Raw genomic sequence first — 56,650 nt, 5'->3', positions numbered from 1 at the left:
TCCAGAAAGACGAAAAAGATACTGCACACCTGTTTCCTGATCTACCAAGATTTCTAACATATTTAATTTTCCTTGTGTGTATATTTTCTTAAACCTTTCTTCCGCCATTAGTCATTCCTCCAATAATATGTTATTTAGCTTATTATATTATATGGGTAGTTGATTTACAAAAAGTGGTAATGTTTAAGATGGTTTTACATAATCAACATCCATCGTTCCAAAAGGTATAAACGCACTGCGATTATATAGAAAAATAAAAAAGGAGATAACAATGAAAAAAACAAAATTAGGAATTAACACCACTGCTGCAATTCTAGATATTATTAATGCCATCTTATTTACCACATCTTGGTTTATAATTACGTTTATGGCTTTTAGCGAGAGTTTTTCAGGTGGAGATGGCTCACAAACAAGTGCAGTCGGAATTTTCTTTTATGTTATGGCAGGAATCGGACTTATCATTCATATTATTGCTCTAGTTAAATCTAAAAAAGCCGGACTTTCTATTGTTGGGCATATTTTAGGAATAATTGGGTGCGCTTGTTTTGTTCTAACTGCTCTGTTAGCATTCCCAGCGATTGTATTATTAATAATCGCTTCCGTATTCTGTTTTAGACAAAAGCAAGTTCTGGCGTAGGGTAAGTAAAAAATTCTGTAGACTCTCTGATTTAAATTATCTTCACAAAACACAAAAAAAGTGCGTTCCCAGGATACGGGAGCGCACTTTTTAACATGTATAATTGGATTATCACTGTTTTTCTACTTCAAAAGCTATTTCTTGCGCAGTAAATAGTGTAAATAAAGCGTTTTCTAAAAGCGGGCTCTGTGCATTCCTACTTATATTAATTCTCAGTTCACCGTCGAAACTACACACACCAATGTTATAAGGAGTCTTAGATCGCGGGCTTAAAATAAAATCAAAACACTCAACATAGCGCGCCATTTCTTCCGGTACCTTCATCTCACCTAAATTGGAAAGCGTCAAACAAGTGGTTTTTTCACTAAAAGAAAAAAAGAATTTCATCAAATAGCGTTTTATAAATAAAGGGATACGTTTAATAATTGGATTTTGCTCCAGTCGAACATTATGAGTAATTCTTGCGCGAAGTCGTTTTTCTGATAGCTTCTCAGTTAGTTGTTGTTGAATCGCGTGCGCAATTTTTGTTAAATGAAGATTCGTTTCTTTTGGGTCAATTTCCGGTTTGGCATAAAGCACAAAATTGCGCAGTGTTTGGCTTGGATAAAAGTTGCGCAAGTCAATTGGCAAGAAAAGTTTGATAAGCCGGTCTTTCTGATTTTTATCTTCTTTTTGATTGGCAAGTATTGCTTCAGAAACAAAAGCTGCGATTAAAACCGTCAAACTTACACCTAGTTTTTTAGCTAATTTTTTTAGTTCTTTGACAGATAATTTAATCGTTGTAAGCTGTAATGCTCCTCCTGCTTCTTCGCGGAATTGGTAAATTTTTTTGTGTTTTTCTTTCGGCAGTTTTTGAGGGCTTGAATCTGCCACCTCTAAATATTTATCAGTGAATTCTGCTTCATTTGCTGCCTCAGTTCGTTCGAGAATCCCATCAACTGCCGGAATAGATATATGGTGTTTCATCGTAAGGTATTCCGCGAGAAGAGACTTCAAGAAAACTTCTCCACCTCTCCCGTCTGTCAACGCATGAAAAATTTCCACATGAATGGCTTTTGGAGCATACAACACGCGAAAAGCGCATTGTTCAAGTTCTTCATCAGACATATAGCATAGGAGCGCATTTTGATCAGGTATAACTTTTGGAGGATTATTTACTGCCAATTGGTAATACCAAAATGCCCCTTTATGAATTCGAGCAGCTACTGTTGGAAAACGTTTAACTGTCTTATTTAAAGCAAGTTGTAAAATCTTTGGATCAACTGGGTCTTTTAAGGAAACTGATAATCGAAACAAATTTATCCATTTTTTATTTTTGGAAGCTAAATGAATAATAGATGTGTTATCCAGTTTTATATAACTTTTTTCCTGCTCATGATTAAGTTGCAATAGTTGGGCCGCCCTTTCCTGCTTCTTCTTTTTAGAGTTGTTCATTAAATTTAATTTCATAACAGAATGCTAATTTTCGATAATAGTCTCTTTCAACAAAATCAGTTGGTTTAATTTTAGTAGCCGAATCCTGAAAATATTCTAATTGCGCGAATCGCAAAATGTTATAAACAAACTGCGAGCAAAACATAATATTCGGCCGAAGAGACACTTTCGTTACGAGACCAACGAGATTATAAGCACTTCCCTTTTCGTTAATTTCTTTAATTTTATCAATAATCAGCTGCTTTTTTTCTTTAGATATTTCGAGCTGATACACCATAACAGAAGCATCACTTTTTTTGTTAAATGAAATGATTTTTTCTGGGTTAAGTCCAGGCATTGTAATGTTTTCTCCGCCGTTATAGCTGATAGTCGTTTTCAAATCCCGATCAAAACTTAAGGAAACATGGTTATAAGTTTTATTCGTAAACAAGGAGATCACTTCACTTGCCGGGCTGCCTGTGCTAGATATTACAATGTATAGGTGTTTGTCATTTAAGGATTTTGTACATTCTTCAAAATAAGCTTCTGTTAATGTATTTTTATTAAGGTATTTTGTATAACTATGCCTAGGAATATCTTTTAATATTTCATTCAAATTATCTTTTGAAAATGAGTTTTTGCTTTTTTGCCACTTTGTTTTGTAAGCTGTCCCCACCAAATAAACTTCTCTTAACATTTCAAAACTAATGGACGTTGCTTCTTTGATTGAAAATTCACGTTGCAATGTGTATAAATAATAGAAATATCCAACCAAAAATGGCACAAAAATAATCAAGATTGCCGCCACTTTTTTTATGGTGAAAAACATCCAACTTTCCCCACCTGAGAATAGATAGAGCGCAGCCAACACTTGTTGTAAAGCTAAGATAACCAAGTAAATCAGCGACAAAATAAGTTTCGTCCGTATTTTGCTTTTCGACAACCAAAGATAAACGAGTAAAACGGCAGCTGTGATCGAATAAATGACAGCAAAAGGTGCTAGACTCTGTGTTGTAATCAAGAAAATCAAGGTTATTATAAGTAAATAAGGTATCCATCTAATATAAATATTTTTTATGTGCAAATTTGTTGTTCTCCTTCCATACGGGAAATCAGTTTATTTTACTGATACCATTCTTTAAAACTTCTAATTCATCAAGATTTATTTTATTTATGCTATATTATTATTCTAAGAAAATTTATAATAAGCGTCCGCAAAGTGTAGATGTCTATTAAATAGGCAGAATAGCTTCTTGTAGTATGTGTAATAAAACGCTTCATAGGTTGAGCTCTGACTATAACACTATACCACACCCAGCTCCTGTAAGATGACACAAAATTGCATAAAAATACGCTAATTTAACCGTAAAATTGAACTACTTTTGTCATTTTAACTAAACTTGTTAAAAAAGAGAGGGCCAACAGCTAAATGAGCTTGTTTAGAAATAGAAATAACAACATTGTGAGAATATTCATCTGCTATTTTAGCCAGGTCTCATTTCAGGAGTTTTAACGAATGTGTTGGTTGCCGATTTACTTCCTTCGTTTTAAATCCAGCTTGCACTTTCAAATTTCGCTATGCTGAGAATCTAGGAATACTAGGCAAATAAAAAAACAAACCGAAATTAGATGGTTTGTTTTTTTATCCTTCAAAATAGCATAGCTCTAAAACATTGGTAAAACGATAAACCACCCGATGATTGTTTTGGTAGCATTCAAAATAACATAGCTCTAAAACTAATATTTTGCGTGTCATCAACCAGATACGGTTTTGGTAGCATTCAAAATAACATAGCTCTAAAACTCAATTTCCGCCTTAAATATTTTACGCCGGGTTTTGGTAGCATTCAAAATAACATAGCTCTAAAACGCAGGTCAGAGAAAAAACGTATGGCAAAGAGTTTTGGTAGCATTCAAAATAACATAGCTCTAAAACAGTCAACTTCTCTCAAATGTCCTTTTGCTTGTTTTGGTAGCATTCAAAATAACATAGCTCTAAAACGATTTCAACGATGTAAAAGTACTTTTTTCAGTTTTGGTAGCATTCAAAATAACATAGCTCTAAAACGCAGCATTTTTTACGAGCCATGCAGATTCGGTTTTGGTAGCATTCAAAATAACATAGCTCTAAAACTATTGCATCATAAATAACGTTTCGATGGGCGTTTTGGTAGCATTCAAAATAACATAGCTCTAAAACCGTCTGGGGGTGATTTCATGCTATACAACAGTTTTGGTAGCATTCAAAATAACATAGCTCTAAAACCTACTATCGAACGTCCCTTTATAAGTCCCAGTTTTGGTAGCATTCAAAATAACATAGCTCTAAAACCTGAAAACATCATCGAATAGCCAACATCCGGTTTTGGTAGCATTCAAAATAACATAGCTCTAAAACTGTGTGGAGTAGCTAGGAGTGCAGAGGAAGGTTTTGGTAGCATTCAAAATAACATAGCTCTAAAACCTCGCAGAAATTTTTATTCTCTAAGATTTCGTAATCGCGCCATTAATCCATAGCAAGATTTCAATTTTGAATGCCTGTTGAACTAAATATATTTTATTTTCAAAGAGCATTTAATCTTTAGATGCCATTTTCTATATCCAAAAAATAATCTGCATCTAAAATAATCTGTGAAAATCCCTTTATTTTCCTAGGCTCTATAAATAAAACTTTTACCTGATATAAAGAAATATACCGCTTTAATTCCAACAACTCTTCCTTTGTAAGGTACGCACACACATTAATGAAAACTAATAGTTTCTTCTTTGATAAATATTTATAAACTTGCACAATTTCAATTAACTTCTCAAAAATAGTATCGCTTTTCGTTTCTATTTTTATTCCTAAGGCTTTAAATAATTCAATGACCGTGATTTCGTCTTCTTCCAAATCAAGCTCATGTTCTAATAGTTCGTAACCTATCAATTCACTAATTGTCGCAGTCAGTTTATCAATCATTGATTTTACTTCTGGTTTTTCATTAAGTTGCTGTTCCAAGTCACCATAAATTAATTTTAATGTTGCTGTAGAATTAATATCATGGCCTAATACATCTGTAATTAACATTAATTCACTACTTTTTAAAGGCTGCATTTTTGCATTAAATACTTTCAAGTCTTCTGTTTCATCATATTGATAGAATAACTTAGTGATATTTGCAAAAATACGGACATCTTCTACTACAAATATGGTTGAACCTTCTATCTCTATGGGATTATCAAGTAGTTTAAAATTAAAATTCATCCCTATCATCTCCTAGGAAAATGAGTCTGGCATCTGAATTACCTATGCTTTTATTCTGTTCACCACTTAAATATACCATACGTGCAAACTGTTTTTCCGTCACAGTCAATAAAGTAATCAATCCTTTTTTAGGATTTTGTTGTTTCAAGCGGGCAAGCATTGCTTTACTAGCAGTTCCGTTTAATAAAATCTTACTATAAACAGAGTACTGGTGCATTATAAAGCCCTCACTCAATATAAATCGACGAAATTGTCGGTACGCTTTTCTTTCTTTAGCTGTATCTGTCGGCATATCAAACATTAATAACATTCTCATATATCGATAACTCATATCCTAAATTCAGGAACCCCTTCCCTTTCTTCATTTAGTGCTTTTACTATTTTCTTTGTATAATCACTAGCAATATTAGTTAAAAACATATGCTGATTGTTATAATCAAACTGCTGAGTAAAAAGGGTAAACAAGGAGTGCTTGATTACTTGAAAATCCTCATTACGTTTTTCATAGACGATTTGGTCGACTAGTAGCCTAAATGGTTCCATTAAATCACTAGCGAAATTAAAATCATTAAACTGATTCGAATGTTTTAAACCAAATTGTGTCATGCATCCAGATTTTACTATTTCTCTCGCAAAAACACTTAATAGTAATGTATAACCATAGTTTAACCCGCTATTAATATTATTCTCCTGTTCACGTGTAAAATCATTTCCAAAAAGCTGATTAAAATAAATTCTAGCTGCATGTCCTTCGCGATTAGTTGGATCAAAAACCGCTAAAGTCGCATGCAAATTTATTAATGCATCCGCCTTTTCCTCATAATCTAGCATAGATAAAAATGTACTCTGATTTAATATTTTTTGCGAAATAATCTCCGTCCATATCTCGGCCTTTAATTCAGACCTCCATTGCAATTGCTTGGATAACTGTAAACTGCTATCATGGCGCCCGTAGAAAGGAAGAACTTTCCCAATAGGTAATCGCTTATCATCACAAAAAAGAATCAAAATATTCTCAGCCATTAAGCAGTTGATTAACATGGTCGTCAGCGTTATATCCGTTGTTTCTAATATAAGCACATCAATTTCTGATAGATGGATCATTTCATGTTGATTGGCAGACTTAAATACAAGATGCTGATTTTTGTATGATAACTTCGAATGTGAATTGACAACAACTGTTCGCCATCCCATTTAGTCATCCAACCTTTTACGCGCTTCATAAAGCCCTGTAATTGATTGGTAGATGATGGTGGCGTTTAATAGTTCTTTAAGGTTATTATATCTTTTTCGTTCAATGGTAGTTTCAAAAAATTTAAAGCTTGCTGGTGCCCCCATCGCATTAAAGTCCATTAAATTAACAAAAGATTGCGCGAGAGCCTTGATATCACCTTCTTTATTTTGCTCAAAAAGTATATTGATTTTTTCTAAATTTGCATCTGCTAATGTGTATCTTCTCGCAAATTCGGATACACGTGCCAATAACTCAGCAAACATTGCTTGATGCATTTCAATATAAGCTAAACTTTTCCCATCACTAGCTTCACAATTTTTCGCATGGTAAAGTAAAGTTATTAAATGGGTAGGCAACACCATTTGATTTCCTTTTTGAGCTTCATTAGCACTACTTAACATCCTACGGCGTCCATTCTCGCATTCATATAAAGTATATTTTGGCATTTTTGTAAGCACTTTAGGATTACAATAGCCTTTTTCCTCCAAGAATGCTATCTGATTCTTTTCAAATGCCATACGCTCCATGATATTAACCTGAATAATTTTCTTCTCAACAACTGGTTTCGTCTTCCCTTTTTCATATTCAATAATGATAGCATATGCCATATTAGGGCTGTCAAAGCCACCATACTTCATCGGATCCCACTTTGTTTTTCTAGAAATTAATTTACTAGATTCGCCTCTAGGTTTAATTGTGGCTTTCGAAAACTCACCCTTTTGAATTTCCGTTTTCTTCACAATATTCATTTGACGGTAGTTGAGGACCTTCTTGATAGTGTCTAAATACCGTTTATCCCACAAAATTTCACCATTTTCATCTATTATTTGATTTTCCTTTGCAAAGAATCGCATAATATTTGTATAAAATTGTTTTTTTGCTGTAGCTTTATTTGCTTTAAACCAGTCAAACTGATGGTAATCACCATAAACAAATTCTGGCTCTAACTGGGGATATACTTTTAATAATGTATTTGCCACAACACCATTTAAATAGGCATCATGCGCATGGTGATAGTCATTAACTTCACGAACTTTGTACAACTGGAATTGTTTGCGGAATTGACTGACCAAAGTGGATTTCAGTGTAACAATTTGAACCTGTTCCACCTCATTTCCATTTTCATCCTGTTTACAATTAAAACGCTGATATAGGATATTCGCCACATTCTTTGTGATTTGCCGAGTTTCCACTAATTGCCTTTGAATAAAATTTGCTTTATCCGCCTCTGTAAGTCCGCCACGTTCTGCTTTAGTTAAATAATCAAATTTCCGTTTACTCATCAGTTTAGCTTGATATAATTTTTCCCAAAATGCTTTTCTCTTCCGAACGACCTCCAGTAGTGGAACATTATCACCTTTTTCACGATTTGCAGTCGAACTTACTAGCACACGGTTATCAATCGAGTTATCTGTTATAAAACTCTGCGGAATAATATGATCAATATCGTAATTAGAAAGATTATGAATATCTAACTCTTTTCCGGTGTACATGTCTTTTCCATTTTGCAAATAATATAAATACAATCTATCGTTTTTCAAACCTTGATTATCAGTCGGATGTTCTTTTAAAATTTGACTTCCAAATTCTTTGATAGCTTTCTCTAATGATGTAAAACGTGGCTTAGAGTTATTTTTCCCTTTACCAGTAGTTTGATTTTCTCTAGCCATTTCCACAACAATTGTTTGCGGTGGATAGCCCATTATACCAACAAGTTCATCAACAATTTTCAAACTTTGGAGAATACCTTTTTTAATAGCCGGACTACCAGCAAGTTCTGCCACAATACTTTGAATTCCTTTATCTGCTGTAGAAACTTGTTCTTTTTCGATAATTGATTTAAATGATAAATTACTGTCATTTATCAATTGCATCAAATTACGATTAAGCCCATCATCATTCATTAAATAATCTAAAATAGTTAAATGCGAGTGTTTATCGCGAATCCCAGTAAGTAACTTAGCCGATAATCTTCCCCAGCCTGTATAGTGACGGCGCTCTAGTTTTTTCAAAATAGTTCCATCTAAAACATCAGAAAATGATTGTAACTGTTCTTTAATCATGCGCTTATCTTCAAACACCGTTAAGATTTTCACAATTTCTTCTAGCATGTCTGCATTTAATGGGTTATCCAAAATTTCTTGTGTCACTCCCACTTTTTGCAAATCATGGTAGGTAGCGAAACTAGAATTAAACGCATCTTCAACTCCTTCAATGGTCGAGCTTTCAATATGATTTATAGTATATAAAAATCGCTCTAAATCTTTCTTTTTCACTTTGCGTTGCTGTTTAAATAACCCATTAAAAATCTGTTGTTTTTCCTGACCTGAAAAATGGTGCGTTTTCCCTTGATCATCAATATATCTAATTTTGGTCAACTCATTATAAACCATGTATTTTTGATAGCACAGGCTATGTTTCGGTAATACGTTTTCTTTTGGTAAATAGGTATCTTTATTTGTCATTTTTTCAATGAAATCTATTGCCGACTTACCGAAATCCACTTTTTCTTCTATATTCCACGGCCTAATTTCACCATCTGCTTTTCTAGTCAACCAAGCAAAATCACTCTGTCCATTCGCTAATGGCCCTATAAAATAAGGAATTCGAAAAGTTACTAAACTTCTTATTTTTTCATAATCTTTTCTTAAAAAAGGATAGTATTTTGCCTGCTGATGCAAAATAGCTTCTAATTCTTCCAAATGTAACTGATGTGGAATGGTACCATTATCAAATGTACGTTGTTTCCGTAAAAAATTTTCTTCTTCTATTTGATCAATAAAGTAGTCAGCTCCATCGATATTCGCTAACATTTTTTTCATATATTTATAAAAATCAGCTTGAGTTGTTTTACCATCTATATAGCCTGCATAGCCATTTTTTTCTATATCGTTAAATACTTCACTAAACTTTTCTGGTAATTGCATTTTGAAAAATGCTTTTAATCTCTTTAAATCTTTTTCATGCTTATCAAAACGTTCAATCATACTAGCAGACAACTTTGCTTTTGTTTCTGTATCAGTAACTGTAATGATGCTAGATAACACTACCGCATTATATGTACTTTTTGCTGCAACAAAGATTTCTGCATATTCATCTCCAATTTTTGCCAATAAGGTCTCTAAATCTTCTTCGTAAGTATCTTTTGCGCATTCAAGATCTGTTTTTTCATTAAGATCAAAAACTTTTTTAAAATTCCCTTTACTCCCGATAATCAAGTTTATGAATTGAGCAAACATACCTGTAGATTTTTCGCCTGTGTATAATTTTAAGATTTTGTCCAATTTTTCTCTTCGTGTAAGCTTTTCTGAAAGGATTTCAGCTACTTCTTTATTTTCCTCTAGTCTTGTTAGAGAACCTTCTTCTATATCACTTGCAAATATTTGATTATATGTCTGTATAAATTGCTTGAATACTTCATCTACAGAAGTATTTTTGGTATCCAGCATACCTTCAATTAAAAAATTTCCTCGATATTTTATAATATGAGCTAGTGCTAAATAGACCAACCTCAAATCAGCCTTATCCGAAGAATTCACCAATTTTTCTCGTAAATGGTAAATTGTTTTGTATTCCTCATGATACGCTACTTCTTCCTCAATCGTTGCAAAAAACGGATGACGACTGTGCCTTTTTTCACTTTCAATATAAAAACTATCTTCTAACCGATAGAAAAAGTTTGCATCAACTTCCGCCATTTCCGCTGCGAATATTTCTTGTAAATAAGCAATCCTGTTACGTCTTCTCTCTATTCTTCTTCTAGTTGTTCTATTCATTCTTCTTCCAGCTGCTACTTCACCCTCATCAAATAACCTAACACCCCAGAAATTTTTCTTTATCTGCTTTTTCTCTGTGCTTCCCGCAACTTTCATTTTTCTCTTCACTAGATTGTATTGATCTGTCAACACTGCCCATCCCACTGAATTAGTGCCAATGTCCAAGCCGATTGTATAAGGTTTTCTCATTGCCTTCATCCTTTCAACCTTTTTTGAGTTGCATTTTTTTGAGATTTTGGTACAATGAACATATTGTTAGTATTCAAAATAACATAGCAAGTTAAAATAAGGCTTTGTCCGTTATCAACTTTTCATTAAGTAGCGCTGTTTCGGCGCTTTTTTTGTGTACTTTTTTCTATCTATAATAGTGAATCCCTTATTTATTATTTTATCTAATTATTATGAACCTTTAATTATTATAACACATTTATATGAAATTGTTACAAATATCACAATGAGTATTAGTCATTGTGATATCTTCCCTAGAATAACAAAAGCACTTGAAGAAACCTACTAATGAGATGAATAAATTATATATCAGTTTAAAACAAAAAAAGCACTCCCCTCCGAAAAGGGAAATGCTTTGAAACGTCGATATTAACGTTTTGAGAACTGAGGTGCACGACGCGCGCCTTTAAGTCCGTACTTTTTACGTTCTTTCATACGTGGGTCACGAGTAAGTAGACCAGCAGATTTAAGCGCTGGGCGGTACTCAGGTGCCACTTGTAATAGTGCACGAGCTACACCATGACGGATAGCACCGGCTTGACCAGTGTAACCACCACCGTGAACGTTTACTAGTACATCATAGTTACCTAAAGTTTCTGTAGCTACTAAAGGTTGTTTGATAACTTCACGAAGAGCTGCAAATGGGATATAATCTTCCCAGTCTCTATTGTTAATAACGATTTTGCCGTCGCCTGGTACTAAACGTACACGAGCTACAGAGCTTTTACGACGACCAGTTCCGTAATATTGTACTTGAGTCACTTAGTATTCCTCCTTTATTAATTAACCGCGTAATTCGTATACTTCTGGTTGTTGAGCTGCATGTTCGTGTTCTGCTCCACCATATACGTGTAATTTTTTGAATAATTGACGTCCAAGAGAATTTTTTGGAAGCATACCTTTGATAGATAGTTCTAATAATTTCTCTGGATTGTTTGTACGCATTTCACCTGCAGTACGAGATTTCAAACCGCCTGGATATTGTGAGTGACGGTAGTAAATTTTGTCAGTAGCTTTTTTACCAGTAAGACCAATCTTACCAGCGTTAATGATGATTACAAAGTCTCCAGTATCGATATGTGGAGTAAATTGTGGTTTGTTTTTTCCACGAAGAATTGAAGCAACTTCACTGGATAAACGTCCTAAAGAAACACCAGTAGCGTCGATAACGTACCATTTACGTTCTACTTCGCCGGGTTTCGCCATATAAGTTGTACGCATGAATTACCCTCCTAAATAAATTGAAACAAATTAGCTCCCGAAAACTGTTCCTAATTCCCGAAATGCTATTCTATATTTTTATTGTTTAAACACAACAACCTTCCGGGGCTTATTGTGGGGCAAACAATACCATAGTCCATAATACCGTTTTCCAGTCAAAAAGTCAATGCATTATTCAATATTTATTCGCTTATTTCACTCATAGTCAACTCGCCATAAATACAATCCTTGTGGTGGTGCTGTTTTGCTTATAAGTTTTTGTCTGTCAGAAGCTAGAAGTGCCTTTGTAATTTCATCTGGAGAAATACGACCTTGCCCAGCATCAAGTAAAGTTCCAGTCAAAATTCGCACCATATTATAAAGAAACCCGTTACCTTGAAAAGCAATCACTAAAGTCTCCTCATCTTCCTCGTAAAAATCAATGCTATAAAGCGTACGTATTTTCGAATCACGCTCTGTTCTTGCGGAACAAAAACTTGTGAAATCATGTTCGCCAATTAAGCGGCTGCTCGCAAGTTTCATTTTTTCCACATTAAGTTCATAGGGGTAATGAAGCGCAAAATGCCGACTAAATGGATCAAAAACTTTTGTCCGTTTTATAACATAACGATATTCTTTTCCAACTGTGCCAAATCTAGCATGAAAATCTCCTGACACTTCTTCTACTGTTAAAAAACTAATATCAAATGGCGTCATTACCTGAAGTGCTTTTTGGAATTTCTCTGCTGAGATATCTAATTCTGAATCAAAATGAATCACTTGACCTTTCGCATGTACACCCGTATCAGTTCTCCCCGAAGCTGTCACCCGCACATTTTTCCCTTTATGCATCTTTTTCAGCGCTTTTTCAATTTCCGCTTGAACTGTCCGTGTGTTCGGCTGCACTTGATAACCATAGAACTCACTTCCATCATACGAAATTACCGCTTTATATCTTGTCATCCCTTTCAACTCCGCAACCAAAATAATAATCCACTTAAAAAAACTAGTGAAATAAGTAAAAATGTATCTGCAAACCGCCAGTGTAACAAACGAAATCTCGTTCGTCCTTTACCCCCGCGGTACCCCCTTGCTTCCATCGCAATTGCTAAATCTTCTGCACGTTTAAATGCACTGATAAATAACGGGACGAGAAGTGGAATAACTGCCTTAATCCGTTCGCTCCATTTGCCACTTGTAAATTCTACCCCACGTGCCTTTTGAGCCTTCAATATTTTCTCCGTCTCATCCATCAACGTAGGTATAAATCGTAACGAAATACTTAGCATAAGCGCAAGTTCGTGAACAGGCAGATGAAATAAGCGAAATGGAGCTAGGATTTTCTCTAGACCATCTGTTAGTTCAATTGGGCTTGTTGTTAATGTTAGCAAAGTGGTCATAAAAATAATTAGGACAAATCGACAAAACATCATAGCCCCATTTGCCAGTCCGAGCGTGGTTATTTGTAAAAAGCCTAAATCCACTAAAACCGTGCCGCCTTTTGTGAAAAAAACTTGTAGCAACAGTGTAATTAAAATTAGCCAAAATATCGGTTGTAACCCTTTAATAAAAAATAAAAATGGCACTTTCGAGGTTAAAACTAGATATAAAATATATAAAAACATTAATGCATACGTTTGCCAATTGTTAGCTAAAAAAACAATTGCGATAAACGCCATAACAGCAGTGATTTTCGCACGAGGATCAAGTCTATGTAACAAAGAATTTCCCGGGATATATCGTCCGAGAATCATTTTATCCATCATGATTAAGCCCCGCCCTTCGCTAAGTGTGGCGCCATTTCTGTTGTTAATTCAGTAATTGTCAAACAAGTTTTGGAAAGTTTAACATTAAATTTATGCTCAAACAACCCTTGAAACCGCACAACATCAGGAACAGATAAACCAAGATCAATTAATTCAGCTGGATTAGCAAATATCTCTCGGGGTTTCCCAATTTGCAGTACCGTCCCCGCCTTCATTAAAACAATTTTTTCCGCATATCTCGCGGCATCTTCCATACTGTGTGTTACAAGTACAGTTGTTAATCCTTTTTCTTTATGAAGGTTATAAAACATCTCCATAATTTCTTCTCGCCCATGAGGATCTAGACCTGCAGTTGGTTCATCTAGCACGAGTACTTCAGGATCCATAGCCAAAACACCAGCAATCGCAACTCGACGCATTTGCCCACCCGAAAGTTCAAATGGAGAACGAGACAAAATATCTTCAGTTAGCCCTACTTCATAAATCACTTTTTTTGCTCGAAGTTTGGCATCTTCTTCTGAGACACCAAAATTTATTGGTCCAAAGCAAATATCTTTTTCAACCGTCTCTTCAAATAACTGCGCTTCTGGAAACTGAAAAACTATCCCTACTTTTTTACGAAGATCTCGAAGTTTCTTTTGTTTTACTCCGGCAATAATTTCTCTATCACCAACTGTTATTTTACCTTCTGTTGGCATTAAAAGCGCATTTAAATGTTGGAGCAAGGTCGATTTACCTGAACCAGTATGTCCAATGATTGCGGAATAGCTACCAGAATCAAAAGAAACATTTACATCAAGTAATGCTCGCTTTTCAAACGGGCTATTTTTTTGGTAACAATAACCTAATTGTTCGAGTTTAATTTCCATAATTGATCCAGTAAGGCTCCTTCCGATAGCACGGTACTTCCAGTTTCAAAGCCACCAGCAACTAATTTTTCTTGCAATTCAATAATAAATGGTACGCCTAATCCAATTTTTCGCATCGCATCTGCCTGTTGGAAAATTTCTTTCGGTGTCCCCTCACTATGAATTTCTCCTTCGTTCATCACAATTACTCGGTCAGCAAAAAGAACCTCATCCAAATCGTGCGTAATGGAAATAACTGTTATGTCTTCTTTTTCGCGCATAATCCGAATCGTTTCCATCACTTCCGCCCGGCCTCTTGGATCAAGCATGGAAGTTGCCTCATCTAAAATGATAACATCTGGTTGTAACGCAAGCACCCCAGCAATTGCAACCCGTTGTTTTTGACCACCTGAAAGTCTAGCTGGTTCATGTAATGCATAACTTTGCATTCCTACTTCATCTAGTGCTGATTCGACACGTTTTACCATTACATCATGCGGGATTCCATGGTTTTCAAGACCAAAAGCAACATCATCTTGGACTGTCGCACCCACAAATTGATTATCGGGATTTTGAAAAACCATTCCAACTTGCCTTCTAATTTCCCATATATTTTTTTCAGACAAAACAAAATGCCCGATTTTAATTAAACCATCTTCTGGAAAGAGCAGCCCATTTAGTAGTTTAGCAATGGTTGATTTTCCCGAGCCATTATGGCCAACTAGCGCCAACCATTCACCTTTTTCTGCAGAAATTGTCACATCTTTGACTGCAAAGTTCTCTGCATCTTCATATTTATAAAAAACGTGTTCCAATCTTACAAAACTTTCCGCCACGCTTAGCACCTCACTTTTTGACCATTCATTGTATATTATAGTATAAACATCCATCTGGCGCAAAATTTCCTTTTTGATTGCGTTCGTTTATTTGGGGTAAAAAGGAAGTACATAGAAACAAAGGAAGTGATACTATGTTACCCGATTTTATTTTACGTCTAGTTGTTGCTGGTGTTCTTGGGGCGATTATTGGCCTTGATCGGGAAATTCGAGCTAAAGAAGCAGGATTTAGAACACATTTTCTAGTCTCTCTTGGTAGTGCTTTAATTATGATTGTTTCGCAGTACGGCTTTTCAGAAATCGCCAAAATGCAAACTATATCATTTGATCCTAGTCGTGTCGCTGCACAGGTTGTTAGCGGTATTGGCTTTATTGGCGCAGGGACCATTATCATTCAAAAGAAATTTGTACGTGGTTTGACGACTGCAGCAGGACTTTGGGCTACTGCCGGAATTGGTCTTGCAGTTGGTGCGGGTATGTACGCTGTCGGAATAGCCGCTACTTTACTTACATTGATTGGTTTGGAGTTTCTTAGCATCGTTTTTAAATCCTTTGGTCTCCACACAACATCCCTAATGTATTCTACTACCGACAACTCCAACCTTGTGAAAATTACAGATAAAATCCAGCAAAATAACCAGCAAATAATTCCCTATAACACAGAAAGAGATATGGTTGGTGAAAACCTTATTTTTAAAGTGAATATCGTAATAAAAACAAAGAATAAGACCGATGAATCCGAACTATTTCACTTTATTCAAAACCTCCCTCATATGACAATTGAGAAAATGGAATAATCTAGCCCTCTTTCCAGCCAAAACCGCTTGAATTGTTCACAGAATATCCATTTACATCAGACTTCTTTGTTTGCTATAATTCACCCGTCAGTATAAAAGTGAATAGAGAGAAGGGATGAGATGAAAAAACTTGTAACCAGAGAGCAGTCAACTTATGAGATGGATAAATTGACGCAACCTGCGCTTACAGTGAAAGATGGCTCGGTCGTCAAATTAAAAATAAAAGACCATTTCAATAGCCAAATTCACGAAGAACGCCTTCATTACGGGGAAATCGATTGGAAACAGTTTTCACCTACAAGCGGACCAATTTTTGTTGATCAAGCAGTGCCTGGTGATTTACTCGCAGTAACGATTGAAAAAATCAAGCTCACAAGTAACGATACTGTATTGCTAAACGGGCCTAACATCGGGATACTAGATGATTTATTACCAAATAATAGTATTAGGCGTTACAAAATTCAAAATAATAAAATCATTTACTCTGAACAAATTAACATCAACGTAAAGAAAACGATTGGCTTATTAAAAACAGAATCTAGAAATGAGTCAAAGCCATTTCACCTACCAACAAATTATGGTGGTACACTTGATTCATCACATCTGACAGAGGGAGCGACTGTCTTTTTACCCGTTGAAAAAAATGGCGGTTTACTTCATGTTGGTGATGTACATGCCACTACCGGTCTTGGAGAAATCACCTCAAGCTATGCAGAAATCCCAGCAGAAGTAACATTACGATTACAGATTTTAAAAAATAAAAAAGCGCCAACACCTGTCATCATTCAAGACAATTACTTAATTTGTATCGCCTCAAAACCTACTATCGAAAGTGCAGCTAAAACCGCCTTGCAAAACATGGTCAATTTGCTAACAGATAATAATCAAATGACCATTGAAGATGCCGTATTTTTACTATCACTGGATGGCGACTTTCAAATATGCCAGTTATTCCAACCTAGCCAGACAGCGAGCATCAAATTAGCATTAGAATATTTTCCAGAAATGCCATTTTTATAAAAAAGACTCTATTGCGTAAAATTCACGCGATAGAGTTCTTTTTATATTTGTTCAAATTTACTTCCTTGGTAATTTTTATTTAGAAATAAAGCAAGTTGAATGGCTTCTTTCTCAGTCTGCTTTTGATTTTTCTTAGACATTTTTTTACTTAAATAAAAATGGAACACAATTTTTTCTCCTGTGATTTTATATCTCCAAGTACCATAAAACATATCATCTAAAATCAATACTGCTTCGATTTGACCTGCAGACCGCCAAATCAGACTTAGCTCTTTTTCAGCAGCTAACCAATCTTTTTTCTGATAACTAACAAAAAGCGGATCAAACTTACCGAGTAAAATTGGCTTTTCTGACTTTAGCTCTTTCTGAACTTCTGCTTTGCTATAATAGTTCCTCCCATCTTCACCTAGATAACAAAAATAAGTTGGGAGTAATTTATCAAGTGTTGCTTGAAATTCGAAGTTTGGTAGTCCCGTCCAATGCTTAAAATCTTGAATTGTTGCAGGACCATATGCACTAAAATACCGTTCAACCATCTCTTCCAGCCCAGTATGCTCACGAGAAGTAGTTAGCCACGATTTTTCTGTCTCAGAATCTATCCAATAACGATGACTATAAAATTTGGTTTTTGGTGTTTCAGGAACACAAAACAATTTACCATCAAGAGAACCTTGGATAAAAACACCACCCCAAGTCATCAACTTTTTCGCTTGCTCTCCAAATAATTGCGCAAATGCTTCTTTAGGTATTTTTTCTTCACTCAAAAGCAACTGTTCCATTCCTTCTAAGAGTGCATCTAAATCATAACCAAGAGCCTCTGTATGCTTTTTTATCCAATTATTCCTAATCGCATATACATTATGAATAAAAAACCAGTCAGCGGGCGTATACATATGCACAGTCATTCTTTGACCCCATATTTTAATCAACTTTTTCTGATCATAATCGCTCTGCAAATCTTTTTTAGTTAGATTAGTTACACGATTAAATAAACTAATTTCGCCGAATTGCTGATATTGTGACTGTATGCCAAATAGCGCACTTGAAGCTACAGGTGCGCTACGAAATTTATTATGTAGTAACCCAGAATTATACAAACGATTTTGAACTATTTCTGAGTTTGTTATCAGGTTCATCGACAGTCACTCCTTTGCTCTTCTTTGGAGTATACTATAGATGTTATTTTAATACAGTGCAAGAAAAATATCACTTTTTAAGTTTGACCTGCATATCAAATTCTAAAGCAGGTCAAACAAAAAAAGCCTGCTTCCTAGCCTACGATTAAGTAGACTAAGAAACACAGAGCTAGACAAGAAAACAGAAAGTCTCCATATCATGACACTCCACTTGCTTTAAACGTTTTGTTATTAAACTAATTCAATAATAACCATTGGTGCGCCGTCACCGCGACGTGGACCTTTTTTCAAGATGCGAGTGTAACCACCTTGACGTTCCGCGTAACGTGGAGCAACATCATCAAATAGTTTTTGTAGCGCATAAACAGGACGGTTTTTCTTCACAGTAGAACCATCTTTACCTTTTGCATCTACTTGAACTACATCTACAACTTCATGACGAACAAAAGCAGCCGCTTGACGACGAGCGTGCAAGTCTCCTTTTTTCCCAGAAGTGATTAGTTTTTCAACAACTTTACGAATCTCTTTAGCGCGAGCTTCTGTTGTTTCAATACGTTCATGTACGATTAAATCCGTTGCAAGATCACGTAGTAAAGCTTTACGTTGTGAGCTTGTACGACCTAATTTTCTGTAACCCATGGAATTGCCTCCTTTATCAGTTTTCGTTTCTTAGAGATAAGCCAAGGTCAGCCAGTTTTACTTTTACTTCCTCAAGCGATTTACGTCCCAAGTTACGGACTTTCATCATATCGTCTTCGGATTTATCAGCAAGTTCCTGTACTGTATTGATTCCAGCGCGTTTTAAACAATTATATGAACGAACAGACAAGTCTAATTCCTCAATAGTCATTTCAAGCACTTTCTCTTTATGGCTTTCTTCTTTTTCAATCATAATTTCAGCTTTTTGCGCTTCATCTGTTAAATTAACGAAGATACTTAAGTGCTCAGAAAGAATTTTAGCTCCAAGTGAAACTGCTTCTTCTGGGCTGATACTTCCGTCAGTTAACACGTCAAACGTAAGCTTATCATAATTAGTTAATTGTCCAACACGTGTATTTTCCACTTGATAGTTCACACGGATAACCGGTGAAAAGATTGAATCAACAGGAAGTACACCAATTGGCATATTTTCGCGTTTATTTTGATCAGCAGGTGTATAACCACGACCACGAGTAGCATTTAAACGCACATGAAATTTAGCATTATCACTTAATGTAGCAATGTGTAAGTCAGGATTTAAAATCTCAATATCACTGTCATAATTAATGTCAGCTGCAGTTACTACACCAGGACCTTGCATATCAATTTCCAATGTTTTTTCTTCATCAGAATAGATTTTTAATGCAAGCTTTTTAATATTTAAAATCATGGTTGTTACATCTTCTACTACACCTTCAATTACAGAAAACTCATGTAAAGCTCCATCAATTTGGATAGAGGTTACTGCTGCACCTGGAAGAGAAGATAATAGAATACGACGTAAGGAGTTACCCAAAGTTGTACCATATCCACGCTCAAGTGGCTCTACAACAAACTTTCCATACTTGGCATCATCGCTGATCTCAATCGTCTCGATTTTTGGCTTTTCAATTTCGATCATTCAAATTTACCCTCCTTCAAAACGTCTAGAATATCAGTCTTTATGTCAAACTCTCTGCCTTAATAGTTAAGACAGTAAAAATCTACTATTGGCAAAAGAAAACGACCACTTATACGCGACGACGTTTTGGAGGACGACATCCGTTATGTGGAACTGGAGTTACATCTTTAATAGCTGTTACTTCAAGACCAGCTGCTTGTAGTGCACGGATAGCCGCTTCACGACCTGAACCAGGACCTTTAACAGTTACTTCTAATGTTTTTAAACCATGTTCTTGTGCTGATTTTGCTGCACTTTCAGCTGCCATTTGCGCTGCGAAAGGAGTAGATTTACGAGAACCTTTAAATCCTAGGGAACCTGCACTTGACCAAGCTAAAGCATTACCATGTGTGTCAGTAATCATTACGATCGTATTATTAAATGTAGAACGAATGTGTGCAATACCAGATTCGATATTCTTTTTCACACGGCGTTTACGAGTATTTGTTTTACGAGCCATTCACTAACTACCTCCTTTACTATTATTTCTTTTTGCCTGCTACTGTTTTGGACGGGCCTTTACGAGTACGGGCATTATTTTTTGTATTTTGTCCGCGAACTGGAAGTCCACGACGGTGACGCATGCCACGGTAAGAACCGATTTCGATTAGACGTTTAATGTTTAAGTTTACTTCACGACGAAGGTCACCTTCAACTTTAATACGGTCTAAGATTTCACGGATTTTACCTAGCTCTTCTTCAGTTAAATCACGAGTACGAGTATCTTCAGAAACACCAGCTTCAGCAAGAACTTTGCTAGCTGTTTGTTTACCGATACCATAAATGTAAGTCAGGGAAATAACAATACGTTTTTCACGTGGAACGTCCACACCTGCAATACGTGCCATTTACTTAAGCACCTCCTCTTATCCTTGTTTTTGTTTATGTTTTGGATTTTCACAAATTACCATAACTTTACCTTTACGACGAATAACTTTACATTTTTCGCACATAGGTTTCACTGATGGTCTTACTTTCATATAGATATACCTCCTTGTTTATTAGAGAAAATGTCTCTATAAACCGATAATTTCTAAGCTGGCGAACCAGACCGGTATATAAATTCAATTTCGGAGTGCAAATTATTTAAAACGATAAGTAATTCTTCCGCGTGTCAGGTCGTATGGAGAAAGCTCTACTGTCACTTTATCTCCGGGTAAAATACGAATGTAATGCATACGGATTTTACCTGAAACAGTTGCCAGTACTTTATGACCATTTTCGAGTTCTACATTGAACATCGCGTTTGGTAGAGTTTCTTGTACAACGCCTTCTACTTCAATAACATCTTCTTTTGCCATATGTTTGCTACCTCCTTCTTGTATTCTTGGATTTGTTCCTGATGCAGGCCTAATCCTTTCAGTGTAACTATTTCTCTTACATGAAAAAAACGTAAAACATGCAAAAATGGATGCACTTCTTTAAAAGGCAACTCAATTTCGCCAGCTTTTCAGACAACCTGTAAAAGTGAAATCCGTAAAACCAGAAGAACTGTTGCGCACAAAAGTGTTGCGGCTGAACAGGTCAGGTAGAACATATACGTCATTCGGATGATCTTCAAACGGTTCTCTCGTTCATCATGATTTGCTTAGATGTCTTTATTCCACTGCCAATTACCCATTATACTACAAATTAAAACAATTTGCACGCATTGATTTTGACAGTGATTTCAGCACAGTTTACCCCTCAAAAAGAAGCAAGAATTTTTTCCACATCTACAAAAACGTCTTTAATATCTTGCTCGCCGTTTATGCTATGAAGCTTACTCTTTTCAGAATAAAAATCAAGAAGCGGCTTGGTCTGTTTCATATTAACATTTAGTCGATTTTCAACAGTTTCTTTCTTGTCATCTTCACGTTGGTAAAGTTCTCCACCATCTAAATCACATTTCCCAGCTTCTTTGGGCGGGTTGTAAATTTCATGATAAGTTTTACCGCAAGTCCGACAAATCCAGCGACCTGTAAGACGTTTCATTAAAACATCTTTTTCGACATCAATGTTAATCACAGCATCAAGTTCTGTACCTAAGTCACTTAGAATATTTTCAAGCTCTTTTGCTTGTTCCACTGTACGAGGAAAACCATCAAGCAGGAAACCATTCTTAGCGTCATCTTCGGCTAAACGTTCACGAACGATACCATTTGTAACTTCATCAGGAACTAGGTCACCATTATCCATAAAGGATTTAGCTTTTTTTCCTAATTCTGTATTATTTTTCATAGCTGCTCGGAACATATCTCCAGTGGAAATATGAGGAATGTTGTATTTCTCAACAATCTGTTCCGCTTGTGTGCCTTTTCCGGCGCCGGGCAGTCCCATTAATACTAATTTCAACTGTTTCGCCCCTTATTACGCGCTAGCTCCTGCTAGGGAACCCTAACAAGAACTGCGTGTTATTTGATAAATCCCCGATAGTTCCTTTTTACAAGTTGTCCTTCGAGTTGTTTCGTAGTATCTAATGCTACCCCGATAACAATTAGTAGGCTTGTACCACCAACGGCAAGTGACTGCGGTAAACTAAATACAGTAGTACCGATAGTTGGAAGTATAGCAACCGCTGAAAGGAAAATTGCACCAACAAATGTTAATCGATAAAGAACCGATGTCAGATATGCTTGTGTTTCCCGACCAGGACGTTTACTAGGAATATACCCACCTTGCTTTTTCAAGTTATCTGCAACTTTCTCAGGGTTTACTTGAATGAAAGCGTAGAAATAAGTGAAAGCAACAATTAGTGCAACATATAAAATCATACCAATTGGTTTTGTGTAATCAAATACGTCTTTCAATACTTTTACAACATCATTACTTTGATCAAAGAAAGTAAGAATAGTTTGAGGTGTAATAATAAATGCACTTGCAAAGATAACTGGGATAACTCCGGCAGAGTTAAGTTTTAACGGCAAGTGTGTTGCTTGCGCGCCCGATTGTTTCGCTCCTGCTACACGTTTAGAGTATTGAATTGGAATTTTACGCAGTGCTTGTTGGAAGAAAATTACAGCTACAACAATAGCTAAAATCGCAACCACAACACCGGCAAGAGTTAATATGTGTAGGAAAAGTTGATCACCAGCGTTTTCAATTTGCGAAACGTATAATTGACGTACTCCATCTGGGATACGTGCAACAATACCAGCAAAGATAATGATAGAAACACCATTACCAACGCCTTTAACAGTGATTTGCTCACCTAACCACATTAAGAACATTGTACCTGTGGTTAGAACAATTGCAATAATGGCATATCTACCAATGGATGGTTCAATAACCAGACCAGCAGCTGACAAACGGTTAAATCCGTATGCCATACCAAATGCTTCAACCAGACCAAGTCCAATCGTCATGTATCGAGTAAGTTGATTGAGTTTTTTACGACCCATTTCGCCTTGTTTCGACCACTCAGTTAGCTTTGGAACAACATCCATTTGAAGTAACTGAACAATAATGGAAGATGTAATATAAGGCATTACACCCATGGCAAAAATTGAGAAGTTTTTTAACGCCCCACCATTAAATGTGTTTAAAAACCCCAAAATACCGCCATCCACACTAGATTGCAATGCTGCAGCGTTAACTCCCGGTACTGGCACAAATGTACCAATACGGAAAATAACTAACATTGCTAACGTAAATAGTATTTTTTTTCGGATGTCCGCTACTTTGAAGAAGTTAACTAACGTTTGAAACATTAGATCACCTCAGTTTTTCCGCCAGCCGCTTCAATTGCATCTTTAGCAGCTGCAGAGAATTTGTTCGCTTTCACAGTAAGTTTTTTCTCGATTTTACCGTCTGATAAAACCTTGATTCCAGATTTTTCGTTACGAATAATTCCAGTCTCAATTAAAAGTTCTGGTGTTACTTCTGTACCATCTTCAAAGCGGTTTAAAACATCTAAGTTCACGATTGCAAATTCTTTACGGTTGATATTTGTGAATCCACGTTTTGGAATACGACGGAAAAGTGGAAGTTGTCCACCTTCAAAGCCTAAACGTACGCCACCACCAGAACGAGCTTTTTGTCCTTTATGACCGCGTCCGGAAGTTTTGCCGTTACCAGAGCCTGTTCCACGACCAACACGATTACGTTCTTTACGAGAACCTTCTGAAGGCTTAAGTTCATGTAGTTTCATGTCAAGCACCTCCTCCTATTAACAAATTCTATCAATTGCATATTATTATATTAAGCTTAAACTTCTTTGACGTCCACTAAATGACTTACTTTAGTGATCATCCCACGAATTGCAGGATTATCTTCTTTAACCACTACAGAATTTGTTTTACCAAGACCTAATGCTTGAACAGTTCTACGTTGTGGTTGAGGGCGTCCGATTAAGCTACGTTTTAAAGTGATTTCTAACTTCGCCATAACGATAATTCCCTCCTTATCCTAACAATTCTTCTACTGTTTTGCCACGAAGTTTCGCAACATCTTCAGCATTTTTAAGTTGTTTAATTCCGTCGATTGTAGCACGTACCATGTTAATTGGTGTATTAGATCCAAGCGATTTGGAAGATACATCAGCAACACCAGCAAGCTCTAGGACCGCACGAACGGGACCACCAGCAGTTACACCAGAACCGGCACTAGCAGGTTTAAGAAGAATTTCTCCGCCACCAAAATGTCCGACTACAGTGTGTGGAATTGTTGTATCTACAGTAGGTACTAACACCATGTTCTTTTTAGCATCCTCAACAGCTTTGCGGATTGCATCTGGAACTTCTTGTGCTTTACCAGTACCGAAACCAACATGACCATTTTTGTCTCCAACAACAACAAGTGCTGTGAAACGGAAACGACGTCCACCTTTAACTACTTTAGCAACACGGTTGATTGTAACAACGCGTTCTTCTAAATCTAATTTGTTTCCATCAATTTGCTCAGGCATGTAATATGTCCCTCCTTCTTATTAAAATTCTAGACCATTTTCACGAGCTGCTTCAGCAAGAGCTTTCACGCGGCCATGATATAAGTATCCTCCACGGTCAAAAGTGACAGAAGTAATACCTTTTTCGGAAGCACGTTTAGCAACTAGTTCGCCAACTTTGCTTGCTGCATCAACTTTGGATTCAGCAGAACCGAAATCTTTATCTAAATTAGACGCACTTGCAAGTGTCACACCATTTACATCATCAATTACTTGTGCATAAATGTTTTTGTTTGAACGGAATACGTTTAAACGTGGACGACTTTCAGTTCCGGAAATTTTAGAACGAACACGAGCATGTCTTTTTTTACGAACTTTATTTTTGTCGATTTTGGTAATCACACGACTCACCTCTTCTCTCATTTGCCTAATTAAGCGGCATTATTTACCAGTTTTACCTTCTTTACGGCGTACATGTTCGCCTTCGTAACGAATACCTTTACCTTTATACGGCTCTGGTGGACGTACAGCGCGAATGTTTGCAGCTAGTTCTCCAACGTGTTCTTTGTTGTATCCTTTAACAATCACTTGTGTGTTTGCAGGAACTTCAATTTCTACGCCTTTAGGAGCAACAAATTCTACTGGATGAGAGTACCCTACGTTAAGAACAAGCTTGTCGCCTTGTTTTTGCGCACGGTAACCAACACCGATAAGTTCTAATTTTTTTTCATAACCCTCGGAAACTCCGACAACCATGTTATTTAAAATAGCACGTGTTGTACCATGAAGCGCGCGGTGGTTTTTATTATCAGTCGGGCGAGAAACGTTAATTTCATTGCCTTCAATATTAATAGTAATTTCTGGGTTGAACTCTTTTACAAGTTCACCTTTAGGACCTTTAACTGTTGCTGTTGATCCATTAAGTGTAACTGTTACACCTGCAGGAATCACAATAGTTTTTTTACCTATACGGGACATTTATTGCACCTCCTTATGGTTTACTTTTTCTTACCAAACGTATGCTAGTACTTCTCCGCCGACTTGTTTAGCACGGGCTTCTTTGTCGGTTAAAACGCCTTGGGAAGTAGACACGATTGCGATACCTAGACCGTTAAGTACTTTAGGCACCTCAGTTGATTTTGCATATACACGTAAACCTGGCTTACTAATACGTTTCAAACCAGTGATTACACGTTCGCCAGTCGCTCCATATTTTAAGAAAACACGGATTGTTCCAGCATTGTCATCTTCAATATATTCAACGTCACGGATAAAACCTTCACGCTTTAATATTTCAGCAATTTCTTTTTTGATTTTGGATGCAGGCAGTTCTAATTTGTCATGTTTAACCATGTTTGCATTACGAATGCGAGTTAGAAAATCTGCAATTGGATCTGTCATCACCATGTATAATACCCTCCTTCCTTAAACTCTTTCTTACCAGCTTGCTTTTTTCACGCCGGGAATTTGACCTTTATAGGCAAGTTCACGGAAACAAATACGGCATAATTTAAATTTGCGAATAACGGAATGTGGACGACCACAACGTTCACAACGAGTATATGCTTGAACAGCGTATTTTGGTGTGCGTTTTTGCTTCGCGATCATTGATTTCTTAGCCACGTTTACGCCTCCCTACTAAAATTAATTTTGATTACTTTTGAAATGGCATCCCTAGTTGAGTAAGTAACTCATGAGATTCTTCATCACTTTTGGCAGTTGTAACGATTACTACGTCCATACCGCGTACTTTTGATACTTGATCGTAATCAATTTCAGGGAAAATAAGTTGCTCTCTTACACCCAACGTATAGTTACCACGGCCATCGAAAGCTTTTTTCGATACACCACGGAAATCACGAACACGTGGAAGTGAAACAGTAACTAATTTATCTAAGAAATCATACATGCGTTCACCACGCAAAGTTACTTTAGCACCGATTGGCATTCCTTCACGAAGACGGAAACCAGCGATAGAATTTTTAGCTTTTGTAATTACAGGTTTTTGACCAGTGATAAGAGCTAACTCCTCAACTGCACTGTCTAAAACTTTAGCATTTGCTGTAGCGTCACCAACACCAGTGTTGATTACGATTTTATCTATTTTTGGAACCTCCATTACGGAGTCATAATTGAATTTGCTCATTAAAGCAGGAACAATTTCCTTAAGATATTGATCTTTAAGGCGATTCATGTAATATTCCCTCCTTCCTACGACTATTATTTATCTATTACTTCACCGGATTTTTTTGCTACGCGTACTTTTTTATCACCTTTAACTTCGTAGCCTACACGAGTAGGTTCGCCTGTTTTAGGATCAATTAGCATTACGTTTGAAACATGGATCGGTGCTTCAACATTCAAGATTCCGCCTTGCGGGTTGATGTTGGAAGGTTTTGTATGTTTTTTAACCATATTAATTCCTTCAATAAGTACGCGGTCTTTTTTCGGAAATGCTGCGAGCACTTTGCCGGATTTGCCTTTATCTTTACCAGTAATAACTTTTACTTTATCACCTTTTTTGACATGCATTGGTATAGCACCTCCTTGATTTCTTGGAACTTATTTTTTAAAGAACTTCTGGAGCTAAAGAAACGATCTTCATAAAGTTGTTTTCACGAAGTTCGCGAGCAACAGGTCCAAAAATACGTGTTCCACGAGGACTTTTATCGTCACGGATAATGACACATGCATTTTCATCAAACTTGATGTAAGAACCGTCTTGACGACGTGCTCCACTCTTAGTACGAACGATTACTGCTTTAACAACTTCACCTTTTTTGACAACGCCGCCTGGTGTTGCTTGTTTAACGGTACACACGACAACATCGCCAATGTTAGCAGTTTTGCGTCCTGATCCACCTAGCACTTTAATTGTTAAAACTTCACGCGCGCCAGAGTTATCAGCCACTTTCATACGACTTTCTTGTTGAATCATTAGGACACCCTCCTTCCAGAATAACGGGTCGGAAAAATTGCACTTGGCAATTCTTCACAATCTATTTTTAACTTTTGATTTAGATAATTACTGCTTCTTCTACAACTTCTAATAAACGGAAATGTTTAGTTGCAGACAATGGACGAGTTTCGGAAATACGAACTACATCGCCAGTTTTTGCAATGTTATTTTCATCATGCGCTTTGAATTTTTTAGAATACTTCACGCGTTTACCGTACAAACCATGTTTCTTGTACGTTTCAACAACCACGGTAATTGTTTTATCCATTTTGTCGGATACAACACGACCAGTATAAACTTTACGTTGGTTACGGTCAGCCATGTATTAAAACCTCCTTACGATTCTTTTTTAAGCAAGTTCTCTTTCTCGAACGATTGTTTTCATACGGGCAATTGCTTTACGAACCTCACGAATACGTGCGGTGTTTTCTAATTGACCAGTAGCTAATTGAAAGCGCAGGTTGAAGAGCTCTTCTTTCAAAGCTTTTTCTTGATCTTGGATTTCGGTAGTGGATAAATCACGGATATCATTAGCTTTCATTTGCTTCACCACCAATTTCTTCGCGTTTAACGATCTTAGTTTTGACCGGCAGTTTGTGTGCTGCTAGACGTAATGCTTCACGCGCTACATCTTCAGGAACACCTGCGATTTCAAACATAATTTTGCCGCGTTTGACTGGGCTTACCCAACCTTCCGGAGCACCTTTACCTTTACCCATCCGAACCCCGATTGGTTTAGAAGTGTAAGATTTATGAGGGAAAATTTTAATCCAAACTTTACCGCCACGTTTCATGTAACGAGTCATTGCGATACGAGCTGCTTCGATTTGACGGTTTGTAATCCAAGAAGCTTCAACTGCTTGAAGACCATATTCACCAAATGCAACTTCAGTTCCGCCTTTCGCGCGTCCACGCATGTTTCCGCGGAATTCACGACGGTATTTTACACGTTTAGGAACTAACATTATTATTTTCCTCCTTCCACATTGTTTTTCTTCGTAGGAAGGACTTCACCACGGTAGATCCAGACTTTAACGCCTAGTTTACCATAAGTTGTGTCAGCTTCTTCCCATGCGTAGTCGATGTCGGCACGCAATGTATGAAGAGGTACTGTTCCTTCGCTATAGTGTTCAGCACGAGCGATATCCGCTCCGCCAAGACGACCAGATACTTGAGTTTTGATACCTTTTGCTCCAGCACGCATAGTACGTTGGATAGCTTGTTTTTGCGCACGACGGAAAGATACACGACCTTCCAATTGACGAGCGATATTTTCAGCAACCAGTTTTGCGTCTAGGTCAGCACGTTTAATTTCTACAATGTTGATATGGACACGTTTTTTAGTAAGTTCGTTTAAGTTTTTGCGTAATGCTTCAACTTCAGAACCACCTTTACCGATAACCATACCAGGTTTAGCAGTATGAATAGTGATATTCACACGATTAGCTGCACGTTCGATTTCCACACGAGAAACAGAAGCGTCAGATAAACGTTTTGCAACATAATCACGGATGCGTAAATCTTCATGTAAGAAGTCCGCATAATCTTTTTCCGCGTACCATTTGGAGTCCCAATCACGGATGACACCGATACGCATACCTATTGGATGTACTTTTTGACCCACGAATTATCCCTCCTTCACTTCAGATACCACAACTGTAATGTGGCTAGTACGTTTGTTGATTGCACTTGCACGACCTTGTGCACGTGGACGGAAACGTTTAAGTGTTGGACCTTCGTCAACAAATGCTTCCTCTACTACAAGGTTGTTAATGTCTAAATCATAATTATGCTCTGCGTTAGCAATAGCGGATTTTAATACTTTTTCAATAATTGGGGAAGCGGATCTTGGAGTATACTTCAAGATTGCAATTGCTTCGCCAACTTGCTTGCCTCGAATTAAATCAATGACGATTCTAGCTTTGCGAGGAGCAATACGAACCGTTTTGGCAACGGCTTTTGCGCTTGTAACTTCACTTGCCATTAGGATATCCTCCTCTCAAATTAGCGTTTAGTTTTTTTATCGTCGCCCGCATGACCGCGGTACGTACGAGTTGGTGCGAATTCGCCCAGTTTGTGTCCTACCATATCTTCTTGAACATAAACAGGAACGTGTTTACGTCCATCATATACTGCGATTGTTTGTCCAACAAAAGTTGGGAAAATCGTGGAGCGACGAGACCAAGTTTTAATTACTTGTTTCTTTTCGCTTTCTGCTGCTGCTTCCACTTTCTTCATCAAGTGATCATCAACAAAAGGTCCTTTTTTCAAACTACGACCCATGACGGAACCTCCCTTCGCATAGTCAGGAAGCTGAGAACACATGTCCTCGCTATCCTGCTACCAATTTTATTCAATCTATTATGCCGATTATTTTTTCTTACGACGACGTACGATAAATTTATCGGAGTTGTTATTTTTCTTACGTGTTTTGTATCCAAGAGTTGGTTTACCCCATGGAGACATTGGTGATTTACGACCGATTGGCGCTTTACCTTCACCACCACCGTGCGGGTGATCGTTCGGGTTCATTACAGATCCACGAACAGTTGGGCGTTTACCCATCCAACGTGAACGACCTGCTTTACCAATGTTGATAAGTTCATGTTGTTCATTACCAACTTGACCGATTGTAGCACGGCAAGTAGCAAGAATCATACGAACCTCACCAGAGTTTAAGCGGATTAATACGTATTTACCCTCTTTACCAAGCACTTGAGCACTTGTTCCAGCAGAACGTACTAATTGTCCACCTTTACCAGGTTTCATTTCGATATTGTGGATAACAGTACCCACTGGAATATCTTTTAATTCTAGTGCATTACCGATTTTAATGTCGGCTTCTGCTCCTGAATAAATTGTTTGACCTACTTCAAGGCCTTTTGCTGCAATGATGTAACGTTTTTCTCCATCAGCATAGTTGATTAGAGCAATATTAGCAGAACGGTTTGGATCGTACTCGATCGTTGCAACGCGTCCTGGAACACCATCTTTGTTACGTTTGAAATCAATCACGCGGTATTGGCGTTTATGTCCACCGCCGTGATGACGAACAGTTAACTTACCTTGGTTATTGCGTCCGGCTTTCTTTTTAAGAGGACGTAGTAAAGATTTTTCTGGAGTACTTGTAGTAATCTCAGCAAAATCTGAACTAGTCATATGCCGGCGCCCGTTTGTGGTAGGTTTATACTTTTTGATCGCCATTGTTTCCCCTCCTCGTTAGATTTATTTAAAGTTAGACGAATTATACTTCAAAGAATTGAATTTCTTTGCTGTCAGCTGTAACAGTAACAATCGCTTTACGACGTTTGTTAGTGTAACCTGCATAACGGCCCATACGTTTAAGTTTGCCTTTGTAATTCATTACGTTTACTTTAGCAACTTTCACGTCGAAAATTTCTTCAATTGCGTATTTTACTTGCGTTTTAGTTGCGCGAGTATCTACTTCAAATGTATATTTCTTATCGTCGAGAATACTTGTAGATTCTTCAGTTACAACCGGGCGCTTAATGATGTCGCGTGCATCCATTATGCGAGCACCTCCTCTACTTTTTCGACAGCTGCTTTTGTGATAATTAACTTATCATGTTTAGCAACTTCTAGTACTGAGATACTTTCAGCTGGAATAACTGTAATGCCTTGTAAGTTGCGTGCAGATAATTCTACATTTTCACTTTCACCAGCAACTACGATTAGTGCCTTAGTATCTACAGAGATATTTTTAAGAAAAGCCGCAAATTCTTTTGTTTTAGGTGCATCGAAAGCTAAACCTTCAAGTACAACTAATTTTTCTTCATTTACTTTAGAAGAAAGAATTGATTTAATCGCTAAACGACGAACTTTCTTAGGTAATTTGTAAGCATATGAACGAGGTGTTGGGCCGAATACGACACCACCGCCACGCCATTGCGGGGAACGGATTGAACCTTGACGGGCACGACCTGTACCTTTTTGACGCCATGGTTTACGTCCGCCACCACGTACTTCTGAACGATTTTTCACTTTATGAGTCCCTTGACGTAGGGATGCACGTTGGCTCAAAATCACATCAACAACAACTTTTTCATTTGGTTCGATACCGAAAACAGTGTCGTTTAAAGTAATTTCGCCAGCGTTTGTTCCATCTTGTTTAAGTAAGCTTAATTTTGGCATTCGTTAGTCCTCCTTTCCAAATAAATTATTTTGCTTTAGTAGCAGTTTTAATTTGAACTAATGCTTTTTTAGCGCCTGGAACGTTACCTTTTACTAAAAGAACGTTCTTTTCAACGTCTACTTTAACGATTTCTAGGTTTTGGATAGTGATTTGTTCTCCACCCATACGACCTGGAAGTAGTTTATTTTTGAAAACACGGTTAGGTGCTACTGGACCCATTGAACCAGGGCGACGATGGTAACGGGAACCGTGGGCCATAGGGCCGCGGGATTGTCCGTGGCGTTTAATAACACCTTGGAATCCTTTACCTTTCGATACGCCTGTCGCGTCGATGATGTCACCTTCTGCGAATACGTCTACTTTTACTTCTGCACCAATCTCATACTCGTCTAAGTTTACATCGCGGAATTCGCGAATGAAGCGCTTAGGAGTAGTATTGGCTTTTGCTACATGACCTTGTTCGGGTTTGTTTGACAATTTTGCTCGCTTATCTTCGAAACCGATTTGTACAGCTTCGTAGCCGTCAGTTTCAACAGTTTTCTTTTGAAGTACCACGTTTTGTGCTGCTTCGATTACTGTTACTGGAATAAGTTCGCCGTTTTCAGTGAAAACTTGTGTCATCCCTACTTTTCTACCTAAGATTCCTTTGGTCATGAGTCACACCTCCTGTTAATTTAATATATTCTTATTATAGTTTGATTTCGATGTCCACACCGCTTGGCAAGTCTAAACGCATCAAGCTATCAACTGTTTGTGGTGTTGGATTAACGATGTCGATTAAACGTTTGTGTGTACGCATTTCGAATTGCTCACGAGAATCTTTATATTTGTGGACCGCACGCAAGACTGTGTAGATTGACTTCTCTGTTGGAAGTGGGATTGGACCAGATACGGAAGCACCTGAGCGTTTCGCTGTTTCTACAATCTTTTCTGCTGATTGATCCAAAATACGGTGATCATACGCTTTTAAACGAATACGAATTTTTTGTTTTGCCATTACTTTCCCTCCTTTTCGCCTACTTTTAAAGTAGACATTCTCCGTGAAAATTACCTGAACATCCGCCATGGCAAAGCGGCCGGGTGTGTCAGCAACCTTTCACTTCATCACATGGGCATTCCCGGCAATACCGGGGTGCTTTTTGCCAAAAGGGCAGACCAATGCCTGTCCATTTGCACTTTATCTATTATACACGGGTTAGGCATAGTAATCAACCGCTTTTCAAAAAAAGTTTCAAGTTATTTTTATTGAATCTTTTATATAGTAGAAACACACTTTATATATAATAGAAAACGGCTATATATATGGATTTGACGCATACAAAAAAACATCCGTAAAGACCGAATGTTTTTAGGTTGACCGAAGTACTAATAATCCTATTGTTAAAAGAACCATTACAAGCCCTGCAATCAAGTCCCCGAAATGCCAATGCAGTATCCGAAAACGCGTCCTTCCTTCACCGCCTCTATATCCTCTTGCTTCCATCGCGTCAGCAAGCTCTTCCGCACGATTAAAGGAACTAACAAACAGCGGAATAAAAATCGGCACTACCACTTTCATTTGTTCAAATAAATTCCCTTCACCAAAGTCTACACCACGTGCACGCTGAGCTTTCATAATTTTGTCTGTCTCCCCCATAAGCGTAGGGATAAAGCGTAACGCCACAGAAATCATTAAAGCAATATCGTTTACAGGAACTTTTAGCACTACGAAAGGTCGAAGGATGTAAGCTATTGCATCTGTTAAATCCATGGGAGTAGTTGTTAATGTGATGACTGTTGACATCATTATAATAAGCGCAAAACGTAAAAATACAAAAACACCATTTAAAAGTCCGAATGAAGATATTGTAAACGGACCCCAGTCAATATAAATTGTTCCACCACTCGTAAACAAGACCTGCATGATGACTGTAAATAGAATCAACCAAATGAGCGGTTTTATTCCTTTGATGAAAACTTTTACTTTAATTCCAGTTAACTGGATAATCATTAGTGTGAACAAAACCATTAAGGCATATGTCCACCAGTTGTTCGCTAAAAATAAAATTCCAATATAATAAAAACCTGCGAGTAGCTTTGTTCTTGCATCAAGGCCATGAATCAAGGACTCCCCTGGAACAAAGCGACCTAATATTAGCTTTTCTATCATTCAAAGAAGCCCCCTTCCCTTATGCCAATTTTTGTAACAGAACGCTCACTGCCATTAAGATTGTCAATGTCGCATTGATTAGTACAAAATTCCGTATTCCGATAACAAATGTTTTCGATTTTACTTGCTCTTTGTTAAATTTAACCAAATTACGATAGACTGGATAAGCTACAAGTAGTGACAGCAGCATAATAGGATGCAAGAAGCCAACTGCAACGGAAACAGCTACTGCTAAAAATGATGCATAATATAATCCATTAAATAGTATGACACCCATTTTTCTTCCTATATAATAAGGAAGTGTATAACGATGGTTTCTAATATCTTCGTCTAAATCGCATAAGTTATTAGCCAGCATAATGTTAGCAATCGTAAAAATACACGGTAAGGATACCACACCTATCCGAATAATTTCTATTAAATTGAACTGAATTGTAACCATTTCCCCTTGCCAAAGCAAATTTGCAATTCCAGCATCATAAGCATTTACATATACTGCTAAAAAAAATATGCCAAATCCCATTGTCACGCCTGAGAAAATTTCTCCTAACGGCATACGAGAAAGTGGTACAGGTCCAAATGTATACAAAATACCAATACAAAAACAAACAAAGCCAATTAATAGCACAAGCAAGTCGGTTCTAACTACTAGCCAAACACCTAAACCAGTTGCAATAAAGAACATTAGAAAAATCGTGATTATAACTGTTCGTTCAGAAATGCGTTCTTGCCCGATGACATTACTTGTTGTTCGATAATCGTAATCATGATTATCTGTTGCTTTACGATAATCCATATAATTATTAATTGCCGTTGTAGTTAAATCGAATATCAACATGGCGCCAAAAAATATGAGTGTATTAACTGGCTTAAATAAATCATATTGATAGACAACAAATAACGTCCCTAGCATAAATGGGAATACACTAGCAATTTTAGTCTGAATTTCGACTAATTTCAAAAAAGACGGAATCGACATAACTCCTTTTTAACCCCTTTCTTCTATATTAAATAGTTTTATTTTAATGTATCCATTTCAAAGTTTTTGTCGGTTAATTCAAATTGCCCTTTCAATCCAGAAGTTTCGTATACTTTTTTATCTTTACTAATAAAAATAGCATCTACTCCTTTAAATTGTTCAATGTAATCCATTCCGCCTTTAACACCTTTGGAGAATGTAGCAGTGGATAGGCCGTCGCCATCGATTGATTTTTTAGATACAATCGAAACTCCTGCAATATCGTTATCAAATGGATAGCCGGTTTTCGGATTTAAAATATGGTGGTATGTTTTTCCATCCACTTCTAAATATCGCTCATAAATACCAGATGTCACAATAGACATGTTCGCTTCTGGAAGTTTCCCAATCACACTACCTCGAGGGGAAAATGGATCTTGAATTCCTACATTCCACTTATTACCATTTGGATTATTTCCTTGTACATAAATATTTCCGCCTAAATCAATAATGGAAGTCGTTACTTTATTTTCTTTAAATACTTTGAGCGTTTCATCTGTAATGTATCCTTTAGCAATCGCTCCTAGGTCAAGCTCCATTCCTTCTTTTTCAAGGTAAACGGTTTTGTCTTTATCATTCATTTTGACGTTTTTGTAATTAATTAATGGTAAAACAGCGTCAATTTCTGCTTGTGAAGGTTTACGTGCATCAGAAAAACCGATGTGCCATAAAGAGGTTAACGGACCAATGGTAATATCAAAGCTTCCTCCAGAGTTTTCAGAGTACTTAAGCCCTTCTTGAATTAGATAGTAAATATCATCTGACACTTTTACTGGTTTTTTTCCAGCTTGTTCATTTATTTTATCTACTTCTGATGTTTTTCCAGAGTCACTTGTTGTAATCTTAGCCGCTAATTCTTTAATGCGATCAAAACCTTTATCAAGAACGGCTTCTTTATCTTTATCATAAATCTTTAATGTAACCACTGTCCCCATGAGGAAGTCGGTTTTAGAGTATGGTTGATCAATTAGTTTTTTCGAATCACTTGGTTTTTCAGCTGTATCTTCTTTGGCGTTTCCACAAGCTGACACAACGAGCACCAACATAATTATCGAAAGTATCAATTTCCATTTATTCATTAGCTTTTACACCTTTCTAATCATGATCTTTACTTGAATAACTATAGCGTAATTAAAGGAATAAATCTACAGTAAAAGGGGGCAATTCCTTGTTTTTCGATAAAAAAATCGGCTAGCCCAAGAATAAGGGCCAGCCGTTTTGTACGTTTCTTTGCAGAAATTATTCAGCTTCTACTAGGTTGTACACTTTAATTGTATCTGTGTTACCATTTTGAGCTGCATTTTCAAGTTGTGCAGCGTAGATTTTGAATTGGTTAGAAGAGTTAGTTGCACCAGAAACTGTATCTACTTCAGCAGGAGTTTGTTTATCTACAAGAGATTTGTTAAGTGCTGGAATATATTCAGCTGGACCAGTACCTTCTTTAGCTTTCATATTTTTTTCATACTCAGCATCGTCTGATTTAAGGTTGCCGTCTTTATCAACATAGTTGTAATCAGATTTAGTGATTTTACCATCTTTTACATCAATGCTGAATGCCACACGATAATTGTGTGAGTAGTTTTGTTCTTCTAATTTGTAAGTTCCATCTTCCATTTTAGCTAGGTTATTGATGGAAATTGTAGTTGTATCAGCTTTTTGCGCTGCTTGGATTAATTGGTTAGCATAGTTGATGAAAGCGTCTGAAGAATGAGTTGCTCCTGAAACTACTTCTACAGATCCTGCTGCTTGTTGTTCAACTAAAGAATCATTTAGTTGTTTCAAATATTCTTGAGGACCAACGCCTGCTTTAGCTTTCATATTTTTTTCATAGTCTGCGTCTTCAGATTTTAATTTACCATCTTTATTTTTGTAATCATAGTCGGATTTTGTGATTTTGCCATCTTTTACTTCGATGGACATAAATGCTTTCCAGCCATTGTCATCGTAATTTTTTTCTTCTAATTTGTAAGTACCATCAGTCATAGTACCATCAGTTTTTGCTGCTGTTTTCTTTGTTTCTGTTTGTTTTGTGTCTGAGTCTTTCTTGTCCTTGCTGCTATCATCGCTACTACCGCAACCTACTAGTAATAAACTTGAAGCCATTACTACGGTAATACCCATTGCTACTTTTTTCAATTTCATATTTGCTCCCACCTTTTGTTTTATTAAAACGTTGATTGTGATATCGTGAACACAGATGAATAATCTGATAAAACGATATCACTTTTACAATACAAATGATACCATCAGCGCCTCCTTTTGTCTACTGTAATTCTATAGACGTAATTTATCTAATTTTCTAAAAAATGACTATTGATGTATATCGTATTAATAAAAGCACACTTGCTAAAGAAAATTGGAAACAAAAATGCCTAAAAACCTAGTAAAAACAGGGACTTTATGACTGCTTAATTTTATTCTATTTGTATAAAGTCCTATTTTTCACTTTTTAGATTAGAATTATTCTATACTATCTAGACATTAGTAGGAGGTTTCTGTTAAACTATGATAGGTTATATTAATACTGTGGGGAATTTTGGACTCATTTTATTTTTGTGAATAAACTTACAAGGAGTTGAGGAAGCATATGCCTGAAAAAAATATTGTCTTAATTGGGGCAGGATATGCAGGTGTACACGCTGCTAAGAAATTAGCTAAGAAATACAAGAAAGACAAAGACGTTAATATTACATTAATTGATCGTCATTCGTACCATACGATGATGACTGAACTTCATGAAGTTGCTGGTGGTCGTGTTGAACCAACTGCAGTTCAATATGATTTACGTCGTTTGTTTAATAGAACAAAAGTTAATCTTGTAACTGATAACGTGACACATGTAGATCATGATAAAAAGATTGTAACAACAGAACACGGGAGCTATCCATTTGATTACCTAGTACTTGGTATGGGCGGCGAACCTAATGATTTCGGGACACCTGGTGTAAGCGACAATGGTTTCACACTTTGGTCTTGGGAAGATTCTGTTAAGTTACGCAAACATATTGAAGAAACTGTAACGAAAGCATCTCTTGAACAAAACGTTGAAAAACGCAAAGCAATGCTATCTTTCGTTGTTTGTGGATCTGGATTTACTGGTATCGAAATGGTTGGGGAACTTTTAGAATGGAAAAATCGCTTAGCAAAAGATAACAAAATTGATCCTTCTGAAATTAAATTAGTTGTCGTAGAGGCAGCTCCAACTATTCTTAACATGCTAGAAAGAAGAGACGCTGACAAAGCAGAACGTTACATGGTTAAAAAAGGTATTGAAATCTTGAAAAACGCTGCAATTGTTGAAGTTAAACCTGATAGCATTGTGCTTAAATCTGGCGAAGAAATTCCAACAAGTACTTTAATCTGGACTGCTGGTGTTCGTGCTAACTCTGATACAAAAGATTACGGCATGGAAGCTGCTCGTGCAGGACGTTTAAAAGTAAATCAATATATGGAAGCAGAAGGTCTTAAAGATGTTTATGTCGTTGGTGACCTTGCTTACTTTGAAGATGAAGAAGGCAAACCAACACCGCAAATCGTTGAAGGTGCTGAACAAACTGCTCTAACTGCAGCGAAAAGTATCATCGTTGAAATGAGCGGTACTGGTGAAAAAGAAGCCTTCCAAGGTAAATATCATGGGGTTATGGTTTCAATTGGCGCTAAATACGGCGTTGCTCACCTTGGTGGTATGCATCTATCTGGTTGGTTCGCTATTTTAATGAAACATATGGTTAACCTTTATTACTTCTTTGGTATTCGTAGTGGTTATTACATGTGGCAATATGTTATGCATGAATTCTTCCATATTAAAGATCACCGTAATATCTTCCGTGGTTGGACTTCTCGTTACGGAAACGTACTATGGACACTTCCATTACGTGTTTATCTAGGTTGGTTCTGGATTGACGAAGCTCTTTCTAAAATCTACGGCGAAACAACTTGGGATAAAGTAAGTATTACGAATTTAAAACCATTATTTAATGGTGTTGGTTCTGATTCTTGGTTAACTGCTACAACTTCTAAAATGCCATTCGAATGGTTACAAACTTCTGCTACATCTGGCGCGAGTCAAGCTGCCGGAGATGCTGCTGGTGCTGCTGCAACAAACGTAACAACACCAATTCTTAGTCATATGCCTGGTTGGTTTGAATGGATTATGAAACTTCTAATGCCAAACCTTGATGTTGCATTAGTTATGCAAAAAGTTGTTCCTTTTGTTGAACTTGCAATTGGTCTTGCTATGGTTGTTGGTCTATTCACTTGGCTAGTAAGTATCGGAAGTGCCGGATTCCTAGTAATGTTCACTCTAAGTGCTATGCTTGGTTGGGACAAATTCTGGGCGTTACCAGCTTCTATCGCACTTCTAAATGGTGCTGGTCGTACATTCGGTCTTGATTATTGGGCAGTTCCTTGGTTCCAAAAACATCTTGGTCATTGGTGGTACGGAAAACCAAAATCTGTTTATAGAGACAAATAAAATAACTACTAGTAAAATTTAAATAAAAAATCGGGAGTGCATCCAAAAGCCGTTTTTGGCATAGGAAGTGCTTCCGTTTTTATTATTTATACGTTTTCTGGACTTTTTCCTATTATATTTGAGCGATATCCTTTAAAATAGGATTTGGATATGACTTTTGAAAAGGAGGCAATGCGGTGAAGAAGTATTTATCTATGGTAAAACGTTGGGATATTATTATTATTTTATCTCTTTGTGTGCTTTCCTTTTTACCGATTGCTATTTTTTCATTTGTTAAAGCGAATGAACCGGCTCCTGCTAGCGGAAAAACAGAACTTATCGCGGTTATTTCGGTGGATAGCAAGGAATATAAAACCGTCACACTCACGGGACATAAGGGGACTGAAAGCTTTGATGTGACACAACCCGATGGACATTCTAATACTATCGAGGTTTCAGGCGAAGAAATCCGGATTAGCAAGGCGAACTGTAATGATCAAGTATGTGTCCGAACTGGCGCGATTGACAAACAAGGAGATACTGTTGTTTGCCTACCGCATAAACTAGTAATTGAAGTAAAAGCGAGCGATGGGAGTTCAGGTGATTCAGATGATCCAATTATCTCTTCCTGACCTTATCCTCTAATAGATAGGAAAGTGTTTCTATGACAAAAAATAGACGATTAGTATATATAGCACTACTAGCCGCACAAGCAGTTGTTATAAGTTTGCTGGAACGTGCGATTCCGTTTCCTTTTGCCTTTGCACCAGGAGCAAAATTAGGACTTGCTAATATCATTACTTGTATTTCACTCTATACGTTATCAGCAAAAGATACATTTATGATTATTTGCATTAGACTTGTATTATCTACTTTGCTCGGCGGAACGATTTCCACGTTTATGTATAGTGCTGCGGGGGCGATACTGAGTTTTCTTGGGATGTGGCTAGTCCAAAAACTTGGGCCAAAACGTGTTAGCATTATTGGGGTTAGTGTTACTGGTGGAATTCTGCATAATGTTGGGCAACTTGTTATCGCAAGTTGGATTGCGGGTACTTGGTCGGTCATGCTTTACTTGCCAGTATTATCATTTATCGGGATTCTTTCAGGTATCGCAGTCGGTATCGCTGCAAACTATCTACTAAAAAACGTCCAAACATTACGCATGTTTGCCGATGCAAAACAAAATCAAGCAGCGACACAAAAATAATATTTAAAAAAGGAGTTCAATATGCAACTTCATGCTATGTGGGATGACTATCCTGCGCTTTCCAATGATTTAAAAGAAGTTTTACAAACAATCGAAAAAAATATTAAAATTCGAGATAAGCGTGTAGAGAAAAATGTCAAAGATTTGATTCATGCTGGCGGAAAATTACTTCGCCCAGCTTTTGCACTTCTTTCTGCTCAAGCTGGACCTGAGTTTGATAAAGATCGTGCTGTTTCTATAGCAGCTGCACTAGAAGTCCTTCATATGGCCACCCTTATTCATGATGATGTAGTGGATGACTCACCTTTACGTCGTGGTGTTCCAACCATTCATTCAAAATATGGCCGGAATTATGCTGTTTATACAGGGGACTATCTGTTTTGCATTTGTTTTAACATTTTATCTGCCCACGCATCTTCAGTGGAGAATATTGAATTTAATAGTAAAAATATCGAAAAGATTCTAATGGGTGAACTAGACCAAATGCGTACAAGTTACAAAATGGATGTTACTGTGCGTGAATATTTAACACGAATTTCTGGTAAAACAGCTCAACTTTTTGCGCTTAGCTGTTATTCAGGCGCTAGCGGTAGTAAAGCATCACGTATGACTGTTGCCAAATGTTATAATATTGGTCACTATCTTGGTATGGCTTTTCAAATTATTGATGATGTTCTTGATTATACAAGTACAGATGAAGGGCTTGGAAAACCAGTTTTAAATGATATGAAACAAGGTATTTATTCACTTCCGCTCATTTATGCGATGAAAGGGCATTTGGCGGAATTCGAACCACTACTTTCAAAAAAATTAGCTATGTCTGATGAAGAGTCTAAACAAGTTTTAGCACTTATTTCAAAATATAACGGCGTTGAGCAAGCATTTAAACTAGCAAATAAATATACAAACAAAGCTCTTCGTGAAATTAAAAAATTGCCAGCTGGCGCATATCGAGATGATATGTACCGCCTAACTAAAAGTATTCTAGATCGAGATATTTAATTTATTTAGAACATTTCTCTTTAGTGAGTTTTGTTCTAAAATTTATCTCTTATTGTGAAAATCCAAACATGAAAGCGTGATGAACGTGATTCGATTTTTTAAGATAGCTTTACCCTTAATTCTAGCTTGTTTTTTAGTTGCTTGTAGTTCAGCGAGCGGCCAAACGGAAGATATCACTACACCTATTGAAAAAAACCGTGATTTATCAATAGTTGAGACAACAGATGTTCATTATCTTGATCCGTCGTTAACAGATGATGGAACTGCATTTAAAAAATATGTAGCTGCCGGTGATGGTAAACAACTTGCTTATAGTAATGAAATAACCGATGCTTTTTTAGATGATATTAAAGCGAAAAAAACAGATGTGTTAATAATCAGCGGCGACTTGACCAACAATGGCGAGAAAGCTAGCCATGAAGGATTAGCAAAGAAACTCAAAACGGTTGAAAAAACAGGAACACAAGTATTTGTTGTTCCCGGAAACCATGATATTAATAATCCTTGGGCACGCAAGTTTGAAAAAGATAAGCAACTACCAACTGATACCATTACACCAAAAGATTTCAGTAAAATTTATGGTGACTTTGGTTATGATGAAGCGATTTCTAATGATGATTTTTCACTAAGCTATCTAGCTGCTCCCTCTTCAAAAGTCTGGTTGTTAATGCTTGATACTGCTATTTACAAAACAAATATGCAGCAAGGTACACCAACAACAGAAGGTGGATTAACAGCAGGTACATTAGACTGGATAAAAGAATGTAGCGCTCTAGCCAAGAAAAATGGTGCTAAACTTATCCCTGTGATGCATCATAATTTAACTGACCATAGCGATGTAATCCAAAAAGGCTACACAATTAATTACAATCAGCAAGTCATTGATACACTTACCGCGGGCAATATGGACTTTTCTCTTAGCGGACATATTCATACCCAAAATATTCGTGAAGCAGAAAGTACAGACGGTAAAAAAATAACAGATATTGTGACCAATGCGTTGTCTGTTTATCCACATAAGTATGGAAATATTACTTATGATGCAAAAAAAGAAAATTTCACTTACCAGTCGGAAAAACTAGATATTGAAGGTTGGGCGAAAAAGAATGGCGCAACAGATAAAAATCTGCTGAATTTTGATGCGTTTGATTATGAAACTTTTTACAACAGTGGTTATGACAAAGCAATTACGGATTTGATGACGAATGATTCCTTTAACTCGTACAGTCAATCAGACAAAGAAAAGATGGCTGATACGATGGCATTAAATAATATGTATTTCTTCGCTGGAACTGCCCCGCCAAAATCTGCCGGGATGGCTTTATGGGACTCCGCTCCAAATTCCTTTTTGAAAGAATATATTTTAAATACCTCTAATCCACCGAAAAAAAGTAATGATTATTATGTTAGCCCCTAACCAAAACCCCCGATAGCCATATGCTGTCAGGGGTTTTCTTAGTTATATTAGTTAGATGCAGCGGCGGCACTTGCTGCGGCGGCGGCACTTACTGCTACCGCTTGTTCCATAGCAATTAATATATGCACATTTACCATTAAACCTTCTAATTGCTCTTTACTCATTTGACCAGCTTGCTTTTCTGTATACATGCTTATCGCTAGCGCTACAACAAAATCTCGGCCAAATTTTAGTCCTGGCTGTTGCATTAACTCATCAATTAAATTAACTAAACCAGAGTCTATTTTCCGTCCATCCATTACATATGCCAAAATACCAATGCTGGAATAATGTAACGGTTTGATTTTAACTCCTTTTCGTCGCAATTCTTCTACAATATTATCCACTTTTCTTATAAACCCACTATTTTCTTCTCCATAAATAAGCGTTCCTGTTGTTGCCAAAAATTGCAAACTATCATTCTTGCGGAAGCCTTTATTGGCAAAGCCTTGAAAATAATATTCTGTTATTGCAGCTAACTTTGCTGTATCTCCTTCTGGCAAATTAGCTAAAAAAACTGTGGTTGTCACATCTTCGCTTTTTGTTAAAAATGGATGGTCTTTTTTGAAAAGCTCATGAATCGTTTTTGCTTTTCGTGCTGTAAAAACTGGGTCCAGCTAAGGAAGCACGGACATTTCCATTAAGTGCTGTAAAAAAACCTAATTGTTGCTTAATTTCTTTATTTACTTCACTAAATTTTTCCGGATTAATCACTTCATTATTCCCTGCAAAAAGCCGAGCAATTAGGAAACGGATGCGCTTATCAACAAAACCACACCACTTGTTTTTACTAAATCATAATTTTGCATTAACAATTTTGTCGCCTGATTACTATCAAAAACATATTCTGAATTCATAGTTGCACTCCTCTGTAATTTATTATTTTGTTTAAAATTCTTCTACGTACAAACCATCAATAAAAGACTCAAAATCCTTGGCTAGCCAGGTAATCTTGTAGCCAGCCTCTTGATCAATATGAACGACTTCCGGTTCACCCTGTTTCCCGCATTTTCGGTAGTCTAGAAAAACCATATCATGCCCTGCGGAAGGACAATCTGCAATCGCCAAACCAATTGGTGGATAGCCCCATTCACTTACCCAAAAATCCGTATTAAAGTGTCCATTTAGCGAATTACTAGCGTGACTACCAATACCCATTATCCCAGTAATCGCAGCACAATCTTCAGCCCATGATGTACTTTGTTTTGTAGCAATAGAATCTCGGTGAACATACCCTCCATTTTGCGTGTGGCGCATTAAATAAATATAGGATTCTGGCAATTTATACCCTAATTCTCGTTCCATTTCCACCACTCTTTGCGAAGTTGGGTATACGTCAATGTAGTCATTAGCAGAAGTTTTCATCCAAAGCCCTTTAAGACTTTCCTCTTTAAAAAAACGACCTGTTTCACTGAAAAAATCTTCTAACTCTTTTAAAATTTGCTTTGCTTGCTCTTGTTCAAAATAGAATGCATCAATAGGGAGATTTTTGTCTTTTATATTTGCCAAACTAGCAATTAAGTGTTGATAAATTTCTGGAAATCTTTCGCCTTGTTGATAAAGAACATCACTCAGTAGCACAGTCGCCGGAAAAACATTACTTACATTGGTTTGATCTAATTCTTGCTCCCAAACATCTTCGAGCAACCGGATTGCTTCCTTTGTCTTTCCTTTATCCAAATAATATTGTGCTTTTTTTGTTAATAACATAAAACCCACCTTAGAATATTTATAGCTCTATTATAACAAAAATCTAGGAATATAAAATTCCTAGATCACCTTTTATAAATTCATTCCGAGTAATGGAATGCGGACTGTATATTTTTCCACTAATGCCTGGTTATGCTCGTCTGCATTTTCGATATTACCGCTAATAAATACTGGTGGTGTGAAATTATCCTGCACCATTTTGTCAATTGCTTCTGCAAAGACGGCTTGTAAAATAGCTGCTCCGGTTACTGTTGATGTCGGAGCGAATGGAATATCAAATTTGTCTGCTTTTAAAACTGCATCACCTTTAACCGCGCCATTATCAATAACAATATCCCCAGTATCTGATAGACGTTTTCCTGATGTGTGACGAGATTGTTGGCTTGCGGAGTATTGGCGTGACGTAACAACGATAATGAAAGCTCCTTTTTCACGAGCAATTTCAGCTACGTCAATTGGCACAGGATTACGACCAGATGTCGATAATACTATCATAATATCCCCTGGACGAATATCCTCAGCGTTCATAAATGTTTTCGCATAATCATTTTTCCGTTCAAGAACAGAGGATGCTGCTGCGCCCTCATGTAGCATTAACGGTTCATGTAAAATTGGGTGAATTGCCGCTAAGCCACCCGCTCTATAAAATACTTCTTCCGTTAAAATATGCGAATGTCCGCAACCAAACAAATGAATGATACCATCGTTTTCAATTGATTCTGCTACTTTAACACCGGCTTTTTTTATGGCATCTGCTTCAGTATCTAGTATATTTTCTAATAACCGAATAGTAATATCGATATAATTGTTTAGCATTTATTTCCCCTCCAACGCAACCATGATTTTCTCAATTTCTTCGGGTTTTGTTCGTCCAGTCGCTTGATCAATGGTTTTCCCAAAAATATGCGGCATATAAAAAGGAATACCTGTTTTTTGGATAGCTGTGGTTATTTCATAAATATTTTCTGCACCTATCCCGCCGGCTGGTTCAATGCCATAAATCCCTTTATCAGCAGCTACTTTAGCTAAATAAATAAGCTCGTCTAAATATTTAGTACCTTCTACGCTCATAAATTTAATTGATGGAATATCCGCTGAAAGACAATAGTTTACTGCTTCTTCCGCTGTAATCTCATCTCCAGAAGATAATTTTACAATACCGATTTTCCCGGTAGGACGAACTAGCGCATTTGTATAAGTTTCTGGTAACAACTTATTTGTTAAACCAGCTGTTTCGATTGGTTGGTTGATATGGCAATCTGGTTCTAAGCGTGCAATATGAAGAACATTACGCCAATTATTCCAATCACCACCGCCACCTAGGCCAACACTTACAACTTCTGCTGTCTTTTGCAAGTCATTTATTGCTTTTGCAGCTTCTTCAGCAGTTGTATAGTTTGTTGCAACAATTCCGGGAACTGCATAACCACGTGCGGCATCCATTACTTCTTTTCCATTTTCTTTATCTTTCGCTAAAAAATTAAATAGCGCAAAATCATTCCATTTCGGTAAACTTTCGAATTTTTTCTTGTTCAATTTTTATCAACTCCACACATGTTTTTAACGTTTTTTCAATTAAGTATTCGCCTTTTTTCGCTGTTGCTAGGGTTGCTTCTCCTAGAACCGCAGTCTTGGTGAAGTTTTGCCATGGGGTTGGTGTAAAATCCGCATCAATTGGTAAAATTGGCGGATCATCAATCGCACGAGACATATTAGCATTTTCCGGGGATAGATACAGCATAAGGGATGTTTCGATTTCGCAGGCGTGAATGTATGTGTGATGACTTACTTTACCTTCCCTTACATCCATTGCGAGTTTTTGGATATTTGGGTAAAAAATATGCAATGTAATCATATCTGGAAATTTCGCAAATAATTCTCGGGCTGCATCTTTTAACGCTGCCATATTTCCAAGGTGTCCACTCACTGGAACAAACAACCGAAATCCTTGCCTATAAAGACTTTCGCCAATTTCAACGACCATTTTTGTCACTGTTTCATTGGATACAGTCAGGCTCCCTGGAAAATCTTGCAAACTCCATACTTGACCATAAGGCAATACCGGCAGAACAAAGGCACCTGTTTCTGAGGCTATTTTAGCAGAATATTCCGACGCTAAAATATTGTCTGTCCCCAGTGGCAAATGTGGCCCGTGCGCTTCAACTGCTCCAATCGGTAAAATCACTGGGGTTGTTTTGGTGATTTTTGCACCAATATCAAATGAATTTTCATCTGCATATAACACAGATTTCGCCTCCTATTTTTTAAAAGTGAAACATCTTGCTGGATTATCAATGAAGAATTTACGGATTAATTTTTCCCCATCAAAACCTTTTTGATTTGCCTCATCGATAAAACGAGGCACCCATTTTTTAGCAATATACTCAAGTCCTGGCCCATAACCATAATGTTTATAATATGTTTTCCGCGCGGTATCTCCACTCACAAGAATTTGGTCCTCAAAACCTTCCGATACTAAATATAAAATAGCTGCTATTCGTGCGCTTTCTGGAGCATATTTTATTTTTGCAATCCCATCAAATGACATAAATGCACCCGTTTTTGCAACTTGTTTATGATAATAAGGGTCTAGATTGCGATCCATATGACCGATAGAAAGATATTCAAGATTAACATTTTCTTGTTTTAAAATTTCTATTTGTTCCAACGCCATTGTTCCAGCTTCCGTATGCGAATGAATCGGCGCTTTTGTCTCATGGTGCGCTCTTGCAACGGCGCGTATCGTCTTTTCTTCTAAAGGGGTAATCATATTGTAGCCAGTTCCAAATTTCACCTGACCAGCCTTATATGCGGTTCCTTCAAGCCCTTCTTCTACTTCGCTTACGACAAATTCAGTTAGTTTTTCAATGGATGTCGCTTCAATCCAATCATAATATCTTTCAAAATCACCAATAATTGGTTTAAGTTCAGGTTTAATTTTCCCATCCCATAAGAAGCTTTTATTAAATCCAGCTGTACCAACAATTTGAATACCTGTTTCTTTGGAGATTTGCGCAACATCCGCTACCCTTCTGCCGTAATCAACCGCAGTGGCATCAACAATTGTTTTTCCACCTAAATCAGCAAAATCCTGTACGTCTAATTGTGATTTCGCTTTATCATCTAATAGTAAATCATCTGCCTTACGCTCTTGCCAGTAAGCAGGAACACAAACTATATGTTCATGCGAGTAAGTAAATCCCAACTGATCCGGGGTAATATCTCCATAAAAAGTACGAATAAAACTCATTTTTATAACTTCCTTTCAAAAAACCTCTTCCTCTTGAATGTTAGACAAGGAAGAGGTTTTGTTTTTACTTAAAAGAATAACTTCGCTAGCATGCTAACAATTGGTCCGAGAATAAACATATCCGAGTCTGCCGCCCACATTGCTGTATCTGGTACCGTTGTATTGATAAAGAAAGTTACCATGATATATTGACCCCAGGCGACAACCGTAGCTGTTAAAAAGCCACCTATTAATGCACCTCTGACACCACCAGTCGAGTTACCGAATACTCCAGCAACAGCTCCGTGGAAGAAAAGTACAATCATTGTTGGAACAAATACGTAACCAACTGTATTTCCAAGTACTACTAACCAGATAATCGCGCCGATAAACGCACCTACAAAACCGATAATCACGGAATTTGGCGCATATGGATAAACAATCGGAGCATCTAATGCAGGTTTGGCACCTGGAACTAGTTTGGTCGCAATACCATTGAAAGCTGGTACAATTTCACCAATAAACATCCGTACACCTACAAGAACAATCGCAATCCCTGCTGCAAAAGTAAATGATTGCACAATCGAGTAAACGATAAAACTTTGATTTCCAGCTTCTGCAATTAGTTTTTCTGCTCCAGGGGTTTTCTTAATCATTAAAATCACTGCACCAACTACAAACAGAATCCCCATTGTAAGAGCAGTAATAACATTGGAGTCACGTAAGAACTCTAATTTTTTCGGCAAATTAATATGTTCTGCATCATTTTTCTTATTGCCAAACACTTTTCCAAGCAATGCAGAAAGAATCGCAACACTGGAAGAAGTATGTCCCAATGCGACATTATCATTTCCGGTAATTTTACGTAAAAACGGTTGTGTAATAGCTGGTTGCAATGTCCAGTAAAGCCCCATGATAATCGCTAAGAAGAGCACAAGTCCCCAAAACGGAATATCTCCCCCAACCGCTTGAACAGTAATCCCGGCAAATATTGTCGTTGTCCAAAACATCATATGTCCAGTCAAATAAATGTATTTAAACGGGGTAAATCTTGCTAATAACACGTTGACTAAAAATCCAAGTGTCATTGCTAATGTAACAGCACTACCAAATTTAGCATTAAAAGCTTCTTGACCTAAAAATCCAGCGAGTGGCGGTGTTTCAAGCCCGAATACCTCTTTCCACATTGGCTCAAAAATCCCAAGTGAACCAGTAATAACTGCGGCACCAGCATTAATAATTAAAAATCCAATAATTGCTTTGAAAGTACCGCTAATAACCTGGCTTAAATTTTTCTTTTGTAAAAGCAATCCAAGTAATACGATAAATCCTAAAAGTATAGCTGGGGTCCCAAAAAAGTTATTGGCAATCCATGTAATAATCTCCATTTTTTTCCCACCTTTTTTGACTTATTTAGTTATTTATTGCCGTAGACAACGCATTTTTAATTTCTGCATTATCAAAATAGTTATTGACGATAATTACTTTGGCATTTGTATCATTTCCTAGTGTTTCTGCTAATTCTTGACTTGTAACAATAATATCCGCATTCATTGAGCGAGCTGCTGATACATCAATATGCTCGACATCTGCATCCACACCCATGTCTCGTAAAACTGTTTCTACATTCATTCGTAAAATTAAACTGGTACCTTGACCAAGTCCACACACTGCTAAAATTTTCATCATTATCCCTCCACTAATTCTCCAATTGCTTGGTAATCTTTTGCTTGCATCATTTTTTCAATATTATCGTTATTACTAAGCAAGGAGACAATTTTTTGAATAACTGTTAAATGCGCCTCACTTGAAGTTGCTGCGAGTCCAAATACTAATCGCACGGGATCATTTGCAGCGTGTCCGAAATTCACGCCTTCTTTTAATACGACTAGAGAAACTGCTGAATTTTTTACCCCATCAGTTGGTCTTGCATGTGGTATCGCTATTTGAGGCGCAATAACGAAGTACGCACCATTTTCATGATAAGATTCCACCATTTTTGTTACATATTGCTCGCTTACATAACCTGCATTTACTAATAATTCTCCTGCTTGCGTGATGGCTTCATCCGCTTTCTTTGCTGTTCCCAGCAGATTTACAAGCTCTTTATCCAAAAAAGACATATCTCTTCATCCCTTCTAACTAATTGATAGCGCTATCAATAACTTACACTTTTATTATAGATGCAGCATGACTGTTTAAAAAAGCCCAATTCCTTTCTTTTTGAAAGTGCAAAGAATAGACTGTTACATTTTGTTGTTAGCAGACATGCAAAAAAGCCAGCAGAACTTTTTATTGTCCAACTGGCTTTGTTGCTTTATTTTATTATTAACATTTCAGCAATTTCTGCTACTGTTTCTGCTTTTTCAATCTGCTCAAGCAAGTGATATTTCATAATTAAATTCGTAAGTTGACTTAATGCATTTATATGTGTATAGGAGTCAATGGAAGCGAGAACAATAATTAATTTGACTTGATCTTTCGCTTTACTTGAAAATGAAACTGGCTGATTTAATCGTAATAAGCTCATTCCAAGTCGAAACACCCCATCATCAGCCGACGCATGCGGAAGTGCAATTCCTGGGGCAATAACAATATACGGACCGAGTTTCTCAATATTTTCAATCATGGCATGTGGATAGTTTTTTGATATATATCCTTTTTGTTGTAGCGGTTTTGAAGCAACTTGAATTGTTTCACGCCAATCAGCTACATTTTCTTTAAAAACAATTCGTTCTTTTGGCAAAAGTTCTTCGAGTGTCGGGGATTTTTCAAATTGACTGTCTGGTTGTACTTGGAATAAAACAGATTTCAATTTCGACGCCAATTTTTCACGATCTTCTACTTTTGCATATTGATCGACCACATCAAGCACAGACGATAACATCCGCGCATCCGAATCTTTTTGCAAAATATGCGGGGCAATCGCCTTCATAAGTTGTTGTTTCTGCACTTCGGTTAAAATTGGGCTAACGATGAAAACTGGCGCTTTTGGTTCCATAATTGGCAAAGTAGAAACGATAAAGTCCGGCGTATAAATCCCTTTTTCAAATTCACGGATGGAAATCGGCTCCAATATTTCGACTCGTTCGCCGAGCAATTGCGAAAGTTGCCGTTCAATCATCCGTGAAGTCCCAACTCCTTTTGAACAAACAATTAAAAGCTTTTTCCGTTCAACTAACGTATTATTTTTACGCGAAAGATAACCTCCGAATAAAATCGTTACATAGGCTATTTCATCTTCTGGAATTGTTTCTCCGAGTAAATCTTCTAATGGTTCTAATGATTTTTTTGTAATTTCGTAAACATCACTATAACTCTGTTTAATATCTGTACGTAACGGATTAATCCATTCAATTTGGAACTTAAGGCGATAATAGGCTGGTTGTAAATGAAGTAATAGGTCTTTTTTTAAATTGCGATGGTCTTCAAAATTCACACATGCGAGCCGTTCAAATTCAGCAATGATTTTCTCAACGATAATATCTAATTTTCCTGCGACAGCTGCATTATCATTTAAACGACTAGCGCCAAGTAAAAGTTTTCCTAAATAAGTGATTTCCGCATGGTTGATTTTAAAATCTTCTGTTTTCTGTAACTGTTCATAAATTTCTTGCGCAATATCAAAAGATTCTACTTTCTGTTCTTCCTGTTCATTTAAATAACAATCTCGCTTCATTCGTTCTTTAAAGAAAAAGATCATAACGCCAATTCGCTCAATAACTTCATCTGTATAGCGAATACCAATTTTTTTCTCTGTCACTGCTAATATTTCAAATATCGTATCTAAGTGTGGAAAAAGTTCTTTGTTTTTAATCATTGGATTTATTTTCATTAAATCGAGCAGCTGATCTGCCGTTGCTATTTCTTCATTGTTCATACAATAATGAAGGAAAAATTGGCGGATACTTCGCTCGTCACCAACAACCATATTGCCGTTTTTACGATCATATGTAAGCTTTAGATTAAACTGTTTGAGGGCTAATTTTAGTTGTTTAATATCTTGTAAACTTGTATTACGGCTGACTTCATTGCATTCATTAATTGTATCTATGATTACTCTCGCATCAGTTATAAGCAGAAAAAATAAAATACGAATGCGACGTTCACTTGCCGAAAAAACTTTGTGCCTCGTCTCCCTATTTTCAAGAAGTTCTTTAATTACTCCTTTTTCTTCTTCCAATAAATAATAGCCTTGTCCGCGAACTGATTGAATACCATCCAGTCCAGCACTATCTAATTCTTTATTGATTTTTTCAACGTCATATTGAAGTGTTCGCTTGGAAATTCCAAGTTCTTCCTGTAATTTCTCGGGTGTAAGGTATACATTCGCCACTACGAGTGATTCAAGTAGCGTCATATTTCTGGCATCCAATTGTACCATTTAATCTACCTCCCTGATTTCGGTCTAGAAGGTAAAAAGATATGTCTATCTCAAGGTTATGCGAAAATGTGGGATTTTTCAAGTATATTTTAATTTTATGTATAAGAAAAGGACAAAGCTGGGCAACCTTGTCCTTTTCTTTATAAATTAAGCTCTATAACATCCCTTACTTCATTGCTCCAATATTTACTAGGAACAGCTAGGATGAATTGTTGTTTATTTTTAATTAACTCTTTTGGAACATTAAATCCCAAATTAAATTTGTATCGCCCCTTATCTTCTTCATAATCATAACTTATCGCCGAAATATCCGATAACGTCACAAAATTTTGATAACCTAATTGAAAATCCGAAATTCCAATGTTTTTGTTTGTAGACCATAATTGAACTAGAAGAAAATCTTCACTATCATTTTTATAATAGTCCTCATCTACATACTTATTTATATCCGAATCCTTAATAACTACCATATTTTCGACACTTATTTTTGCGCTAGCTAATTCAAAAACTTCTTGTTCAGAGTGCATTTTATCTTTATACGAAAAAGCATTAGCATTTAAATCATGCACACGCCAAATAAATAACCCAATCAGTATAACAATCGAAATCCCACCAATTATTTTCTTCATCCTTTTCTCCTATTTATTATTCGACCTGCTTCCATTTCAAATGTTTCATCTGATATCCCGTCAATATCAGCAATATGATGACTAGCTAAAAGAATAGTTTTTCCTTTTTCTTTTAAATCTAAAATCAAATCAATAAAACTTTGACTTCCTGCTTTATCCAACGAATTTGTTGGTTCATCAAATATTAATAAATCTGGATCTTCCATAATCGCTTGAGCAATACCAAGTCTTTGTCTCATTCCAAGCGAGTATTTTTTTACTTTTACATCCTCTTTTCCAGAAAGGCCCACTTTTTCTAATGCATTAAGAATCTCTTTTTTCCCTATTTGATTTCTAATAGAAGCTAAATATTCCAAATTTTGATATCCTGTATAATTAGCTAAAAAACCTGGATTTTCAATAATAATTCCTGTTTTTTCTGGAAAAGATTTAGTTTTATTAATAGCTACACCATCAATATTAATATCACCACTTGTTGGAGCAATAAAACCGCATAATGCTCTAAACAACATTGTTTTCCCTGAACCATTGTGGCCTATAAATGAATAAATCCCACCTTGTTTTAGTTCAAAATCAATGTCTTCCAAAACAGTATTATTTTTAATTATCTTTGTTAAATGATTAACTTTAATATAATTCATAGACATTCTCCCTAATTTAGTTTATATAAATCTGTTTTTTGATAGATAATTACACCAATAATCGTTGCCAAAAGCAAATACATAAATGGAATACTTATTACCAACCAATTATTCACATCAACAAATTTGGCAATATTAGAGGTACTTCCTATAATCCAATAATTCGTTACAAAACAATTAATTATAATCATTACAAGAGCAACCATAATAGCAAAGAACGGCTTAATTATTACCGAAAGCAATAATTGCATAGATATAAGCACTATTCCCCCGATAAAAAAGCAAAACCCAATTTGAAATAACGATAGATTTAAACCCTCATATAGCAACGTTGGCTGTAAATTAAAAGTAATACCATAAAGAAAACTAACAAGAATGACTAAACCAAAGAACGTTAAGTAATAGACTAACATCACTGTAATAATTAGTAGAATTTTAGAAAAATAGGCTAATTTCCTATTGTTAAAACGTATCGTGACAAATTCTTCCAACATAAACAATTCCGTGTAAAAATAACTTCCAAATAGGAAAACAGGTAAACTTTGAATGATAATCCAGTTCAAATTACTTTCAATTGGATTCCCTTGACCATTTTCTTGTTGTAAAAATCCTAGAAACGCATCTGCTATTGTACCTGATCCATTTTTTGTATTTAGCACATCCACCATAACTGTCAATATTAAAAGCAAACTTAAACCGACTATTTTCAATCGATTCACTTGCAGGAACCATAATATTTCTCGTTTGAAAAATAACCGCATATTAACGCACCTTCTTTTTCGAAGTCCGGAACATATCTTTTTTCTCCATGAAAAACCAGTTAATCCAAAATATAATGATAAGTACACTAATCAAACATAAAACTCGTCCGGCAAAAGAATACAAATCTATCAAGTCTCTATCATTAACTACAAATAGATTGGAAACTTTCTGTAATTTTATTGTGCTACTATCAAATAAAAATACAAGAAATACAAGAAAAAATGCAATTGCCTTATTATTTGTAAGAATAATTAAAACGTTCTGTAAAACTCCTATAAGTATTAATCCTAACCAAAATAGAATAAATGAATATATATACAACTGTAACACTTGAGCACTTAGAGCTATTTCTCTATTCAATATACTACTTCCTAGACTTAATATATTGCTCATTATAGCAATGAGAAAGGCATTCCAAAAAATTACTGTCACATTAACTTTCCAGAGCTTATATTTATTTTTAACTCTAACGACAGCAAATTCTCTATTTTGAAAGTATAATATTTGATTTAACCATAAGCAAAACGGGCTCAAAATCATAAACAAAACTTCCGCTGATACAGAACTTTGTACAACAGAAAGAACATCCATTCCAGTATTTTCTGTATACCATAGTCGTATTATAATTATAGAAATGCATAGTAATACTAAAAGTAAATATTTTATTTTTTCAAAACCAAAAATCATCTTAATTAAATTATGATTTTTCATTTTTCACACTCCAAGTAATACCAATAATTGCTGCTATAAACAGAAGCAGAAATTCTATCCAAACAACTTGAAAATTCAAAGGATATGCTTGTTTCGGAGTTAAAAAACCAAACGGACTAAACTCAGGATAACCAACCAAGGAAAATACAATCCAAATCCCATAATACAACGCTAGCGGACTTAATAGCACTACATATCTACTAGAACTGAAAAATGAAACTAAGATCCCAATTAAAGCGAATAATCCACTATAAGCAAATCCGATTACAAGAAATATCACCTCATAGGTAATTGGACTTTCATAAAATATATCCGCAAACATTGCTCCATAAGTTACTGGTACTTCAGATATAAAGTAATCAAAAGGGACTGATGGATAGACTACCATTGATAGACAAAGCTCTATAACCAACGGCAGGCAAAATGCCACTCCTCCAGCAACAAACACAACTATACTTTTTGAACAATAATACTGTTTGTCTGTTCCCCTTATCCGCGAAAAGAGTTCTAACCCACTACGTCGATCTTCTCCTAATAAATCGGCTCCAGCTAATGCGACTATACATGGTAACAATAAATAATAAAGATTTGTCCCAAGCCCTGTAGTATCATAACCAGTTAGATGTAGAAAAACATTTTCTTCTATAGGCGAATAATAACGCGCTGCAGTTATTTGCTGTATTATCACGATAAACATTCCAAGTGCAAGAGCTAGAAAAAATGATTTACTCTTAAAAATTCGCTTAAATTCTATTTTTAAAAATTGCCTCATTTAAAATCTCCTTTTATAAATATAGGGCAAGCTTCTACATATTAAGAAGCCTACCCTATAATAATTTAAATGCTATCTGGACTCCAAACACCTGTAGCACTAACCCTAACTAGCTGAGTCTTACTAGTTTCAGCAGCTAATTTAACCTTACACTTACCATATTTTTCATAAGCATAGTTGGTAATTTTTTTACTTCTACCTTGTGTTACAGTAACCTGTTTACTTCGAACATTAGCTCCATTAGATTTTAAAATCCAAGCGTCCATCGAACCTTTACCTATTGATTTTAATTTCACATAAGAAGAGGTAGCATTCTGTTTCTGTCTGGCACCAGTATAGTCGTTTCCACCTAACCTACCTAATGTAAAACTAAACTTTGTATCCGAATAATTCGCTGCACTTACATTTAAAATACCCATCCCCGATAAAAATACTGCACCCGCTAATACTAAAACTACTAATTTCTTTTTCATTTAATCTCTCCTCTATATATCATTTATGTACACTACAAATATAACATTATTATTACAAATTGTAAATAACTTTTTAGAAATATGAACCATTACTTTATAACTATATTATTCAGTTGTTTATAGTTTTAAAAGTAGTTTGGAATGTATAAAAAATCACAACCACCTGTGTGAATGGGTGGTTTGTTCTTCGGTTGAAAACCTCTCTTACCGACCTAATCCTAAAGTGACATAGTACAATAAAAGTAGACCCAGGGTTAGAGAAAAAATGATAAAATAAAAGAAAGAAAACCCAAGTGTCAAA

General features: G+C 36.5%; 70 protein-coding genes, 1 pseudogene and 1 CRISPR repeat array (1 of these 72 cut by a window edge). Of the genes and pseudogenes, 8 read left to right on the top strand and 63 right to left on the bottom strand.

What is annotated here, in order from left to right; translation table 11 throughout:
- On the bottom strand, positions 1–108 hold the 5' portion of the coding sequence (locus HCJ50_RS13420) for a DUF6440 family protein (protein ID WP_185347979.1). 78 nt of this gene lie to the left of the window's left edge; 108 of the gene's 186 nt are visible here — the first part of the coding sequence; it begins with the start codon at positions 106–108; the stop codon falls past the left edge of the window.
- A gap of 163 nt (positions 109–271) precedes the next feature.
- Here HCJ50_RS13420 and HCJ50_RS13415 point away from each other — a divergent pair, with 163 nt between their 5' ends.
- Positions 272–637: a hypothetical protein gene (locus HCJ50_RS13415; RefSeq protein ID WP_185347980.1), complete on the top strand. Its 366-nt coding sequence runs from the start codon at positions 272–274 to the stop codon at positions 635–637.
- 111 nt (positions 638–748) lie between these two features.
- Here HCJ50_RS13415 and HCJ50_RS13410 read toward each other — a convergent pair whose 3' ends face one another.
- The 12 genes from HCJ50_RS13410 to HCJ50_RS13355 all read right to left on the bottom strand — a co-directional run bounded on the left by HCJ50_RS13410 (position 749) and on the right by HCJ50_RS13355 (position 15,182).
- Positions 749–2,026: a hypothetical protein gene (locus HCJ50_RS13410; protein WP_185347982.1), complete on the bottom strand. Its 1,278-nt coding sequence runs from the start codon at positions 2,024–2,026 to the stop codon at positions 749–751.
- Positions 2,027–2,057: 31 nt separating this feature from the next.
- Complete coding sequence (locus HCJ50_RS13405; protein ID WP_185347984.1) at positions 2,058–3,134, bottom strand: hypothetical protein; 1,077 nt, start codon at positions 3,132–3,134, stop codon at positions 2,058–2,060.
- A gap of 552 nt (positions 3,135–3,686) precedes the next feature.
- Positions 3,687–4,514: direct repeats of the CRISPR family, unit length 36 nt; unit sequence GTTTTGGTAGCATTCAAAATAACATAGCTCTAAAAC.
- 117 nt (positions 4,515–4,631) lie between these two features.
- The gene (gene csn2, locus HCJ50_RS13400; RefSeq protein ID WP_185347986.1) at positions 4,632–5,294 is read right to left on the bottom strand and encodes a type II-A CRISPR-associated protein Csn2; all 663 of its coding nucleotides are present in this window, start codon (positions 5,292–5,294) and stop codon (positions 4,632–4,634) included.
- Positions 5,284–5,625 carry a CRISPR-associated endonuclease Cas2 gene (cas2, locus tag HCJ50_RS13395; protein WP_185347994.1) on the bottom strand — a complete coding sequence of 114 codons (342 nt, stop codon included), beginning with the start codon at positions 5,623–5,625 and terminating at the stop codon, positions 5,284–5,286. The genes csn2 and cas2 overlap by 11 nt, the downstream gene beginning before the upstream one ends.
- Positions 5,622–6,488, bottom strand: coding sequence for a type II CRISPR-associated endonuclease Cas1 (cas1, locus tag HCJ50_RS13390; RefSeq protein WP_185347996.1), 867 nt, complete (start codon positions 6,486–6,488; stop codon positions 5,622–5,624). Before cas1 ends, cas2 begins: the two co-directional genes overlap by 4 nt.
- Positions 6,489–10,493, bottom strand: coding sequence for a type II CRISPR RNA-guided endonuclease Cas9 (gene cas9, locus HCJ50_RS13385; RefSeq protein ID WP_185347998.1), 4,005 nt, complete (start codon positions 10,491–10,493; stop codon positions 6,489–6,491).
- A 408-nt stretch (positions 10,494–10,901) separates the two neighbouring features.
- Positions 10,902–11,294 (bottom strand): 30S ribosomal protein S9, encoded by a 393-nt coding sequence (gene rpsI / locus HCJ50_RS13380; RefSeq protein ID WP_038407925.1) that lies wholly within the window; start codon positions 11,292–11,294, stop codon positions 10,902–10,904.
- Between the two features lie 21 nt (positions 11,295–11,315).
- Positions 11,316–11,753, bottom strand: a complete 438-nt coding sequence (gene rplM / locus HCJ50_RS13375; RefSeq protein WP_003720909.1) for a 50S ribosomal protein L13 — start codon at positions 11,751–11,753, stop codon at positions 11,316–11,318.
- A 195-nt stretch (positions 11,754–11,948) separates the two neighbouring features.
- Positions 11,949–12,695: a tRNA pseudouridine(38-40) synthase TruA gene (truA, locus tag HCJ50_RS13370; protein WP_185348000.1), complete on the bottom strand. Its 747-nt coding sequence runs from the start codon at positions 12,693–12,695 to the stop codon at positions 11,949–11,951.
- Between the two features lie 5 nt (positions 12,696–12,700).
- Complete coding sequence (locus tag HCJ50_RS13365; RefSeq protein ID WP_185348002.1) at positions 12,701–13,498, bottom strand: energy-coupling factor transporter transmembrane component T family protein; 798 nt, start codon at positions 13,496–13,498, stop codon at positions 12,701–12,703.
- 2 nt (positions 13,499–13,500) lie between these two features.
- Positions 13,501–14,367, bottom strand: a complete 867-nt coding sequence (locus tag HCJ50_RS13360) for an energy-coupling factor ABC transporter ATP-binding protein (RefSeq protein WP_185348004.1) — start codon at positions 14,365–14,367, stop codon at positions 13,501–13,503.
- Positions 14,343–15,182: an energy-coupling factor ABC transporter ATP-binding protein gene (locus HCJ50_RS13355; RefSeq protein WP_185348006.1), complete on the bottom strand. Its 840-nt coding sequence runs from the start codon at positions 15,180–15,182 to the stop codon at positions 14,343–14,345. Before HCJ50_RS13355 ends, HCJ50_RS13360 begins: the two co-directional genes overlap by 25 nt.
- A gap of 134 nt (positions 15,183–15,316) precedes the next feature.
- Between HCJ50_RS13355 and HCJ50_RS13350 the strand changes: the two genes are divergently transcribed.
- Entirely contained in the window at positions 15,317–15,979 is a 663-nt protein-coding gene (locus tag HCJ50_RS13350; protein ID WP_185348008.1) for an MgtC/SapB family protein, read from the top strand.
- 120 nt (positions 15,980–16,099) lie between these two features.
- Positions 16,100–16,999, top strand: coding sequence for an acetamidase/formamidase family protein (locus tag HCJ50_RS13345; RefSeq protein WP_185348010.1), 900 nt, complete (start codon positions 16,100–16,102; stop codon positions 16,997–16,999).
- Positions 17,000–17,040: 41 nt separating this feature from the next.
- On the opposite strand, the gene HCJ50_RS13340 is transcribed toward HCJ50_RS13345, so the two are convergent.
- The 34 genes from HCJ50_RS13340 to pplA all read right to left on the bottom strand — a co-directional run bounded on the left by HCJ50_RS13340 (position 17,041) and on the right by pplA (position 37,059).
- Positions 17,041–18,135 carry a DNA glycosylase AlkZ-like family protein gene (locus tag HCJ50_RS13340; protein WP_185348012.1) on the bottom strand — a complete coding sequence of 365 codons (1,095 nt, stop codon included), beginning with the start codon at positions 18,133–18,135 and terminating at the stop codon, positions 17,041–17,043.
- 231 nt (positions 18,136–18,366) lie between these two features.
- Positions 18,367–18,774 (bottom strand): 50S ribosomal protein L17, encoded by a 408-nt coding sequence (rplQ, locus tag HCJ50_RS13335; RefSeq protein WP_014093808.1) that lies wholly within the window; start codon positions 18,772–18,774, stop codon positions 18,367–18,369.
- Between the two features lie 16 nt (positions 18,775–18,790).
- A complete protein-coding gene (locus HCJ50_RS13330; protein ID WP_185348014.1) occupies positions 18,791–19,735 on the bottom strand; it encodes a DNA-directed RNA polymerase subunit alpha in 945 nt (314 codons plus the stop codon).
- 109 nt (positions 19,736–19,844) lie between these two features.
- On the bottom strand, positions 19,845–20,234 hold the full coding sequence (gene rpsK / locus HCJ50_RS13325) for a 30S ribosomal protein S11 (RefSeq protein ID WP_003720926.1): 390 nt from the start codon (positions 20,232–20,234) through the stop codon (positions 19,845–19,847).
- A 22-nt stretch (positions 20,235–20,256) separates the two neighbouring features.
- On the bottom strand, positions 20,257–20,622 hold the full coding sequence (gene rpsM / locus HCJ50_RS13320; RefSeq protein WP_003720927.1) for a 30S ribosomal protein S13: 366 nt from the start codon (positions 20,620–20,622) through the stop codon (positions 20,257–20,259).
- A gap of 18 nt (positions 20,623–20,640) precedes the next feature.
- A complete protein-coding gene (gene rpmJ, locus HCJ50_RS13315; protein ID WP_003720928.1) occupies positions 20,641–20,754 on the bottom strand; it encodes a 50S ribosomal protein L36 in 114 nt (37 codons plus the stop codon).
- Between the two features lie 102 nt (positions 20,755–20,856).
- Positions 20,857–21,075, bottom strand: a complete 219-nt coding sequence (gene infA, locus HCJ50_RS13310) for a translation initiation factor IF-1 (RefSeq protein WP_003720929.1) — start codon at positions 21,073–21,075, stop codon at positions 20,857–20,859.
- Positions 21,076–21,460: 385 nt separating this feature from the next.
- Entirely contained in the window at positions 21,461–22,108 is a 648-nt protein-coding gene (locus HCJ50_RS13305) for an adenylate kinase (RefSeq protein ID WP_185348016.1), read from the bottom strand.
- Between the two features lie 59 nt (positions 22,109–22,167).
- On the bottom strand, positions 22,168–23,463 hold the full coding sequence (secY, locus tag HCJ50_RS13300) for a preprotein translocase subunit SecY (protein WP_185348018.1): 1,296 nt from the start codon (positions 23,461–23,463) through the stop codon (positions 22,168–22,170).
- A complete protein-coding gene (gene rplO / locus HCJ50_RS13295) occupies positions 23,463–23,903 on the bottom strand; it encodes a 50S ribosomal protein L15 (protein ID WP_185348020.1) in 441 nt (146 codons plus the stop codon). The genes secY and rplO overlap by 1 nt, the downstream gene beginning before the upstream one ends.
- Before the next feature lie 56 nt (positions 23,904–23,959).
- The gene (gene rpmD / locus HCJ50_RS13290) at positions 23,960–24,139 is read right to left on the bottom strand and encodes a 50S ribosomal protein L30 (RefSeq protein ID WP_011703284.1); all 180 of its coding nucleotides are present in this window, start codon (positions 24,137–24,139) and stop codon (positions 23,960–23,962) included.
- A gap of 16 nt (positions 24,140–24,155) precedes the next feature.
- Positions 24,156–24,659, bottom strand: coding sequence for a 30S ribosomal protein S5 (gene rpsE / locus HCJ50_RS13285; RefSeq protein WP_003723681.1), 504 nt, complete (start codon positions 24,657–24,659; stop codon positions 24,156–24,158).
- Positions 24,660–24,680: 21 nt separating this feature from the next.
- On the bottom strand, positions 24,681–25,040 hold the full coding sequence (gene rplR / locus HCJ50_RS13280) for a 50S ribosomal protein L18 (protein WP_003764129.1): 360 nt from the start codon (positions 25,038–25,040) through the stop codon (positions 24,681–24,683).
- A 39-nt stretch (positions 25,041–25,079) separates the two neighbouring features.
- Positions 25,080–25,616 carry a 50S ribosomal protein L6 gene (gene rplF / locus HCJ50_RS13275; RefSeq protein ID WP_003749693.1) on the bottom strand — a complete coding sequence of 179 codons (537 nt, stop codon included), beginning with the start codon at positions 25,614–25,616 and terminating at the stop codon, positions 25,080–25,082.
- 30 nt (positions 25,617–25,646) lie between these two features.
- The gene (gene rpsH, locus HCJ50_RS13270; RefSeq protein WP_003720937.1) at positions 25,647–26,045 is read right to left on the bottom strand and encodes a 30S ribosomal protein S8; all 399 of its coding nucleotides are present in this window, start codon (positions 26,043–26,045) and stop codon (positions 25,647–25,649) included.
- A gap of 30 nt (positions 26,046–26,075) precedes the next feature.
- Positions 26,076–26,261 (bottom strand): type Z 30S ribosomal protein S14, encoded by a 186-nt coding sequence (locus HCJ50_RS13265; RefSeq protein ID WP_003723684.1) that lies wholly within the window; start codon positions 26,259–26,261, stop codon positions 26,076–26,078.
- A 31-nt stretch (positions 26,262–26,292) separates the two neighbouring features.
- Complete coding sequence (rplE, locus tag HCJ50_RS13260) at positions 26,293–26,832, bottom strand: 50S ribosomal protein L5 (RefSeq protein ID WP_003720938.1); 540 nt, start codon at positions 26,830–26,832, stop codon at positions 26,293–26,295.
- Between the two features lie 26 nt (positions 26,833–26,858).
- Positions 26,859–27,170, bottom strand: coding sequence for a 50S ribosomal protein L24 (rplX, locus tag HCJ50_RS13255; protein ID WP_003720939.1), 312 nt, complete (start codon positions 27,168–27,170; stop codon positions 26,859–26,861).
- 37 nt (positions 27,171–27,207) lie between these two features.
- Positions 27,208–27,576, bottom strand: a complete 369-nt coding sequence (gene rplN, locus HCJ50_RS13250) for a 50S ribosomal protein L14 (RefSeq protein ID WP_003723686.1) — start codon at positions 27,574–27,576, stop codon at positions 27,208–27,210.
- 79 nt (positions 27,577–27,655) lie between these two features.
- Complete coding sequence (gene rpsQ, locus HCJ50_RS13245; RefSeq protein ID WP_003720941.1) at positions 27,656–27,919, bottom strand: 30S ribosomal protein S17; 264 nt, start codon at positions 27,917–27,919, stop codon at positions 27,656–27,658.
- Positions 27,920–27,946: 27 nt separating this feature from the next.
- Positions 27,947–28,138 carry a 50S ribosomal protein L29 gene (rpmC, locus tag HCJ50_RS13240; protein WP_003720942.1) on the bottom strand — a complete coding sequence of 64 codons (192 nt, stop codon included), beginning with the start codon at positions 28,136–28,138 and terminating at the stop codon, positions 27,947–27,949.
- Positions 28,128–28,562, bottom strand: a complete 435-nt coding sequence (rplP, locus tag HCJ50_RS13235; protein ID WP_003720943.1) for a 50S ribosomal protein L16 — start codon at positions 28,560–28,562, stop codon at positions 28,128–28,130. The genes rpmC and rplP overlap by 11 nt, the downstream gene beginning before the upstream one ends.
- 2 nt (positions 28,563–28,564) lie before the next feature.
- Entirely contained in the window at positions 28,565–29,221 is a 657-nt protein-coding gene (gene rpsC / locus HCJ50_RS13230; RefSeq protein WP_061395551.1) for a 30S ribosomal protein S3, read from the bottom strand.
- 3 nt (positions 29,222–29,224) lie between these two features.
- On the bottom strand, positions 29,225–29,581 hold the full coding sequence (gene rplV, locus HCJ50_RS13225) for a 50S ribosomal protein L22 (protein WP_003727697.1): 357 nt from the start codon (positions 29,579–29,581) through the stop codon (positions 29,225–29,227).
- Positions 29,582–29,601: 20 nt separating this feature from the next.
- Positions 29,602–29,880 (bottom strand): 30S ribosomal protein S19, encoded by a 279-nt coding sequence (gene rpsS / locus HCJ50_RS13220; protein ID WP_003720946.1) that lies wholly within the window; start codon positions 29,878–29,880, stop codon positions 29,602–29,604.
- Between the two features lie 87 nt (positions 29,881–29,967).
- Positions 29,968–30,801, bottom strand: a complete 834-nt coding sequence (gene rplB, locus HCJ50_RS13215; protein WP_185348022.1) for a 50S ribosomal protein L2 — start codon at positions 30,799–30,801, stop codon at positions 29,968–29,970.
- A 40-nt stretch (positions 30,802–30,841) separates the two neighbouring features.
- On the bottom strand, positions 30,842–31,126 hold the full coding sequence (gene rplW, locus HCJ50_RS13210; RefSeq protein ID WP_003728540.1) for a 50S ribosomal protein L23: 285 nt from the start codon (positions 31,124–31,126) through the stop codon (positions 30,842–30,844).
- Complete coding sequence (gene rplD, locus HCJ50_RS13205) at positions 31,126–31,749, bottom strand: 50S ribosomal protein L4 (protein WP_185348024.1); 624 nt, start codon at positions 31,747–31,749, stop codon at positions 31,126–31,128. The genes rplW and rplD overlap by 1 nt, the downstream gene beginning before the upstream one ends.
- A 25-nt stretch (positions 31,750–31,774) precedes the next feature.
- Positions 31,775–32,404: a 50S ribosomal protein L3 gene (gene rplC / locus HCJ50_RS13200; protein ID WP_012986496.1), complete on the bottom strand. Its 630-nt coding sequence runs from the start codon at positions 32,402–32,404 to the stop codon at positions 31,775–31,777.
- Between the two features lie 34 nt (positions 32,405–32,438).
- Positions 32,439–32,747 carry a 30S ribosomal protein S10 gene (gene rpsJ, locus HCJ50_RS13195; RefSeq protein WP_003720954.1) on the bottom strand — a complete coding sequence of 103 codons (309 nt, stop codon included), beginning with the start codon at positions 32,745–32,747 and terminating at the stop codon, positions 32,439–32,441.
- Between the two features lie 351 nt (positions 32,748–33,098).
- A complete protein-coding gene (gene fmnA, locus HCJ50_RS13190; protein ID WP_185348026.1) occupies positions 33,099–33,899 on the bottom strand; it encodes an FAD export ECF transporter transmembrane subunit FmnA in 801 nt (266 codons plus the stop codon).
- 19 nt (positions 33,900–33,918) lie between these two features.
- Positions 33,919–34,878, bottom strand: a complete 960-nt coding sequence (gene menA, locus HCJ50_RS13185) for a 1,4-dihydroxy-2-naphthoate polyprenyltransferase (RefSeq protein WP_185348028.1) — start codon at positions 34,876–34,878, stop codon at positions 33,919–33,921.
- 38 nt (positions 34,879–34,916) lie between these two features.
- Complete coding sequence (locus HCJ50_RS13180) at positions 34,917–35,996, bottom strand: FAD:protein FMN transferase (protein ID WP_185381322.1); 1,080 nt, start codon at positions 35,994–35,996, stop codon at positions 34,917–34,919.
- Between the two features lie 160 nt (positions 35,997–36,156).
- Entirely contained in the window at positions 36,157–37,059 is a 903-nt protein-coding gene (gene pplA / locus HCJ50_RS13175; RefSeq protein ID WP_185348031.1) for an extracellular electron transfer flavoprotein PplA, read from the bottom strand.
- 445 nt (positions 37,060–37,504) lie between these two features.
- Here pplA and HCJ50_RS13170 point away from each other — a divergent pair, with 445 nt between their 5' ends.
- From HCJ50_RS13170 to HCJ50_RS13150, 5 genes are all read left to right on the top strand, one after another.
- Positions 37,505–39,391, top strand: coding sequence for an FAD-dependent oxidoreductase (locus HCJ50_RS13170; protein WP_185348033.1), 1,887 nt, complete (start codon positions 37,505–37,507; stop codon positions 39,389–39,391).
- A gap of 176 nt (positions 39,392–39,567) precedes the next feature.
- On the top strand, positions 39,568–40,002 hold the full coding sequence (gene eetA, locus HCJ50_RS13165) for a flavin-based extracellular electron transfer system protein EetA (RefSeq protein ID WP_185348035.1): 435 nt from the start codon (positions 39,568–39,570) through the stop codon (positions 40,000–40,002).
- 32 nt (positions 40,003–40,034) lie between these two features.
- The gene (gene eetB, locus HCJ50_RS13160; RefSeq protein WP_185348037.1) at positions 40,035–40,580 is read left to right on the top strand and encodes a flavinylation system FAD exporter subunit EetB; all 546 of its coding nucleotides are present in this window, start codon (positions 40,035–40,037) and stop codon (positions 40,578–40,580) included.
- A 21-nt stretch (positions 40,581–40,601) separates the two neighbouring features.
- Entirely contained in the window at positions 40,602–41,582 is a 981-nt protein-coding gene (locus HCJ50_RS13155) for a polyprenyl synthetase family protein (protein ID WP_185348039.1), read from the top strand.
- An 85-nt stretch (positions 41,583–41,667) separates the two neighbouring features.
- Positions 41,668–42,999, top strand: coding sequence for a metallophosphoesterase (locus tag HCJ50_RS13150; RefSeq protein ID WP_185381351.1), 1,332 nt, complete (start codon positions 41,668–41,670; stop codon positions 42,997–42,999).
- Positions 43,000–43,046: 47 nt separating this feature from the next.
- Here HCJ50_RS13150 and HCJ50_RS13145 read toward each other — a convergent pair.
- The 16 genes and pseudogenes from HCJ50_RS13145 to HCJ50_RS13070 form a co-directional block, all read right to left on the bottom strand.
- Positions 43,047–43,895 (bottom strand): annotated as a pseudogene (locus tag HCJ50_RS13145) (DUF4003 family protein).
- Between the two features lie 31 nt (positions 43,896–43,926).
- Complete coding sequence (locus HCJ50_RS13140; RefSeq protein ID WP_185348043.1) at positions 43,927–44,748, bottom strand: SMI1/KNR4 family protein; 822 nt, start codon at positions 44,746–44,748, stop codon at positions 43,927–43,929.
- A gap of 72 nt (positions 44,749–44,820) precedes the next feature.
- Positions 44,821–45,564, bottom strand: coding sequence for an SIS domain-containing protein (locus HCJ50_RS13135; protein WP_185348045.1), 744 nt, complete (start codon positions 45,562–45,564; stop codon positions 44,821–44,823).
- The gene (locus HCJ50_RS13130) at positions 45,565–46,284 is read right to left on the bottom strand and encodes a KDGP aldolase (RefSeq protein WP_185348047.1); all 720 of its coding nucleotides are present in this window, start codon (positions 46,282–46,284) and stop codon (positions 45,565–45,567) included.
- Positions 46,244–46,993, bottom strand: a complete 750-nt coding sequence (locus tag HCJ50_RS13125) for a creatininase family protein (RefSeq protein WP_185348049.1) — start codon at positions 46,991–46,993, stop codon at positions 46,244–46,246. The genes HCJ50_RS13130 and HCJ50_RS13125 overlap by 41 nt, the downstream gene beginning before the upstream one ends.
- A gap of 12 nt (positions 46,994–47,005) precedes the next feature.
- Positions 47,006–47,998, bottom strand: coding sequence for a phosphotriesterase family protein (locus HCJ50_RS13120; protein ID WP_185348051.1), 993 nt, complete (start codon positions 47,996–47,998; stop codon positions 47,006–47,008).
- A 68-nt stretch (positions 47,999–48,066) separates the two neighbouring features.
- Complete coding sequence (locus tag HCJ50_RS13115) at positions 48,067–49,365, bottom strand: PTS ascorbate transporter subunit IIC (RefSeq protein ID WP_185348053.1); 1,299 nt, start codon at positions 49,363–49,365, stop codon at positions 48,067–48,069.
- Positions 49,366–49,390: 25 nt separating this feature from the next.
- Positions 49,391–49,663 carry a PTS sugar transporter subunit IIB gene (locus HCJ50_RS13110; protein WP_185348077.1) on the bottom strand — a complete coding sequence of 91 codons (273 nt, stop codon included), beginning with the start codon at positions 49,661–49,663 and terminating at the stop codon, positions 49,391–49,393.
- Positions 49,664–49,665: 2 nt separating this feature from the next.
- Positions 49,666–50,100, bottom strand: coding sequence for a PTS sugar transporter subunit IIA (locus tag HCJ50_RS13105; protein WP_185348055.1), 435 nt, complete (start codon positions 50,098–50,100; stop codon positions 49,666–49,668).
- 194 nt (positions 50,101–50,294) lie between these two features.
- The gene (locus HCJ50_RS13100) at positions 50,295–52,361 is read right to left on the bottom strand and encodes a BglG family transcription antiterminator (RefSeq protein ID WP_185348057.1); all 2,067 of its coding nucleotides are present in this window, start codon (positions 52,359–52,361) and stop codon (positions 50,295–50,297) included.
- A 140-nt stretch (positions 52,362–52,501) separates the two neighbouring features.
- Positions 52,502–52,990, bottom strand: coding sequence for a hypothetical protein (locus HCJ50_RS13095; RefSeq protein ID WP_185348059.1), 489 nt, complete (start codon positions 52,988–52,990; stop codon positions 52,502–52,504).
- The gene (locus HCJ50_RS13090; RefSeq protein WP_185348067.1) at positions 52,987–53,631 is read right to left on the bottom strand and encodes an ABC transporter ATP-binding protein; all 645 of its coding nucleotides are present in this window, start codon (positions 53,629–53,631) and stop codon (positions 52,987–52,989) included. The genes HCJ50_RS13095 and HCJ50_RS13090 overlap by 4 nt, the downstream gene beginning before the upstream one ends.
- A gap of 11 nt (positions 53,632–53,642) precedes the next feature.
- Positions 53,643–54,392: a hypothetical protein gene (locus HCJ50_RS13085; RefSeq protein ID WP_185348069.1), complete on the bottom strand. Its 750-nt coding sequence runs from the start codon at positions 54,390–54,392 to the stop codon at positions 53,643–53,645.
- A gap of 1 nt (position 54,393) precedes the next feature.
- Positions 54,394–55,104 (bottom strand): hypothetical protein, encoded by a 711-nt coding sequence (locus HCJ50_RS13080; RefSeq protein ID WP_185348071.1) that lies wholly within the window; start codon positions 55,102–55,104, stop codon positions 54,394–54,396.
- Positions 55,091–55,876: a hypothetical protein gene (locus tag HCJ50_RS13075; protein WP_185348073.1), complete on the bottom strand. Its 786-nt coding sequence runs from the start codon at positions 55,874–55,876 to the stop codon at positions 55,091–55,093. Before HCJ50_RS13075 ends, HCJ50_RS13080 begins: the two co-directional genes overlap by 14 nt.
- Positions 55,877–55,941: 65 nt before the next feature.
- Complete coding sequence (locus HCJ50_RS13070; protein WP_185348075.1) at positions 55,942–56,349, bottom strand: DUF2712 domain-containing protein; 408 nt, start codon at positions 56,347–56,349, stop codon at positions 55,942–55,944.
- Between the last annotated feature and the right edge of the window lie 301 nt (positions 56,350–56,650).

The sequence above is a fragment of the Listeria immobilis genome, from assembly GCF_014322765.1.
Taxonomy (GTDB): Bacteria; Bacillota; Bacilli; order Lactobacillales; family Listeriaceae; genus Listeria; species Listeria immobilis.
This window is presented reverse-complemented; position numbering and strand designations above follow the sequence as displayed.

Excerpts from the sequence above, each read along its gene's own strand:
- rpsQ (WP_003720941.1), bottom strand. The coding sequence starts at position 27,919 with ATGGCTGACCGTAACCAACGTAAAGTTTATACTGGTCGTGTTGTATCC.
- HCJ50_RS13110 (WP_185348077.1), bottom strand. The coding sequence starts at position 49,663 with ATGAAAATTTTAGCAGTGTGTGGACTTGGTCAAGGTACCAGTTTAATT.
- cas2 (WP_185347994.1), bottom strand. The coding sequence starts at position 5,625 with ATGAGTTATCGATATATGAGAATGTTATTAATGTTTGATATGCCGACA.
- HCJ50_RS13365 (WP_185348002.1), bottom strand. The coding sequence starts at position 13,498 with ATGATGGATAAAATGATTCTCGGACGATATATCCCGGGAAATTCTTTG.
- HCJ50_RS13170 (WP_185348033.1), top strand. The coding sequence starts at position 37,505 with ATGCCTGAAAAAAATATTGTCTTAATTGGGGCAGGATATGCAGGTGTA.
- truA (WP_185348000.1), bottom strand. The coding sequence starts at position 12,695 with ATGACAAGATATAAAGCGGTAATTTCGTATGATGGAAGTGAGTTCTAT.
- cas9 (WP_185347998.1), bottom strand. The coding sequence starts at position 10,493 with ATGAGAAAACCTTATACAATCGGCTTGGACATTGGCACTAATTCAGTG.
- HCJ50_RS13135 (WP_185348045.1), bottom strand. The coding sequence starts at position 45,564 with ATGCTAAACAATTATATCGATATTACTATTCGGTTATTAGAAAATATA.
- HCJ50_RS13340 (WP_185348012.1), bottom strand. The coding sequence starts at position 18,135 with ATGAACCTGATAACAAACTCAGAAATAGTTCAAAATCGTTTGTATAAT.
- rplM (WP_003720909.1), bottom strand. The coding sequence starts at position 11,753 with ATGCGTACAACTTATATGGCGAAACCCGGCGAAGTAGAACGTAAATGG.
- HCJ50_RS13140 (WP_185348043.1), bottom strand. The coding sequence starts at position 44,748 with ATGTTATTAACAAAAAAAGCACAATATTATTTGGATAAAGGAAAGACA.
- HCJ50_RS13415 (WP_185347980.1), top strand. The coding sequence starts at position 272 with ATGAAAAAAACAAAATTAGGAATTAACACCACTGCTGCAATTCTAGAT.
- HCJ50_RS13095 (WP_185348059.1), bottom strand. The coding sequence starts at position 52,990 with ATGAAGAAAATAATTGGTGGGATTTCGATTGTTATACTGATTGGGTTA.
- HCJ50_RS13330 (WP_185348014.1), bottom strand. The coding sequence starts at position 19,735 with ATGATCGAAATTGAAAAGCCAAAAATCGAGACGATTGAGATCAGCGAT.
- rpsS (WP_003720946.1), bottom strand. The coding sequence starts at position 29,880 with ATGGGTCGTAGTTTGAAAAAAGGACCTTTTGTTGATGATCACTTGATG.
- rplW (WP_003728540.1), bottom strand. The coding sequence starts at position 31,126 with ATGGATGCACGCGACATCATTAAGCGCCCGGTTGTAACTGAAGAATCT.
- pplA (WP_185348031.1), bottom strand. The coding sequence starts at position 37,059 with ATGAAATTGAAAAAAGTAGCAATGGGTATTACCGTAGTAATGGCTTCA.
- rplB (WP_185348022.1), bottom strand. The coding sequence starts at position 30,801 with ATGGCGATCAAAAAGTATAAACCTACCACAAACGGGCGCCGGCATATG.
- rpsM (WP_003720927.1), bottom strand. The coding sequence starts at position 20,622 with ATGGCACGTATTGCAGGTGTGGACGTTCCACGTGAAAAACGTATTGTT.
- rplV (WP_003727697.1), bottom strand. The coding sequence starts at position 29,581 with ATGGCAAGTGAAGTTACAAGCGCAAAAGCCGTTGCCAAAACGGTTCGT.
- rplE (WP_003720938.1), bottom strand. The coding sequence starts at position 26,832 with ATGAATCGCCTTAAAGATCAATATCTTAAGGAAATTGTTCCTGCTTTA.
- rpmD (WP_011703284.1), bottom strand. The coding sequence starts at position 24,139 with ATGGCGAAGTTAGAAATCACTTTAAAACGTAGCTTAATCGGACGCCCT.
- HCJ50_RS13180 (WP_185381322.1), bottom strand. The coding sequence starts at position 35,996 with ATGAATAAATGGAAATTGATACTTTCGATAATTATGTTGGTGCTCGTT.
- rplC (WP_012986496.1), bottom strand. The coding sequence starts at position 32,404 with ATGACCAAAGGAATCTTAGGTAGAAAAGTAGGGATGACACAAGTTTTC.
- HCJ50_RS13120 (WP_185348051.1), bottom strand. The coding sequence starts at position 47,998 with ATGAGTTTTATTCGTACTTTTTATGGAGATATTACCCCGGATCAGTTG.
- fmnA (WP_185348026.1), bottom strand. The coding sequence starts at position 33,899 with ATGATAGAAAAGCTAATATTAGGTCGCTTTGTTCCAGGGGAGTCCTTG.
- rpsJ (WP_003720954.1), bottom strand. The coding sequence starts at position 32,747 with ATGGCAAAACAAAAAATTCGTATTCGTTTAAAAGCGTATGATCACCGT.
- csn2 (WP_185347986.1), bottom strand. The coding sequence starts at position 5,294 with ATGAATTTTAATTTTAAACTACTTGATAATCCCATAGAGATAGAAGGT.
- HCJ50_RS13100 (WP_185348057.1), bottom strand. The coding sequence starts at position 52,361 with ATGGTACAATTGGATGCCAGAAATATGACGCTACTTGAATCACTCGTA.
- HCJ50_RS13080 (WP_185348071.1), bottom strand. The coding sequence starts at position 55,104 with ATGAAAAATCATAATTTAATTAAGATGATTTTTGGTTTTGAAAAAATA.
- HCJ50_RS13155 (WP_185348039.1), top strand. The coding sequence starts at position 40,602 with ATGCAACTTCATGCTATGTGGGATGACTATCCTGCGCTTTCCAATGAT.
- HCJ50_RS13115 (WP_185348053.1), bottom strand. The coding sequence starts at position 49,365 with ATGGAGATTATTACATGGATTGCCAATAACTTTTTTGGGACCCCAGCT.
- HCJ50_RS13075 (WP_185348073.1), bottom strand. The coding sequence starts at position 55,876 with ATGAGGCAATTTTTAAAAATAGAATTTAAGCGAATTTTTAAGAGTAAA.
- rpmC (WP_003720942.1), bottom strand. The coding sequence starts at position 28,138 with ATGAAAGCTAATGATATCCGTGATTTATCCACTACCGAAATCCAAGAT.
- cas1 (WP_185347996.1), bottom strand. The coding sequence starts at position 6,488 with ATGGGATGGCGAACAGTTGTTGTCAATTCACATTCGAAGTTATCATAC.
- rpmJ (WP_003720928.1), bottom strand. The coding sequence starts at position 20,754 with ATGAAAGTAAGACCATCAGTGAAACCTATGTGCGAAAAATGTAAAGTT.
- menA (WP_185348028.1), bottom strand. The coding sequence starts at position 34,878 with ATGTCGATTCCGTCTTTTTTGAAATTAGTCGAAATTCAGACTAAAATT.
- rplX (WP_003720939.1), bottom strand. The coding sequence starts at position 27,170 with ATGCATGTCAAAAAAGGTGATAAAGTAAAAGTTATTACTGGTAAAGAT.
- secY (WP_185348018.1), bottom strand. The coding sequence starts at position 23,463 with ATGTTTCAAACGTTAGTTAACTTCTTCAAAGTAGCGGACATCCGAAAA.
- rpsE (WP_003723681.1), bottom strand. The coding sequence starts at position 24,659 with ATGCCTGAGCAAATTGATGGAAACAAATTAGATTTAGAAGAACGCGTT.
- rplQ (WP_014093808.1), bottom strand. The coding sequence starts at position 18,774 with ATGGGTTACAGAAAATTAGGTCGTACAAGCTCACAACGTAAAGCTTTA.
- HCJ50_RS13360 (WP_185348004.1), bottom strand. The coding sequence starts at position 14,367 with ATGGAAATTAAACTCGAACAATTAGGTTATTGTTACCAAAAAAATAGC.
- HCJ50_RS13090 (WP_185348067.1), bottom strand. The coding sequence starts at position 53,631 with ATGAATTATATTAAAGTTAATCATTTAACAAAGATAATTAAAAATAAT.
- HCJ50_RS13070 (WP_185348075.1), bottom strand. The coding sequence starts at position 56,349 with ATGAAAAAGAAATTAGTAGTTTTAGTATTAGCGGGTGCAGTATTTTTA.
- HCJ50_RS13085 (WP_185348069.1), bottom strand. The coding sequence starts at position 54,392 with ATGCGGTTATTTTTCAAACGAGAAATATTATGGTTCCTGCAAGTGAAT.
- rpsK (WP_003720926.1), bottom strand. The coding sequence starts at position 20,234 with ATGGCTCGTAAAACAAATACTCGTAAACGCCGTGTGAAAAAGAATATC.
- rplD (WP_185348024.1), bottom strand. The coding sequence starts at position 31,749 with ATGCCAAAATTAAGCTTACTTAAACAAGATGGAACAAACGCTGGCGAA.
- HCJ50_RS13105 (WP_185348055.1), bottom strand. The coding sequence starts at position 50,100 with ATGTCTTTTTTGGATAAAGAGCTTGTAAATCTGCTGGGAACAGCAAAG.
- rplO (WP_185348020.1), bottom strand. The coding sequence starts at position 23,903 with ATGAAACTACATGAACTTAAGCCTTCAGAAGGTTCTCGTAAAGAACGT.
- HCJ50_RS13350 (WP_185348008.1), top strand. The coding sequence starts at position 15,317 with ATGTTACCCGATTTTATTTTACGTCTAGTTGTTGCTGGTGTTCTTGGG.
- rpsH (WP_003720937.1), bottom strand. The coding sequence starts at position 26,045 with ATGGTGATGACAGATCCAATTGCAGATTTTCTAACTCGCATTCGTAAT.
- rplF (WP_003749693.1), bottom strand. The coding sequence starts at position 25,616 with ATGTCCCGTATAGGTAAAAAAACTATTGTGATTCCTGCAGGTGTAACA.
- HCJ50_RS13345 (WP_185348010.1), top strand. The coding sequence starts at position 16,100 with ATGAAAAAACTTGTAACCAGAGAGCAGTCAACTTATGAGATGGATAAA.
- eetB (WP_185348037.1), top strand. The coding sequence starts at position 40,035 with ATGACAAAAAATAGACGATTAGTATATATAGCACTACTAGCCGCACAA.
- rplP (WP_003720943.1), bottom strand. The coding sequence starts at position 28,562 with ATGTTAGTTCCTAAACGTGTAAAATACCGTCGTGAATTCCGCGGAAAC.
- infA (WP_003720929.1), bottom strand. The coding sequence starts at position 21,075 with ATGGCAAAAGAAGATGTTATTGAAGTAGAAGGCGTTGTACAAGAAACT.
- rplN (WP_003723686.1), bottom strand. The coding sequence starts at position 27,576 with ATGATTCAACAAGAAAGTCGTATGAAAGTGGCTGATAACTCTGGCGCG.